58 protein-coding genes and 4 pseudogenes (2 of these 62 only partly in view) are annotated in these 56,176 nt (G+C 59.9%); 34 read left to right on the forward strand and 28 right to left on the reverse strand.

What is annotated here, in order from left to right; all coding sequences use genetic code 11:
- On the reverse strand, positions 1–43 hold the 5' portion of the coding sequence (locus J2Z31_RS08350; protein ID WP_209601443.1) for a L,D-transpeptidase family protein. 728 nt of this gene lie to the left of the window's left edge; the window shows 43 of its 771 coding nt (coding positions 1–43); its start codon is at positions 41–43; the stop codon falls past the left edge of the window.
- A gap of 444 nt (positions 44–487) precedes the next feature.
- On the opposite strand from J2Z31_RS08350, the gene J2Z31_RS08355 reads away from it, so the two are divergent.
- Positions 488–1,147 (forward strand): glutathione S-transferase family protein, encoded by a 660-nt coding sequence (locus tag J2Z31_RS08355; protein ID WP_209601444.1) that lies wholly within the window; start codon positions 488–490, stop codon positions 1,145–1,147.
- Here the strand turns inward: J2Z31_RS08355 and J2Z31_RS08360 are convergent.
- Positions 1,107–2,042 (reverse strand): LysR substrate-binding domain-containing protein, encoded by a 936-nt coding sequence (locus J2Z31_RS08360; RefSeq protein WP_209601445.1) that lies wholly within the window; start codon positions 2,040–2,042, stop codon positions 1,107–1,109. The genes J2Z31_RS08355 and J2Z31_RS08360 overlap by 41 nt on opposite strands.
- Positions 2,043–2,503: 461 nt before the next feature.
- Between J2Z31_RS08360 and J2Z31_RS08365 the strand changes: the two genes are divergently transcribed.
- Positions 2,504–2,869, forward strand: coding sequence for an MmcQ/YjbR family DNA-binding protein (locus J2Z31_RS08365; RefSeq protein ID WP_209601446.1), 366 nt, complete (start codon positions 2,504–2,506; stop codon positions 2,867–2,869).
- 5 nt (positions 2,870–2,874) lie between these two features.
- Here J2Z31_RS08365 and J2Z31_RS08370 read toward each other — a convergent pair whose 3' ends face one another.
- The gene (locus tag J2Z31_RS08370; RefSeq protein ID WP_209601447.1) at positions 2,875–3,495 is read right to left on the reverse strand and encodes a glutathione S-transferase family protein; all 621 of its coding nucleotides are present in this window, start codon (positions 3,493–3,495) and stop codon (positions 2,875–2,877) included.
- A 99-nt stretch (positions 3,496–3,594) separates the two neighbouring features.
- Positions 3,595–3,966 (reverse strand): DUF4406 domain-containing protein, encoded by a 372-nt coding sequence (locus J2Z31_RS08375; protein ID WP_209601448.1) that lies wholly within the window; start codon positions 3,964–3,966, stop codon positions 3,595–3,597.
- 88 nt (positions 3,967–4,054) lie between these two features.
- On the opposite strand from J2Z31_RS08375, the gene J2Z31_RS08380 reads away from it, so the two are divergent.
- Entirely contained in the window at positions 4,055–4,804 is a 750-nt protein-coding gene (locus tag J2Z31_RS08380) for a DeoR/GlpR family DNA-binding transcription regulator (RefSeq protein WP_209601449.1), read from the forward strand.
- A gap of 19 nt (positions 4,805–4,823) precedes the next feature.
- On the opposite strand, the gene J2Z31_RS08385 is transcribed toward J2Z31_RS08380, so the two are convergent.
- Entirely contained in the window at positions 4,824–5,831 is a 1,008-nt protein-coding gene (locus J2Z31_RS08385; RefSeq protein WP_209601450.1) for an asparaginase, read from the reverse strand.
- A gap of 71 nt (positions 5,832–5,902) precedes the next feature.
- Here J2Z31_RS08385 and J2Z31_RS08390 point away from each other — a divergent pair, with 71 nt between their 5' ends.
- A complete protein-coding gene (locus J2Z31_RS08390) occupies positions 5,903–6,640 on the forward strand; it encodes a DUF3750 domain-containing protein (protein ID WP_209601451.1) in 738 nt (245 codons plus the stop codon).
- 404 nt (positions 6,641–7,044) lie between these two features.
- Here J2Z31_RS08390 and J2Z31_RS08395 read toward each other — a convergent pair whose 3' ends face one another.
- Positions 7,045–8,061 carry an NAD(P)H-quinone oxidoreductase gene (locus J2Z31_RS08395; protein WP_209601452.1) on the reverse strand — a complete coding sequence of 339 codons (1,017 nt, stop codon included), beginning with the start codon at positions 8,059–8,061 and terminating at the stop codon, positions 7,045–7,047.
- Between the two features lie 79 nt (positions 8,062–8,140).
- Positions 8,141–9,836, reverse strand: a pseudogene (locus tag J2Z31_RS08400) (EAL domain-containing protein).
- Here J2Z31_RS08400 and J2Z31_RS29725 point away from each other — a divergent pair.
- Positions 9,735–9,968 carry a hypothetical protein gene (locus J2Z31_RS29725; protein WP_328243343.1) on the forward strand — a complete coding sequence of 78 codons (234 nt, stop codon included), beginning with the start codon at positions 9,735–9,737 and terminating at the stop codon, positions 9,966–9,968. The pseudogene J2Z31_RS08400 and the gene J2Z31_RS29725 overlap by 102 nt on opposite strands.
- A gap of 173 nt (positions 9,969–10,141) precedes the next feature.
- On the opposite strand, the gene J2Z31_RS08405 is transcribed toward J2Z31_RS29725, so the two are convergent.
- Entirely contained in the window at positions 10,142–10,690 is a 549-nt protein-coding gene (locus J2Z31_RS08405) for an HdeD family acid-resistance protein (RefSeq protein WP_209601453.1), read from the reverse strand.
- Between the two features lie 148 nt (positions 10,691–10,838).
- On the opposite strand from J2Z31_RS08405, the gene betI reads away from it, so the two are divergent.
- The 3 genes from betI to betA all read left to right on the forward strand — a co-directional run bounded on the left by betI (position 10,839) and on the right by betA (position 14,739).
- Positions 10,839–11,468, forward strand: a complete 630-nt coding sequence (gene betI, locus J2Z31_RS08410; protein ID WP_209601454.1) for a transcriptional regulator BetI — start codon at positions 10,839–10,841, stop codon at positions 11,466–11,468.
- A gap of 1 nt (position 11,469) precedes the next feature.
- The gene (gene betB, locus J2Z31_RS08415; RefSeq protein ID WP_209601455.1) at positions 11,470–12,933 is read left to right on the forward strand and encodes a betaine-aldehyde dehydrogenase; all 1,464 of its coding nucleotides are present in this window, start codon (positions 11,470–11,472) and stop codon (positions 12,931–12,933) included.
- 156 nt (positions 12,934–13,089) lie between these two features.
- Complete coding sequence (gene betA, locus J2Z31_RS08420; protein WP_209601456.1) at positions 13,090–14,739, forward strand: choline dehydrogenase; 1,650 nt, start codon at positions 13,090–13,092, stop codon at positions 14,737–14,739.
- A gap of 188 nt (positions 14,740–14,927) precedes the next feature.
- Here the strand turns inward: betA and J2Z31_RS08425 are convergent, their stop codons facing one another.
- The gene (locus J2Z31_RS08425; RefSeq protein ID WP_209601457.1) at positions 14,928–15,413 is read right to left on the reverse strand and encodes a DUF6644 family protein; all 486 of its coding nucleotides are present in this window, start codon (positions 15,411–15,413) and stop codon (positions 14,928–14,930) included.
- Positions 15,413–15,796 carry a DUF6152 family protein gene (locus tag J2Z31_RS08430; protein WP_209601458.1) on the reverse strand — a complete coding sequence of 128 codons (384 nt, stop codon included), beginning with the start codon at positions 15,794–15,796 and terminating at the stop codon, positions 15,413–15,415. Before J2Z31_RS08430 ends, J2Z31_RS08425 begins: the two co-directional genes overlap by 1 nt.
- A 255-nt stretch (positions 15,797–16,051) precedes the next feature.
- Between J2Z31_RS08430 and J2Z31_RS08435 the strand changes: the two genes are divergently transcribed.
- The 7 genes from J2Z31_RS08435 (at position 16,052) to J2Z31_RS08465 (ending at position 21,372) form a co-directional block, all read left to right on the forward strand.
- Positions 16,052–16,807, forward strand: coding sequence for a phosphoadenylyl-sulfate reductase (locus J2Z31_RS08435; protein ID WP_209601459.1), 756 nt, complete (start codon positions 16,052–16,054; stop codon positions 16,805–16,807).
- A 42-nt stretch (positions 16,808–16,849) separates the two neighbouring features.
- A complete protein-coding gene (gene cysD / locus J2Z31_RS08440) occupies positions 16,850–17,803 on the forward strand; it encodes a sulfate adenylyltransferase subunit CysD (RefSeq protein ID WP_209601460.1) in 954 nt (317 codons plus the stop codon).
- Positions 17,803–19,299 carry a sulfate adenylyltransferase subunit CysN gene (cysN, locus tag J2Z31_RS08445; RefSeq protein ID WP_209601461.1) on the forward strand — a complete coding sequence of 499 codons (1,497 nt, stop codon included), beginning with the start codon at positions 17,803–17,805 and terminating at the stop codon, positions 19,297–19,299. The genes cysD and cysN overlap by 1 nt, the downstream gene beginning before the upstream one ends.
- Before the next feature lie 522 nt (positions 19,300–19,821).
- Positions 19,822–20,031 carry a cold-shock protein gene (locus tag J2Z31_RS08450; protein WP_209602274.1) on the forward strand — a complete coding sequence of 70 codons (210 nt, stop codon included), beginning with the start codon at positions 19,822–19,824 and terminating at the stop codon, positions 20,029–20,031.
- A 346-nt stretch (positions 20,032–20,377) separates the two neighbouring features.
- Positions 20,378–20,662, forward strand: a complete 285-nt coding sequence (locus tag J2Z31_RS08455) for a cold-shock protein (RefSeq protein WP_209601462.1) — start codon at positions 20,378–20,380, stop codon at positions 20,660–20,662.
- 53 nt (positions 20,663–20,715) lie between these two features.
- Positions 20,716–20,952, forward strand: coding sequence for a 30S ribosomal protein S21 (gene rpsU / locus J2Z31_RS08460; RefSeq protein ID WP_209601463.1), 237 nt, complete (start codon positions 20,716–20,718; stop codon positions 20,950–20,952).
- A gap of 198 nt (positions 20,953–21,150) precedes the next feature.
- Complete coding sequence (locus J2Z31_RS08465) at positions 21,151–21,372, forward strand: hypothetical protein (RefSeq protein ID WP_209601464.1); 222 nt, start codon at positions 21,151–21,153, stop codon at positions 21,370–21,372.
- Between the two features lie 342 nt (positions 21,373–21,714).
- Here J2Z31_RS08465 and J2Z31_RS08470 read toward each other — a convergent pair whose 3' ends face one another.
- The 7 genes from J2Z31_RS08470 to J2Z31_RS08500 form a co-directional block, all read right to left on the reverse strand.
- On the reverse strand, positions 21,715–22,917 hold the full coding sequence (locus J2Z31_RS08470) for a tyrosine-type recombinase/integrase (protein WP_209601465.1): 1,203 nt from the start codon (positions 22,915–22,917) through the stop codon (positions 21,715–21,717).
- Positions 22,918–23,567: 650 nt separating this feature from the next.
- Positions 23,568–24,719, reverse strand: coding sequence for a hypothetical protein (locus J2Z31_RS08475; RefSeq protein WP_209601466.1), 1,152 nt, complete (start codon positions 24,717–24,719; stop codon positions 23,568–23,570).
- Positions 24,719–25,006, reverse strand: a complete 288-nt coding sequence (locus J2Z31_RS08480; RefSeq protein ID WP_209601467.1) for a hypothetical protein — start codon at positions 25,004–25,006, stop codon at positions 24,719–24,721. Before J2Z31_RS08480 ends, J2Z31_RS08475 begins: the two co-directional genes overlap by 1 nt.
- Positions 25,006–25,545, reverse strand: a complete 540-nt coding sequence (locus tag J2Z31_RS08485; protein ID WP_209601468.1) for a metallophosphoesterase — start codon at positions 25,543–25,545, stop codon at positions 25,006–25,008. Before J2Z31_RS08485 ends, J2Z31_RS08480 begins: the two co-directional genes overlap by 1 nt.
- Before the next feature lie 2 nt (positions 25,546–25,547).
- A complete protein-coding gene (locus tag J2Z31_RS08490) occupies positions 25,548–27,425 on the reverse strand; it encodes an AAA family ATPase (protein WP_209601469.1) in 1,878 nt (625 codons plus the stop codon).
- Between the two features lie 146 nt (positions 27,426–27,571).
- Positions 27,572–28,513, reverse strand: coding sequence for a hypothetical protein (locus tag J2Z31_RS08495; protein ID WP_209601470.1), 942 nt, complete (start codon positions 28,511–28,513; stop codon positions 27,572–27,574).
- A gap of 1 nt (position 28,514) precedes the next feature.
- Entirely contained in the window at positions 28,515–30,008 is a 1,494-nt protein-coding gene (locus J2Z31_RS08500; RefSeq protein ID WP_209601471.1) for a hypothetical protein, read from the reverse strand.
- A 667-nt stretch (positions 30,009–30,675) separates the two neighbouring features.
- Here J2Z31_RS08500 and J2Z31_RS08505 point away from each other — a divergent pair.
- From J2Z31_RS08505 to J2Z31_RS08545, 9 genes are all read left to right on the forward strand, one after another.
- Positions 30,676–31,023 (forward strand): hypothetical protein, encoded by a 348-nt coding sequence (locus J2Z31_RS08505; RefSeq protein ID WP_209601472.1) that lies wholly within the window; start codon positions 30,676–30,678, stop codon positions 31,021–31,023.
- A gap of 132 nt (positions 31,024–31,155) precedes the next feature.
- The gene (locus J2Z31_RS08510; RefSeq protein WP_209601473.1) at positions 31,156–31,512 is read left to right on the forward strand and encodes a hypothetical protein; all 357 of its coding nucleotides are present in this window, start codon (positions 31,156–31,158) and stop codon (positions 31,510–31,512) included.
- Between the two features lie 135 nt (positions 31,513–31,647).
- Positions 31,648–32,607 carry a nucleotidyl transferase AbiEii/AbiGii toxin family protein gene (locus J2Z31_RS08515; RefSeq protein ID WP_209601474.1) on the forward strand — a complete coding sequence of 320 codons (960 nt, stop codon included), beginning with the start codon at positions 31,648–31,650 and terminating at the stop codon, positions 32,605–32,607.
- The gene (locus J2Z31_RS08520) at positions 32,608–33,483 is read left to right on the forward strand and encodes a PcfJ domain-containing protein (RefSeq protein ID WP_209601475.1); all 876 of its coding nucleotides are present in this window, start codon (positions 32,608–32,610) and stop codon (positions 33,481–33,483) included. It begins immediately after the preceding gene.
- A 71-nt stretch (positions 33,484–33,554) separates the two neighbouring features.
- A complete protein-coding gene (locus J2Z31_RS08525) occupies positions 33,555–33,824 on the forward strand; it encodes a hypothetical protein (protein ID WP_209601476.1) in 270 nt (89 codons plus the stop codon).
- Between the two features lie 401 nt (positions 33,825–34,225).
- Positions 34,226–34,612: a hypothetical protein gene (locus J2Z31_RS08530; RefSeq protein ID WP_209601477.1), complete on the forward strand. Its 387-nt coding sequence runs from the start codon at positions 34,226–34,228 to the stop codon at positions 34,610–34,612.
- 122 nt (positions 34,613–34,734) lie between these two features.
- Complete coding sequence (locus tag J2Z31_RS08535; protein ID WP_209601478.1) at positions 34,735–35,082, forward strand: hypothetical protein; 348 nt, start codon at positions 34,735–34,737, stop codon at positions 35,080–35,082.
- 331 nt (positions 35,083–35,413) lie between these two features.
- Positions 35,414–35,776 (forward strand): hypothetical protein, encoded by a 363-nt coding sequence (locus tag J2Z31_RS08540; protein ID WP_209601479.1) that lies wholly within the window; start codon positions 35,414–35,416, stop codon positions 35,774–35,776.
- Positions 35,773–36,048, forward strand: a complete 276-nt coding sequence (locus J2Z31_RS08545) for a hypothetical protein (RefSeq protein WP_209601480.1) — start codon at positions 35,773–35,775, stop codon at positions 36,046–36,048. The genes J2Z31_RS08540 and J2Z31_RS08545 overlap by 4 nt, the downstream gene beginning before the upstream one ends.
- 109 nt (positions 36,049–36,157) lie before the next feature.
- Here the strand turns inward: J2Z31_RS08545 and ligD are convergent, their stop codons facing one another.
- Together ligD and J2Z31_RS08555 are read right to left on the reverse strand one after the other, a co-directional pair.
- Positions 36,158–37,129, reverse strand: coding sequence for a non-homologous end-joining DNA ligase (gene ligD / locus J2Z31_RS08550; protein WP_209601481.1), 972 nt, complete (start codon positions 37,127–37,129; stop codon positions 36,158–36,160).
- A gap of 33 nt (positions 37,130–37,162) precedes the next feature.
- A complete protein-coding gene (locus J2Z31_RS08555; protein WP_234939340.1) occupies positions 37,163–37,531 on the reverse strand; it encodes a sunset domain-containing protein in 369 nt (122 codons plus the stop codon).
- Positions 37,532–37,868: 337 nt separating this feature from the next.
- On the opposite strand from J2Z31_RS08555, the pseudogene J2Z31_RS08560 reads away from it, so the two are divergent.
- The 4 genes and pseudogenes from J2Z31_RS08560 to J2Z31_RS08575 all read left to right on the forward strand — a co-directional run.
- Positions 37,869–38,063, forward strand: a pseudogene (locus tag J2Z31_RS08560) (IS5/IS1182 family transposase); the annotation flags it as partial.
- A gap of 79 nt (positions 38,064–38,142) precedes the next feature.
- Positions 38,143–38,808 (forward strand): hypothetical protein, encoded by a 666-nt coding sequence (locus J2Z31_RS08565; RefSeq protein WP_209601482.1) that lies wholly within the window; start codon positions 38,143–38,145, stop codon positions 38,806–38,808.
- 907 nt (positions 38,809–39,715) lie between these two features.
- Positions 39,716–40,219 (forward strand): hypothetical protein, encoded by a 504-nt coding sequence (locus J2Z31_RS08570; RefSeq protein ID WP_209601483.1) that lies wholly within the window; start codon positions 39,716–39,718, stop codon positions 40,217–40,219.
- A gap of 445 nt (positions 40,220–40,664) precedes the next feature.
- Positions 40,665–41,957, forward strand: a complete 1,293-nt coding sequence (locus J2Z31_RS08575) for a calcium-binding protein (RefSeq protein ID WP_209601484.1) — start codon at positions 40,665–40,667, stop codon at positions 41,955–41,957.
- Positions 41,958–42,692: 735 nt separating this feature from the next.
- On the opposite strand, the gene J2Z31_RS08580 is transcribed toward J2Z31_RS08575, so the two are convergent.
- Positions 42,693–43,103 (reverse strand): hypothetical protein, encoded by a 411-nt coding sequence (locus tag J2Z31_RS08580; RefSeq protein ID WP_209601485.1) that lies wholly within the window; start codon positions 43,101–43,103, stop codon positions 42,693–42,695.
- A gap of 90 nt (positions 43,104–43,193) precedes the next feature.
- Here J2Z31_RS08580 and J2Z31_RS29920 point away from each other — a divergent pair, with 90 nt between their 5' ends.
- Positions 43,194–43,532, forward strand: a complete 339-nt coding sequence (locus J2Z31_RS29920) for a helix-turn-helix transcriptional regulator (protein ID WP_209601486.1) — start codon at positions 43,194–43,196, stop codon at positions 43,530–43,532.
- A gap of 445 nt (positions 43,533–43,977) precedes the next feature.
- Here the strand turns inward: J2Z31_RS29920 and J2Z31_RS08590 are convergent, their stop codons facing one another.
- From J2Z31_RS08590 to J2Z31_RS08600, 3 genes are all read right to left on the reverse strand, one after another.
- Positions 43,978–44,430 (reverse strand): hypothetical protein, encoded by a 453-nt coding sequence (locus J2Z31_RS08590; RefSeq protein WP_209601487.1) that lies wholly within the window; start codon positions 44,428–44,430, stop codon positions 43,978–43,980.
- Between the two features lie 510 nt (positions 44,431–44,940).
- On the reverse strand, positions 44,941–46,668 hold the full coding sequence (locus tag J2Z31_RS08595) for an SEL1-like repeat protein (protein WP_209601488.1): 1,728 nt from the start codon (positions 46,666–46,668) through the stop codon (positions 44,941–44,943).
- A 31-nt stretch (positions 46,669–46,699) separates the two neighbouring features.
- The gene (locus J2Z31_RS08600; protein WP_209601489.1) at positions 46,700–47,425 is read right to left on the reverse strand and encodes a hypothetical protein; all 726 of its coding nucleotides are present in this window, start codon (positions 47,423–47,425) and stop codon (positions 46,700–46,702) included.
- A 195-nt stretch (positions 47,426–47,620) separates the two neighbouring features.
- Between J2Z31_RS08600 and J2Z31_RS08605 the strand changes: the two are divergent.
- Positions 47,621–47,899 (forward strand): annotated as a pseudogene (locus tag J2Z31_RS08605) (helix-turn-helix domain-containing protein); the annotation flags it as partial.
- 821 nt (positions 47,900–48,720) lie between these two features.
- Entirely contained in the window at positions 48,721–49,812 is a 1,092-nt protein-coding gene (locus tag J2Z31_RS29730; protein ID WP_209601490.1) for a helix-turn-helix transcriptional regulator, read from the forward strand.
- A gap of 877 nt (positions 49,813–50,689) precedes the next feature.
- Here the strand turns inward: J2Z31_RS29730 and J2Z31_RS08615 are convergent.
- The 4 genes from J2Z31_RS08615 to J2Z31_RS08635 form a co-directional block, all read right to left on the reverse strand.
- Positions 50,690–51,607 carry a TolB family protein gene (locus J2Z31_RS08615; protein ID WP_209601491.1) on the reverse strand — a complete coding sequence of 306 codons (918 nt, stop codon included), beginning with the start codon at positions 51,605–51,607 and terminating at the stop codon, positions 50,690–50,692.
- 290 nt (positions 51,608–51,897) lie between these two features.
- Positions 51,898–52,293 (reverse strand): Calx-beta domain-containing protein, encoded by a 396-nt coding sequence (locus J2Z31_RS08625; RefSeq protein WP_209601492.1) that lies wholly within the window; start codon positions 52,291–52,293, stop codon positions 51,898–51,900.
- 160 nt (positions 52,294–52,453) lie between these two features.
- On the reverse strand, positions 52,454–52,840 hold the full coding sequence (locus J2Z31_RS08630) for a PD40 domain-containing protein (protein WP_209601493.1): 387 nt from the start codon (positions 52,838–52,840) through the stop codon (positions 52,454–52,456).
- Between the two features lie 312 nt (positions 52,841–53,152).
- Complete coding sequence (locus J2Z31_RS08635) at positions 53,153–54,004, reverse strand: Calx-beta domain-containing protein (protein WP_209601494.1); 852 nt, start codon at positions 54,002–54,004, stop codon at positions 53,153–53,155.
- A gap of 293 nt (positions 54,005–54,297) precedes the next feature.
- Here J2Z31_RS08635 and J2Z31_RS08640 point away from each other — a divergent pair, with 293 nt between their 5' ends.
- The 3 genes and pseudogenes from J2Z31_RS08640 to J2Z31_RS29165 form a co-directional block, all read left to right on the forward strand.
- A complete protein-coding gene (locus tag J2Z31_RS08640; RefSeq protein WP_209601495.1) occupies positions 54,298–54,552 on the forward strand; it encodes an adenylate/guanylate cyclase domain-containing protein in 255 nt (84 codons plus the stop codon).
- A gap of 44 nt (positions 54,553–54,596) precedes the next feature.
- On the forward strand, positions 54,597–54,785 hold the full coding sequence (locus tag J2Z31_RS08645; protein WP_209601496.1) for a hypothetical protein: 189 nt from the start codon (positions 54,597–54,599) through the stop codon (positions 54,783–54,785).
- Between the two features lie 191 nt (positions 54,786–54,976).
- Positions 54,977–55,150, forward strand: a pseudogene (locus J2Z31_RS29165) (ankyrin repeat domain-containing protein); the annotation flags it as partial.
- A gap of 190 nt (positions 55,151–55,340) precedes the next feature.
- Here the strand turns inward: J2Z31_RS29165 and J2Z31_RS08650 are convergent.
- Positions 55,341–56,176: the 3' portion of a trypsin-like serine peptidase gene (locus J2Z31_RS08650; RefSeq protein WP_209601497.1), read on the reverse strand. 373 nt of this gene lie beyond the right edge of the window; the window shows 836 of its 1,209 coding nt (coding positions 374–1,209); its start codon lies beyond the right edge, outside the window; its stop codon occupies positions 55,341–55,343.

Below are 56,176 nucleotides of genomic sequence, written 5' to 3' on the forward strand. Positions count from 1 at the left end.
CGCGGAGGAAATGTCGGCGGGAAAACATGGGCAGCGAAGGCATTTGGGCTCTACCGGTTTGGGTGCAACGAGGAAGCGGGCGGCAAAAGGGTGATTCGCGTCATCCCGTCTTTTGCTATCAGATCACAGACGGCCATGCTTCGAAGCAATTCCAATCTCGCGATCGATGTGATCGGGTGGACCGGAGAGCAGGCGGACGGCGGTTGCGAACTCGCCCCAGACTTGCATTTAGGGCTGGAGCAGCGCTTCTGTCAGTAAACATCAGATCACGATCGTGGCATTCCTCCACGCCTTCCAACCAGGTCCTTTAGGCTTTGGGCTGGCGGCGGCAAAGCAAGTCGTCCTAAGTTTGTGGGGCGACGCAGCGTGTTCGCAACTCTTAGTTCCGGCATCAAAAGATTTCATGTCATCATCAGTTGCGACCGCTTTTCCCTCAGGGGACGTTTGGCTTAAGACGTCGGTGGCATAGAGACCTGGAGGGGCGGAGATGCTGACGATCTATGGAGTTTATCGCTCGCGCGCATCGCGCAATTACTGGATGGCCAATGAACTCGGTATTCCCTTCAGATCCGTGCCGGTGATCCAGGCGCGCCGTCTCGCGGATCCTTTGGCTGAGGATGCGCCTCTCAACACGCGATCGCCGAGTTTTCTCGCCGTCAACCCGATGGGACTTATTCCGGCGGTCGACGATGACGGGCTGATTCTGACCGAGTCGCTGGCGAACAACCTCTACCTCGCCCGCAAACATGGCGGTCCGTTTGCGCCGGCCGATCTGACCGAGGATGGCCTGATCGGCAATTGGACGATGTGGGCGGCGACCCAGGTCGAGCCCCATGCGGTCAATATCGTGCTTGCCTATGATGACGGCATCGAGAACACGCCCGAAGGCCGCGAGCGGATCGCCGGTAGCGTTCAGCCGCTTAAGAAGGCCTTCGCCGTCCTCGAAGCACATCTCGAGACCCGTGAATACGTGGTCGGCGGCCGTTTCACCGTGGCCGATCTCAACCTTGCGGAGGTGTTCCGTTATACGATGAGCCAGACCGCGCTCTTCGATGCGCATCCGCGCGTCAGGGCGTGGCTCGCGCGCTGCCAGTCGCGCCCTGCCTTCAAGGCGATGATGGAAGAACGGCTGAGGGAGCCGGAATAGCTGAGAACTGCCGCATTCCGTCTTCCACTTCCTCGCGCACCCACTGCTTGAAGGCGAGCGCGGCCTTGCTTTCGCGCCGGGAAGCGGAGGTCACGAAATAATGGCCGAAGCCGGTCCTGGCGCGGATGCCGAAGGGTGCTACCAAGCTGCCCTTCATCACCGCGTAACCGGCAAGCGTCTGCCAGGCGATCATGACCCCCTGCCCGGCAATGGCGGCATCGAGTGCGAGCGAGGCGTCGTTGAAGGTGTGGCGCACGCTCAATTTGGCGCCACCGAGCCCGGCCGCCTTCAGCCACACGTCCCAGGAAAACATCGCATTTTCGTCGATGACCGCAGGCAGCTTCAGGATATCCGCCGGCTCTCGCAGTCCCGCTGCAAGCGCTGGCGAACAAACCGGGAAGACCTCCTGCTCAAGGAGCAATTCGGAGCGCACTCCCGGCCAACGGCCGGCGCCCACCCGAATCGCCAGATCGACGTCGGAGGCATCAAGGTCGGCGAGTTTCGTGGTCGCATCGATCCTCAGTCGGACTTCCGGATGGCGTTCGGCAAAGCCGTTCAATCGGTAGACAAGCCAGCGAGCGGCGAAGATCGGCGCCACTGATACCGTCAACACCAATTCGTCGCGGCGGCGTGCTTCGGCAACCGCCTGCGCAAGCTCCGCAAAGGCCCGCGAGAGCCGCGCCAGAAGCGGCCCGCCCGCTTCGGTGGCGACGAGCCCGCGCGGCGAGCGTTCGAAGAGCGTGCGTCCAAGCAGTGCCTCGGTCTTTGCGATCTGCTGGCTGACGGCACCCGGGGTGACCCCGAGTTCTTCCGCGGCCGCCGCGAGCGAGCCAAGGCGGCCGGCCGCCTCGATGGCGCGCAACCCGTTCAAGTGGATCGTATTGAGCTCCTTCATATAGATTTTCTAAAGCGAAAGCCAAGCAATCTCAATTGCAAATTTATGCGGCTCGATGGAATGCTAGTCTTCGCAGGGGAGCCCTTCAAGTCCATAGTGGAAGGGATCGACGGCGCACCGTGCAAATTCGCCATTCCACTGCTGCATCGAGAGGATGGTTCGTCATGCTTAAGTTTTTCTCCGGACGGAAGACCAAAAGCAGTGCGTCTGATGACCATTCACCCTTGCCGGCGGCCTGGTTGCGCGATCCATTGCAGCACCCTGACCTCGAGCGGATGGAGCTACGTGAACTCGCGGACCTGCCCTTTCCGGGATGGCCATGGCCGCGCACGACAGCAGACGAAACTTGCGACTGCCGCTGATCGCCGCCACAGTAAGTCTGGTTCGGCATATGAAATTGGCGCGGAGGCGACCGGAAAACGAATACTTTTCCGTATCGCGCTAGCAAGCGGCGGCGAAAAGTGGAGCAAGACGTAGAGAAAGCCTTCGAGCGCGTGCGGCGGTTGGCCGAGGCCATTGGGCTGCCGGAGACGACCGTCGGCACCTGCTATGGAACGCCGGCGCTGCTCGTCAAAGGCAAGACCTTCGTGCGAATGAAGGATGCCGCAACCCTGGTGGTGATGTGCGAACTCGAGGAAAAGGAGATGCTGATGGCACTCGACCCATCACGTTTCTTCGAGACCGACCATTACAGGGGCTGGCCGGCCATGCTGGTGCGGCTCGCCGCCATTGACGACGAGGCGCTGACACAAAGACTGATTGCTGCCTGGCGCCAAAAGGCCCCGAAGCGCCTTGCCGCCCTTTTGGTGCTAGACAAGCGGGCCTGATGCTCTCACGCCTGCACAACCGCCAGCACCCGGGCAACGGCCGGGCGCTCGGCCATTCGCATACGGTGGTCGAGTACCTTTGGAAATCGCGTCGGATCGACACCATCCCCATCCAGCCATCCGGCTATGGTGAAGAGATAGGGGTCGGCGATCGTGTAGGTTTCGCCCATGACGAAGGGACCGGTGAACATCAGGCTCTCGATCAAGGAGAGGCAATCCGCCATGTTCTGAGGCACCTTCGCCTTCATCGAAACATGCGCGGCCGGATCATCGGCCCAGCGCGCGCCCCGGCGGGAATGGGCGTGCGCCACATGCACCGTCGAGCAGAGATAACTCAGGAAGGATTGCAGCCGCGCGAATTCGAAAGGATCGGCGAGCGGCGCCAGCCGGGCCTCGGGAAAGCTCTGTGCGACATAGGTCAAGATCGCCGGCGTTTCCGTCAGAGTGCCGCGCTCAGTCACCAGCGCGGGAACGCGGCCCTTGGGATTGACGGCGAGGTAATCGGGCCTCGTCTGCTCGGCCTTGGAAAAGTCGATCCGCTGGGCTTCATAGGCAGCACCCGCTTCCTCGAGCGCAATATGCGAGCCGAGTGAACAAGTGCCGGGCGCGTAGTAGAGTTTCAGCATCACAGTGCCTCCCGCTGCATTGTCGGCAGAAGAGAAGAAATCGCAGCGACTGACAAGCGGAAAAGAGGTCCGGCGGCAACCCGCCGGCCGGCCTTGCGATCATGCAGGCAGGAATTGCTCGCAGCCGGGCACATCCTCGAGACGGTAATAGACCGGAATGCCGCGCTCGCGCGCAATCCGCACATCATTGTCCGCCCCCTTGGATTCGCCCGGCAACCTCAGCACCGCGTCGCAAAGACCAAGCAGCCTGCCGGCGACGGGATGAAAAATCTCCTCGTAGAGATCGTCGCCGATGTGGCTGCCGCCCGCCGCATGCCACACGGGCAGGGCCACCCATTCGCCGATCATTGGCACGTGACCAGCCTTGAAAAGCGTATAGGACGGCTCCTCTAGGCGCTTGAGGTTTGCAGCCATTTTCGAAGGGTTGTCCCCGGTACCCGACCGGTAAGGACCAGCAATGAGAATAAGCATGCGCATCTCCTGCATTCACGAAAAATCCGGATATTTCTGGATTATTATGAAAATCCATGCAATCTCGTGAAGAGTCAAGGAGGATTCCATGCTGACGGCGCAGAGACGGGCGATGATTTCGGCAAGGCTTGCGCGCCACGGGCAGATCGTCGCCAAGGCGCTCGCCGACGAGCTCGGGCTTTCGGAAGACACGATCCGCCGCGATCTCAGGGAAATGGCGGCCGAAGGCCTGTTGAGACGGGTTCACGGAGGCGCCCTGCCGCTCACGCCCCCGCTCCCCGATTTCGCCGCTCGCCAGGCGATCGCAAGCGACGTCAAGCGCATGCTCGGCCGCCGGGCCGCAGGCCTCGTCCAATCCGGTCAAACCATCTTTCTCGATGGCGGCACGACCAATGCGGAAATCGCTCGCGCCCTACCGCGCGACCTGCGTGCGACCGTCGTCACGCACAGTCCCACGATCGCCGCCGAATTCGAGCTCCATGAAGCCGAGGTGATCCTGATCGGCGGCAGGCTCTACAAGCATTCGATGGTGGCAGTCGGCGCAGCGGCGGTTGCAGCAATCGAGCAGATCCGAGTGGATCTGTTCTTTCTGGGGGTCACCGCCGTGCATCCGGCGCACGGGCTTTCGACCGGAGACTATGAGGAAGCGACGATCAAGCGGGCGATCGCCCGGCAGTCGGCAGAAACCTACGTGCTCGCCACACCAGAGAAATTCGGCGCAGCCTCACCTCACCGAATCATGAGGGTGCATGATCTAGCCGGACTCATCGTGCCCGCGGACATGGAAACGGAACTCTTGTCGCCCTGTCGCGACGCGACGGCGCTCATCCTTGCGTAGCGGCGCGGCTTGCCTGGCCTCACGCGGCGAAGGCCGCCGACAATCGCACCTCGCCGACATGCATGCCGTTCCAGTTGCGAAGCGGGCGGTTAGCCTGAGCCATTAGCGCCGCGTGGACTTCCGGTTCGTCGGCGAAGAAGCGCGCGAGCGTCGCGGCCACCATCGCTTCCGCGGCGCGGGTGGAGCCGTCCTCGCATTTCAGCGCAATCCCGATGCCCTTTTCCGGAATCGCGGCACAGAAGACGCCTTCGGCACCGGTCTTGGCGAAGATCCGGCCGGGTGCCGTCTTCATCAGCCGCGTGCAGGCCCGCCTTGTACCGGCGACATAGAAAGGCTCCACCATGCAGGCGTCGATCAGGCGCTTCGACGCCCGCGCCCGCGTGGCACCTAGTCCGACGCCCGTCGCCATCCGGGCGAAACCATGGGCCAGCCCCTTGATCGGAACCGCATAGGTCGGGATCGAGCAGCCGTCGATGCCGCAATTGTCGCGGCCGAGAACGGCGCCGGTCAGATCAGCCATGACGCCGCGGATCTCCCGCTGGATCGGATGATCGTAACCGACATAACCGGCGGGCTCCGTACCGGAGTGGCAGCAGGCGCAGATGAAGCCCGCATGCTTTCCCGAGCAATTGTTGTAGAGCGCGTTCGGCTTTTCGAGCGCGCGCACCTGCTGAATCAGCGTCGCCTGGTCGCTCGACCAGTGGGCGCCGCATTCGAGGGCGCGGACGTCGCGGCTCGCTGCCGCGAGCATTTCCGCCGCCAGCGCGACGTGCTCCGGCTCGCCGGAATGCGATGAGCAGGCGAGCGCCAGGGCCTTCGCACCGAAACCGTAGGCGTCGGCAGCGCCGCTCTCCACCAGCGGAAGCGCCTGCATCGCCTTACAGGCAGAACGCGGGAAAACGGCCGAGCCCACATCGCCGAGCGCAAAGACCTGTCTGCCGCCGGCATCGACGGCGATGACCATCCCGCGATGTCGGCTTTCGACCAGATTTCCTCGCCTCACTTCAACCAGGACGGGATTCGACATATATTGCCCTCAAATTTTCCAAGTTTGGTTCTGCTTTTAGCAACATTGCAGCAGCAGAAGAAACGTTGCCCATGAAAATACTCCGCCGGCTGGCACTCGCTTTCGCCCTTATCTATCTTGTACCGGCCCTTTCATCGGCGGGTTTCTGGTACCTCAAAGAGCGGCCGCAGAGCTGGCGGGATGCGGACTGGTCTTCCGCCGGCATTTTGCCTCAAGCGACCGCGAGTCCGGATGCGGCGATATACGTCCTTTCGGCGACGACCGGGGGGATGAAGGGTGCAGTGGCGAGCCACGCCTGGATCGTCACCAAGAGCGAGGGTGGGTCCGCCTATGATCGCTACGAAAAGGTCGGCTGGGGCAAGCCGATCCGCAAGAACGCCTACGAGGCCGATGGCCGCTGGTACTCGAACGAGCCGCGCATCGTCGTCGCCGTCACCGGCGACGAGGCCAGGCGGCTGATCCCCAAAGTCGAGGAGGCAATTGCCGCTTACCCCTATGCCACTCCAGGCGCCTATCGCCTCTGGCCGGGACCGAACTCCAATACCTTCGTCGCCCATGTCCTGCGCTCGGTACCCGAACTGAATGCCGTGCTTCCGCCCGATGCCGTCGGGCGCGACTACCTGCCGGAGGGCAAACTCTTCCATATCGATGCCGACGGCCGCGACCTGCATGCCACGCTCTACGGTCTCGCCGGAATTTCCGCCGGCTGGCGCAGCGGCCTGGAACTGCATTTCATGGGATTGGTGGCCGGTATCGACATTATAAGACCCGGCATCAAGATACCGGCGATCGGCCGCCTCGGGATTTGAGACGAACGAAGGGCCGAAAAGGAAAAGGGCCGCGCTTGGCGACCCTTCCATGAGTTTTGGCCTCATGATGGCCGGGCCGAAAGGCCCAAGGAAGGCGGCGGTCAGGCCGAGGGCTGCCTCGATCCCTTTACCTCTCCCATGTCCGTCAAGAAGACCGAAATCTCACTAGACATTGGATCACCTTCCTTTCTGTTTGTTGCCGATGGACTTAAAGGTAAGCGGTTTCTGCCGCGATACAAGGGATACTATCGTATAATAGCCACTGCATGTCTCCTTGAATCGACCTCGAGTTAGGGACAACGGCATGCAGCAATACAAAGTGCTACAGCGACCTTTGCGCGTCTGATAAGACGCGCGGCGCTGTAGACCTCGACACCGGGGGAGAACGCTTCCGCATCTCGCTTTCAGGCAAGCCGGATCACAATCTTGCCGATATGGTCGCCCCCCTCCATCAGGCGATGTGCGTCGACGATCTCTTTGAAGGGCACGACCGCATCGATGACCGGCGCCACCTCCCCCGCATCGAGGAGCGGCCAGACGTTGGCGGCAAGCTCGTCACGGATCGCCCGTTTCTCCGCCGCGGTACGGGGTCTCAGCGCCGATCCCATCACCTTCAGCCGCTTCGTCAGGATCGGCGCGATGTTGGCATCCTCCACGCGCGCGCCGCCAAGAAAACCGATGATCGACAGGCGCCCGTCCTTGGCGAGCGAAGCGAGATTGCGGCCGAAATAGCGACCCCCGACCATATCGAGGATGACGTCGACCCCTCGGCCCTCGGTCGCCTCGAGCACGACGTCCTTGAAATCCTCCTCGCGATAATTGATCGCCCGCTTCGCGCCGAGCGTTTCGCACGCCGCGCACTTCGCCGCACTGCCGGCTGTCGCCAGCACCTCGGCGCCGAAAGCCTTGGCAAGCTGGATGGCCGTCGTGCCGATGCCGCTCGCGCCGCCGTGAACGAGGATCGTCTCGCCCCGCTTAAGGCCGGCCATGTCGAAGACATTTGCCCAGACGGTGAAGAAGGTTTCCGGCAGGGCCGTCGCCTTAACCGCGTCATAGCCCTTCGGCCAGGGGAGCGCCTGGGTCGCCGGCACGGCGCAATATTCGGCATAGCCACCGCCATTGGCAAGGGCGCAGACCTTGTCGGCAATCGAGAAACCTGCGGCGCTTTCTCCAAGAGCAACCACTTCGCCCGCCACTTCGAGACCGAGGATCGGGCTTGCGCCGGGCGGCGGCGGATAGTCGCCCTTGCGCTGCAGAATGTCCGGCCGGTTGACGCCGAAAGCCTCGACGCGGATCAGGATGTCGCCGGGGGCGATCTCAGGCAGTCGACCGCGCGCCAGCATCATGTTCTCCGCACCACCCGGGCTCTGGAGGTCCACATAGGACATTTCAGTCGGGAGCGTTCCGTTCGGCAGGCTCATGGCGGCTTCCTCGCAAAGACAGTCCGCCTATACCTATCGTCGGCTCGACGCTTCGGGAAGGGCGTGATTCATCCGTCGATCATCGACCGTCGAGCAATTCCACGACCAATCCGTCTTTGCTTGCCTTTGCACGCGCCTTGATCTCGGCGATCCGCTTGCTCACCGTCTGGCTGTCGGAGAGAATGAAGCCTTCCGGCAATGTCAGAACCGCGATCGAGCAACGCATAAGCGGAAAGTCCCTTGCGCTGCCGTCGCGGCCATATCCGCTGATGCAGCCCGCCGACTGATGCTCCGGCGAATAAAGCTGGCGAACGTCCGGGCGGAACTCATTGATGAGACGCAGGAGCACCGCGCGAATCTCTTCCTCGTCAAGTCCGCTGGCACCGACGAAGAAATCGTCGCCGCCGACGTGGCCAAGGAACTTCTCTTCGCCGATGAAGTGGCGCCGCAAGAGCGCGGCGAACAGCGTGATCGCAAGGTCGCCCTTCTGAAAACCGTAGGTATCGTTGAAGGGCTTGAAATCGTCGAAATCGCAATAGCAGAAGTAGCGCGTCTCATCGCCGTCGAGGATCGCGTGCTGCACATAGTCGCGAATGGCGCGGTTGCCCGGAAGTCCGGTCAAGGGGTTCTGCTCCTGCGCCGTCTTCAACTGTTTCTCGTTGATGATCTTCAGGAGCGATGCGGCCGAAAGAATGCCGGCATAGCGCATGTTCTCGGTCAGGATGACGCAATCGCTGCCGTCCATTCCGGCAAATATCTTCAGCATTTCGTCGGCAGGCGTATCAAGATCGGCGATCGGCGCAGGCGTGACGAAATGCGATATGCGGCGCTGATAGATGCGGTTCTTCAGGAGATCGCGGCCGAACGGATGATAGATCATCTCCTTGACGTGATATTCGGGCAGGATCCCGCGCGGCTCGCCATTGGCATTCAAAACCGGAAAGAAGGGCTGTCGCGGGTTCAAGCGGAAATGGTCGAAGACAGCGTCAAGATCGTCGCTTTCCCTGACTGCCGGGAGCTGCTCGATCTCCTTGCGGATCAGGATGCTGTCCAGTGTCGACGAATGCCGCCTCACGCCACCGCCATCGACATGCGGGTAGGCGGGCTGCAACTCGGCCATGTGCGTCGTCGGACGGGCAATGAAATAGCCCTGCATCAGATCGCAGCCGAGATCGCGGCAAACCAGAAACTCCGCCTCCGTCTCCACGCCTTCGGCAATGACACGCGTCCCGAGCACATGCGCCATGTTGACGGCGTGGCGCCCGGTCGACCTTCACATAATCGACAGGCTGATCGCAGAGCATCTTCAGCCCGTTGAAGCCGGCGCCGAAGTCGTCGATCGCCAACTTGAAACCGGCAAGCCGCAGCTGCCGGACAAGCGCCGAGAACTCCGGCATCTTGCCGCCATCGAAGCGCTCCGACAGCTCGAAACATAGCGCCGAAGGCGCAACATTGGCCCGCTTGAGATGATGGACGAGCCGCTCGACCGTGTCCCCTTCGCCGCCGACGAGGCGCGAATCGAAATTGAGAAACAAGGTGCGGGCGGAAAAATCCGGAAGAGTCGCAAAGGCGGCAACGGCACGGCTGTTGATCAGATGCTCCAGTGCCAGAAGCTGCCCGGCCGCTTCCGCCTTGTCGAGAAATTCTAACGGCGAGGCAAAGCCCAGCCGGTCATGTCCGCGCATCAGCGATTCATAGCCGAAAACTACGCCGGTGGTCGCTTCGACGATCGGCTGAAATGCGTTCTCGATGACGAGCTTGGCAAGCGTGATGATCTGATCGTCGCCGAAGCGGCGATGGATGAGTGTTTTTGCATGGACGGCGGACATGCCGGACTCCGGAACGGTGTGGCGCGGACCGGCCGCAGCATCGAGAAAGACCGTCAACGAAGTCTCTCGCCAATGTGAACCTTTCGTGAAGCTTTGCAGGGCGCCGCCACCGCCAAGTCGAAAGTTGCATTTCTCAGAAAATACAACAAACTAGAGCGGATGCGCTCACGTGCGTTCGCGCCGCCGGTCTACGCCTTTGTTTCTGCCGCATTCGCGCGACGCCCGGTGATCCCACCTGACTGCAAGATCCTCTAGCCCCTGACCAGAACGCCGAAAGCGATCAGCGCAAGCCCCTGCATGACGAGGTCGACCGCCAATAGCAGGCCGACGATCCAGAGGCTGTCGGTCGGCCAGCCGGCGGCGATGACGAGGCCTGCGACGAGCGTGATCAGCCCGGCAATGGCAATCCAGCCCCAGCCGCCAAGCGGGCTCAGCCGGAATCCGACCCAGATGCGGAAAGCGCCGGCGACGATCAGCGCGATCGCCATCAGCAAGGTCAGGACCGAGGAAGCAAGAAGCGGATTGAAGAAGGCGAAAAGCCCGGCCGCCGCGTAGAAGGCGCCGCTCAGCATCCAGAAGAGAAAGCCTCCCCAATCCTGGACGCGGAAGGCGTGGCCAAGGCTCAGCAGTCCGCAGATCAGCATGATGAGGCCGACAAAGTAGACAGAGGCGACTGTTGCCACCAGCAGATTGCCGAAGGCGACGCCGCCCGCCATGATGAGGAGAACGCCGAGGGCAACGAACCATGCCCACTTTGCGGCGACCGAATTCCTGCCGACCGGATCGAACCCGTTGGCCATCTTTCAACCTCCAGTCTCTACGTTGCGCGCCCTCTGCCCGCGATTGAGCCGGATTTTCAGGCAAAAAGAAAGAGTGATATCCGCAAAGTTTTTTATTGATTGATGAGTCAATCAAAAATAAGCTGATAAGCGTCAAAGGAGTTGCGCCATGCCAAAAGTCGGAATGGAGCCGGTGCGCCGCAAGGCGCTGGTCGACGCGGCGTTGCGCGTTATCGGCGGTCAAGGCACCCTCTCGGTCACCATGTCCGAAATCGCCCGGGACGCGGGTGTCTCACCGGCGCTCGCGCACCACTATTTCGGCAGCAAAGAGCAACTGCTGATCGAGACAATCCGCAGCCTGCTCCGTCAGTTGCGCCAGGACGCCGTGACTGCACTTAAGGCCGCGCGAACGCCGCGGGAAAAGGTGAGCGCTCTGATCCGCGTGAGTTTCCGGGCCGATCAGTTCGCGACGGAGACGGTCGCCGCCTGGCTGGCCTTCTACTCGGAGGCGCAGCGCTCGGAAGACGTTCGCCGGCTGCTCGTCATCTATGCGCGGCGGCTGCGCTCCAATCTTCTGGCAAGCCTGAGGGCGCTTTGCGCTCCGCATGACGCGGAACGCATTGCCGAGGGGGCGGCTGCCATGATCGACGGCCTCTATATCCGGCAAAGTCTCAAATCGGCGCCGATCAGCATCGAGGCTTCGATCGCACTGACAGAGGATTATGTGAACGCGCATCTCCGGGCGATCGCAAGAATCTCAACAGACGAAGAATCCAAACGCTATCCGCGGGGAGAATAATATGAGAGCCCAACCGAAAGCCTCGCACTTCATCGACGGCGAATTTGTCGAGGATGCCGCCGGCAGGGTGATCGAGAGCATCTATCCGGCGACCGGGGAGGTGATCGCGCGGCTGCACGCCGCCACGCCGGCGATCGTGGAAAAGGCGATCGCCGCCGCCAAGCGGGCGCAACCTGAATGGGCGGCGATGAGCCCGACGGCGCGCGGCCGTATCCTGAAGCGGGCCGCCGAAATCATGCGCGAGCGCAATCGCGAGCTTTCCGAACTCGAAACGCTCGACACCGGCAAGCCGATCCAGGAGACGATCGTCGCCGATCCCACTTCCGGTGCCGACAGCTTCGAATTCTTCGGCGGCATCGCGGCAGCGGCGCTCAACGGCGAATACATCCCGCTCGGGCAGGACTTCGCCTATACGAAACGTGTACCGCTCGGCGTCTGCGTCGGCATCGGCGCCTGGAACTACCCGCAGCAGATCGCCTGCTGGAAAGGCGCGCCGGCGCTCGTCGCAGGCAATGCGATGGTCTTCAAGCCCTCGGAGAACACGCCCCTCGGTGCGCTGAAGATCGCCGAAATCCTCATCGAAGCGGGCCTCCCCAAGGGCCTCTACAACGTCATCCAGGGCGACCGCTCTACCGGGCCGTTGCTCGTCAACCACCCCGACGTCGCCAAGGTGTCGCTGACCGGATCGGTGCCGACCGGCCGCAAGGTCTACGAGGCGGCCGCGGCCGGACTTCGCCACGTGACTATGGAGCTTGGCGGCAAGTCGCCGCTGATCGTCTTCGACGATGCCGACCTCGAAAGCGCCATCGGCGGCGCCATGCTCGGCAACTTCTATTCGACGGGCCAGGTCTGCTCGAACGGCACCCGCGTCTTCGTGCAGAAGAAGATCAAGGAATCCTTCCTCAAACGGCTGAAGGAGCGGACAGAGGCAATCGTCATCGGCGATCCGATGGACGAAGCGACACAGCTCGGACCTATGGTCTCGAAGGATCAGCGCGCCAAGGTCTTTTCCTATATCGAGAAGGGCAAGGCGGAGGGCGCACGGCTCTTGACCGGCGGCGGCATTCCGAACCATGTGAGCGGCGAAGGCACCTATATCCAGCCGACCGTCTTTGCCGACGTCACAGACGAAATGACGATCGCGCGCGAGGAGATCTTCGGGCCGGTGATGTGCGTGCTCGATTTCGACGACGAGGCGGAAGTCGTCGCGCGGGCGAATGCCACGGAGTTCGGCCTCTCGGCCGGCGTCTTCACCGCAGACCTCACCCGCGCTCACCGCGTCGTCGACCAGCTCGAAGCCGGCACGCTCTGGATCAACACATACAATCTCTGCCCGGTCGAGATTCCGTTCGGCGGGTCGAAGCAATCCGGTTTCGGGCGGGAGAATTCGGTGGCGGCGCTGAACCATTATACCGAGCTCAAGACCGTCTATGTCGGCATGGGCAGGGTCGAGGCGCCGTATTGATACAATTTGCTCCTCACCCAGTCCTCTCTCCCCGCTCGCGGGGAGAGAGGACTGGGAACGGCTAGGTGACGGTCCACCCTCCGTAGCTGTAGCGCAGCTACTGCGAGGACGGCAACCGGATGAGGGACCACGTCGGGGATACAGAAAGACACGCTTATGCAGGCAGATTTCGTCATCATCGGTTCCGGTTCGGCCGGCTCGGCACTCGCCTACCGCCTGTCCGAGGACAGCAAGAATTCCGTGATCGTGCTGGAATTCGGCGGATCGGATATCGGTCCATTCATCCAGATGCCGGCGGCACTCGCCTGGCCGATGAGCATGAGCCGGTACAATTGGGGTTATCTTTCCGAGCCGGAGCCGCATCTCAACAACAGGCGCATCACCGCGCCGCGCGGCAAGGTGATCGGCGGCTCCTCCTCGATCAACGGCATGGTCTATGTGCGCGGCCATGCCGAGGACTTCAACCGTTGGGAGGAGCTCGGCGCTAAGGGCTGGGCCTATGCGGACGTGCTGCCTTACTTCAAGCGGATGGAGAACTCGCATGGCGGCGAGGAGGGTTGGCGCGGGCCCGACGGGCCGCTGCATGTGCAGCGCGGCCCGGTAAAGAACCCGCTTTTCCACGCCTTCATCGAGGCGGGCAAACAGGCCGGTTTCGAGGTCACCGAAGACTATAACGGTTCAAAACAGGAAGGCTTCGGCCTCATGGAGCAGACGGTCTGGAAGGGTCGGCGCTGGTCCGCGGCTTCGGCCTATCTGAAGCCGGCGCTGAAGCGCCCGAACGTCGAGCTCGTCCGCTGTCTCGCCCGTAGGATCGTCATCGAGAACGGCCGCGCCACCGGCGTCGAGATCGACTGCGACGGCCGCATCGAGGTGGTGAAAGCCAATCGCGAGGTGATCGTTTCGGCCTCCTCCTTCAATTCGCCAAAACTCTTGATGCTCTCCGGCATCGGCCCGGCTGCCCATCTGAAAGAGATGGGCATCGAGGTGAAGGTCGACCGCCCGGGCGTCGGCCAGAACCTCCAGGACCACATGGAGTTTTACTTCCAGCAGGTCAGCACCAAGCCCGTCTCGCTCTATTCCTGGCTACCGTGGTTCTGGCAGGGGGTCGCCGGCGCGCAATGGCTATTCTTCAAGTCCGGTCTCGGCATTTCCAACCAGTTTGAGGCCTGCGCCTTCCTACGGTCGGCGGCCGGCGTGAAGCAACCCGACATCCAGTACCACTTCCTCCCGGTGGCGATCAGCTATGACGGAAAGGCGGCGGCCAACACACACGGCTTCCAGGTGCATGTCGGCTATAATCTCTCGAAGTCACGCGGCAGCGTGACACTGCGCTCCTCCGAGGCGAAGGCGGATCCGGTGATCCGTTTCAACTATATGAGCCACCCGGAGGATTGGGAGAAGTTCCGCCATTGCGTTCGGCTCACGCGCGAGATCTTCGGCCAGAAGGCTTTCGACCAGTACCGCGGGCCGGAGATCCAGCCGGGCGCGAAAGTTCAGACGGACGAGGAGATCGACGCCTTCCTGCGCGAGCACCTGGAAAGCGCCTATCACCCTTGCGGCACCTGCAAGATGGGTTCGAAGGACGATCCGTTGGCCGTGGTCGATCCGGAAACCCGCGTGATCGGCGTCGATGGTTTGCGCGTCGCCGATTCCTCGATCTTCCCGCATATCACCTATGGCAATCTCAACGGCCCCTCGATCATGACCGGCGAAAAGGCGGCTGACCATATCCTCGGCAAGCAGCCGCTCGCCCGCTCCAACCAGGAGCCCTGGATCAATCCGCGCTGGGCGATCAGCGACCGGTAATTGACCGGGTCGAGACCCCTCCCCAAGCCCTCCCCCCAATGGGGAGGGGATACATTGGCGCACCCTCCGCACCTGCCTTTGCTCCAATCACTTGCGGATCCGTCGACGGGGCAAGGCGGTGCCACGGCTGAGCCCCCGCCCCGTCGTGGGATGGTTTGGGGAGGTTGCGGAGGCGCGGCGGCGGTGGATTACTCCAAAAGAAAACCGATCCAGCGGCCGGCAACAACCGCTCCGGTCCAAATCGCCAGCGAGAGCAAACCCGAGAGGCGGACCCGCAAGGAAAGCGGTCCGCCTTTGACGGCGACGCGCCATTGCGGCGTCAGGTGCAATAGAGCCGCGTTGGCGACGCCGAGGGCGAGCAACGTCATCTTCGTCAGAAAGGCGGGATTGCCGGCATATTCGACCGGACGCGCGCTGAAAAGACAGAAGCCGGTGATGATCGCCATGCCAATACCGATCGCCGCCGCGTGCGAGAGAAACGGGCCGATGACCTCCACCGGAACTCTTCGAAAGAGACCGATCAGCCTGAGGTCGAGCGGCAGGATCGAACCGACAATGATGCCGATCGACAAGATATGGGCAGCATTAACGAAAATGTAGAGCGTCGCCGAACGCCGGATCGCAACCGCGAAGGGCAATGCCTCGATCCCCTCCAATGCCGCCACCGCGTCCATCAGTTCGTCTTAATGCGTTCCGGATAGATGTCAAAAACCTTCCCGGCGACCGTGATCCGCACGGCCTTCATCCGCTTTTCGTTCCGGTCGAGCGAGCGATTGCCGAGCGCCACGATTGGATCGCCGACCTTCGCAACGCCCTCCACGAAACCGGAGCGCTCCGTCAGTCGCGGATTGCCGAGCTCGACCCGCCAGACACCGTCATTTTCCGTCGCCACTCGGAGGGTCGGATGCGGCGGCGCCATGGAAATCTCGCGGATCGTGCCGGAAAGCTCAATCTGATCCGCTTCGGCCCAGGACCAGCCATGATGCGCGTAGGCCCCTGAGACGAGGAGCAGGCCGAGCAAGCCGGCTATGGACATGCGTGAGGACAACATTGCCATTCCTCCTGCCAGATAGATGTCTTGAACTTGGAGCGTGGGTCGGGGAAGAACAGCACGTTCACCGATTGTTGAACGCCGAGCGCCGTGCAATGCGGCAACCGCTATTGGCCAATGACACGAGGGCTCGCGCCTTTTTTCAAAGCTCTCGGGGATGAGAGAGATATTTGCTCCGATAGCGTGGCATTAGAAACCGCTATTTCTGTCCTTTATCACGAACGGCTGCGATATTCCGTGCAATTGCAACAGGATCGAGCCATGACCACGCAATCCCTCGAAGCCAAAGCGAAAGCGTTGAACGATGAGCTGGAAGCCCTGGATCTTGCCGGGCGCCTGGCGCGCGTTGCCGGCCTCGACGGCCGCGCCGTGTTCACGACCTCACTCGGCATCGAGGATCAGGTCATCACCGCCGCCATCGGCAGCAATCGCCTCGATATCGACGTCGTCACTCTCGAGACCGGCCGTCTCTTCAACGAAACGGTGGCGCTGATCGATGAGACCGAGGAAACCTACGGCATCGTCATCAAGCGCCTTCATCCGGCAAAGGCCGATGTTGACGCCTATGTCGCACAGTACGGCATGAACGGCTTCTACGACAGCGTCGACGCCCGGCATGCCTGTTGCGGCGTGCGCAAGCTGAAGCCGCTTGCGCGCGCGCTCGAAGGGACAAGCTACTGGGTCACGGGGCTCCGCCGCGGCCAGTCCGGCAACCGCGCGACAACGCCCTTTGCCGAGGCAGACCTTGAGCGCGGCCTCATCAAGATCAACCCGCTCGCCGACTGGGACATCGAGACGATCCGCGCCCATGTGGCGACCGAGGCCATTCCCGTCAATCCGCTGCACAGCCGCGGCTACCCGTCGATCGGCTGCGAGCCCTGCACGCGCGCAATCAAGCCCGGCGAGCCCGAGCGCGCCGGCCGCTGGTGGTGGGAGAACGACGAGAAGCGCGAATGCGGCCTGCATGTGGCGGAAGCGACTTCATCCATCATCCCGAATGCAAGCGGTGCCGCCTGAGGGCAGGCGCCGCAGCCCACGACAATCCTCCCGGAGTTCGAAATGCCCCATATCCATCCGGAAACGGAACTGCATAACCCGCAAAGCACCAAACCGCCGCTCGATCCGCATCTGAAGGCGCTCGAGAACGAGGCGATCCACATCTTCCGTGAGGTCGCCGCCGAATTCGAGCGCCCGGTGATGCTGTATTCGATTGGTAAGGATTCCTCCGTACTGCTGCACCTGGCGCGCAAGGCCTTCTATCCCGGCCGCGTGCCCTTCCCGCTTCTGCATGTCGATACCGGGTGGAAATTCCGCGAGATGATCGCGTTTCGCGACGAGACGGTGGAGAAGTACGACCTCGACCTCGTCGTCCACACCAACCCGCGCGGAGCGGTGGAGAACATCACGCCGTTCACGCATGGCTCGGCGCTCTATACCGACATCATGAAGACCGAGGCGCTGCGCCAGGCGCTCGACGCCGGACAGTATGACGCCGCATTTGGCGGCGCACGCCGCGACGAGGAAGCAAGCCGCGCCAAGGAGCGTATCTATTCCTTCCGCACGCCGGACCATCGCTGGGACCCGCGCAACCAGCGCCCGGAGCTCTGGAACATCTATAACGGTATGATCCGCCGGGGCGAGAGCGTCCGCGCCTTCCCGCTCTCCAATTGGACCGAGGTCGACATCTGGCGCTACATCCAGGCGGAAGAAATTCCGATCGTGCCGCTCTATTTCGCCGAGAAGCGCCCTATCGTCGAGCGCGACGGCATGATGATCCTCGCCGAGGATCCCCGTCTCGAGTTGCTGCCGGGCGAGGCCAAGCGCGAGGAAGTCATCCGCTTCCGCACGCTCGGCTGCTTCCCGCTCACGGGTGCGATCCGCTCCAATGCGACCACGCTCGACGACATCATTTCCGAACTTGAAACCGCGACCGTCTCCGAACGCCAGGGCCGCGCGATCGACCGCGACCAGGCCGGCTCGATGGAAAAGAAAAAACGCGAAGGATATTTCTGATGACCGCACCGGCACTAGCGAACGCAGCCCTGGACGAAAACGCGGTTGCCCTCCCCTCACAGGAGCCGGCGCGGATCGCGCGCGATTCCCGACCGCTGCGCCTCATCACCTGCGGCAGTGTCGATGATGGCAAGTCGACGCTGATCGGTCGACTGCTGTGGGACACCAAGGCGGTCAAGGAAGACCAGGCGGCAAGCCTCCAGCGCGATTCGAATGGCAAGCAGAACGATCTCGGCCTGCCGGATTTCGCGCTGCTTCTCGATGGCCTTCAGGCCGAGCGCGAACAGGGCATCACCATCGACGTCGCCTACCGCTATTTCTCAACAGACAAGCGCTCCTTCATCGTCGCCGATACGCCCGGTCATGAGCAATATACGCGCAACATGGCGACCGGCGCCTCGACCGCCGATCTCGCAGTGCTGCTCGTCGACGCCCGGATCGGCCTGCTCGAACAGACCCGCCGCCATGCGACGATCGCGACGCTGATGGGCATCCGCCAGTTCGTGCTCGCGGTCAACAAGATCGACCTGACGAATTACGACCGCGCCCGCTTTGAGCAGATCTCGCACGAGTTCAAGGAACTGGCGCTGTCGCTCGGCGTGCGCCAGGTGACGGCGATCCCGGTTTCGGCGCTGAAGGGCGAGAACGTCGTCTATGACGGCCGCGCTTCGATGCCTTGGTATGACGGCCCGACGCTGATCGAAGTGCTGGAGCTCGCAACGACCCGCTCGGCCCAGACCGTCGGTTTCCGCCTTCCGGTCCAGCGCGTCTCGCGCCCGGGCGAGAGCTTCCGCGGTTACCAGGGGACGGTCGCCGGCGGCTCCGTTAAGCCCGGCGATTCCGTCGTCATCCTGCCGTCCGGCATGGTCGCCAACGTCACCAAGATCGTCACCTTCGACCTTGTCCGCAATGCGGCGGTCGCCGGCGACGCGATCACGCTCGTGCTCGACCGGCAGGTCGATGTCTCGCGCGGCGACATGATTGCGACGATCGACAGTCAGCCGATGACCGGGCTTGCGTTTGACGCCCAGCTCGTGGCCCTGCAGCCGGAGGGTATTCAGCCCGGCAAGCGCTACTGGCTGAAGTCCGGCAGCCGCCGTCAGCGCGTTCAGGTGCAGCCGGTGACCCAGCTTGACCTCAAGTCCGGCAAGTGGAACCACGCCGACGAGCTGCCGATGAACGCGATAGGCAAGGTGCACCTGACCTTCGACGAGCAGGCGATCTTCGACAGCTACGAGCAGAACCGCACGACCGGTGCGTTCATCCTGATCGACCCGGACACCAACAACACGGTAGCCGGCGGCATGATCACCGGGAGGCGCGCGACTATTGGCGGCATCCATGCCGAGGAACACCGCGTCATCCTGTCGCTGCCGGCCGATCTTGCTGATCAGCTGATGGCGACGGAAATCTTCGCCGGCCGCCGCGAGGACGTCGACATCCGCCGTGTCAACGCAGCAAAGGCGATCGAGGTGATCGACGCCATCGACGAGTGACCGGACCATTACAACGGCTAAAAAGGGGGTCCTCGGGGGCCCCTTTTTAATTGGAGCGCGACAGACAGCCTGGCGAGGTCTCGAAACGGGACAGGCAGCAAGAATGCATTTAGTCTAAGTCAACCGGCCCTTCGACCGAGGCTGTTCATTCGACCGTTGCTCTCTGTAGGCTGGCGCGTCGATCATGATGGTCGATAGGGCTGTTCCGCAGTTTTCGGGCGTGGTGGGACAGCCCGCCTGATGGCCTGAGTGCGGGGGAAGGAACCCGGCATGAACGGGAAATTTGAAGCCTCGATCGAAAAGACTTACGCGTCCTTTGTCTATCGCAACATAGTTGTTTTCGGCGGTCGGAAAATTATTCTTGTAAATAATCGAGGGCCGTCCTATATAGGTCCCATCGATATCGATCGACGATATTTGTTACCGCGCTCCGCGCATCGTCACGAAAATCCTCACAAGATCGGTCTGATACATCGCCATGGAGCGATGTTTTTTTCCACATGCGATTTGAAAGGGATCATCGTGAGTTCTGGAACAGTAAAGTGGTTCAACGCCACCAAGGGGTTTGGCTTCATTCAGCCGGACGACGGCGCGGCCGACGTGTTCGTGCACATCTCCGCAGTCGAGCGTTCCGGCATGTCTTCTCTCAAGGAGGGCCAAAAGGTCAGCTTCGAGATTACGCAGGACCGCCGTACAGGCAAGACGTCTGCAGAAAATCTCCGGCCCCTCTGATCGAGTGCCGCAGTAATGCAATGTCGCCCAAAGTGCGCAGCGGTTTTGGGACAACGACATGCACAACACGAACCTAAAGCGCGTCGCACGAATGCGTTAAAACGCGACGCGCTTCTCGTCCCCCGGCCTTTGACCACGGATGTACTGGCACCGGTAAGGTAAGACGATGAGGAAGGTCGGGGTCTCCCGGCCTTTTTTATTTCGTGACACACGACGACTATTTAGACGTGGCGGCCCGAAAATCGTAATCGATTTTCGAAAAGCAAGATACGTCGATTCAAACACTTGCAGCGTCGTGGTGCGTCCCGGAGGACGCACGGCGCTGTCAGGGCGCGTTGGAGGGCTTATGAGTACACATCGATATAAAGTCGGCGACTGGATCGTCCTCAACGGGGCCCCGATCCGGTTTATAAGCAATAACGGGCCGTGCCGCATTGTCGCCGCGCTGCCGGCATCCTTCCAAGAGCCGCAGTACCGTGTTCGGTTCGAGAGCGAGAACTTCGAGCGATGCATTGCCGAGTCCGATATCGATTCCGAGAGATCCGCGCGCGCCTCACCAGCGGAAGGCGACAGCGATAGGCTCGGCAGGAGCGGCTGGGTGACGCCGCTTACCACTACGATCAAACGGTAGATTCCAGCGACCTGAACCCAAGCACGCCCCGCTGCAAGACCATGGAGGTATTTTTGCAAGTCACGGTTCGAGACAACAATATCGAGCAGGCCCTTCGGGTCCTGAAGAAGAAGATGCAGCGCGAGGGGCTCTTTCGCGAAATGCGGGCCCGCAGCGCCTATGAGAAGCCTTCGGAGAAGCGGGCGCGAGAAAGGGCCGACGCCGTGCGCCGGCAGCGCAAGCTTGCCCGCAAGAGGCTCCAGCGCGAGGGGCTCTTGCCGGCCCCGAAGAAGGCCTCGCGCCCTCGATAGCACCTGCCCGGCGCCCCGTTTTTCCCAAGAGGGCGCCTTTACTCGCGTTCGTTTATTTCACATGATACGGACCGCACTGATGATCGCCGGCAATAGAGTGCGGGGCGCCGGCCCGATTTGCATCGATTCCGCCCGCACCCCACACGGTCGTGCGTCGCGCATTCACGAGGCGCCAGGGGCACTTCGGAAAGAACCATCATGGACGCCTTCCCTGACCGACTGGCGGCAGAACTCCAGGAAAACGAAATCGATCTGCTTCGGTCCGTCTTCGGTAAGCTGTGCACCGAATACAAGATCGCAGCTCAGGGTGAGCAGACCGAACATCTTGCCCGCTTCCTCGTAAATGAACTGCGTAGCGGCGTCAGCGACGAGGACTCGCTGCTGGACGCTGCGCGCCGGTTCCACGGCAGTAGAACGTAGATAGAGCGGGATGCGCTCACACGCGTTCGCACCGCCGCTTCCATCCCTTTGCTTTTGTCGCAGTATTTGCGCCGTCAGGTAATTCCACCTGACTGCAAAATGGCTCTACCGGCACGTCAGACGTACGAGCGGATTCTTGCGCGTAGGCGCCAGAGAAATTCGGGAATTCATGGAGTTAGGCTGGTCGGAGTGGCGTGATTCGAACACGCGACCCCCACGTCCCGAAGGGCGGGGTTTTCTGGCAAGAACCCTGCAAACCAACGCTTCCGATGCCGCGTTGGTGCCCGTTCGTTCCTGATATTTTCCGTTGTTCCGTTAGATATCGTTAGGTGCGCTGAGGCGTCAAGCCGCCTCAGCGACCTTCCGATCGGATCGCTTCTTGGGTTTGGTTTGCCATGCGTCGACCGCCTCCTGGTGAAAGTCAGGAGCGAAATGACCGTAGTGTTTCCTGACGATCTCCGGGGTAGTCGAAATGTAATGGGCGACAATTTCGACGGGCACTCCACGCATCATCAACCAGCTTGCACAGGTATGCTTTAAGGTGTGGAAGTTGACCACCTTCGCCCTTTCCTCCGAGAAGACGCTCTTCTTGAGACTGTGGAAGCCGCGCCTCGTCTTCACGACCTTTCCGTTGTGCTCCACCAGGTTGGGCGACTCCTTCGCCCAGCGTCGCATCATCGACAGAAGCTTCTCAGGAATGCGGACTGGATCGGCGAGCTTGTTGTTCGGCACGCGACGGCCCTTCCACGCGCGGAAGAAGATGCCATTTTCCAGATCGATCCAAGGCCGACCGGGCAGCTCTGTAAAACTCGCCCGCTCCATCACCTCTGCACGCGATCCAGTGTACACGGCTGTTAGTGTCAACCTAGCGAGATGCTTCGACGTCTTAACGCCCCTCTTCCCCATCGCCATATTCTTCTGTCGATAGGACGTCCAAACCAGCTTTGCGACCTCGGCTACCGAATAGAATTCGATTCTTGGCATCGGCGGTGGCGGCAGTTCCCAATCGATGACGTGCCCATTCAGTTCGCACAGGTTCTTCCTGATGCCGAAATGTACCATCGCTTTCAGGTCCTGAAGCTCGCGACGGGTATGGTTGTCCGAGAGCGGCTTTCCCACGCGAGCCGTCTGCTGGTACTGAGAGATCGTCCGTTCGTTGATGTCGTAAACCGACTTCCCTGCCCAGAACCGCAGCAGACGCTCCACCGTGTTGAGATAGTCACGCTTTCTGTCCTTGGACTTCGCTTCGATCTTCTTCTCATGGCGCTGGACGTAAAAATTGATCAGGTCCACCACGAGGACGTCGCGAACCCCCTTGCCGTTTTCGGCGACGACCTCGGCCAGCGGCTGCTCGGCATACAGGGCTACTTCGTATTCGAACCGCTTCCTCTCAGCCTCATCACGTTGCTCAAGGCCGCATCCAGTGCTAGTGAGCTTCGAGAGGTGCTTGATGGCCCAGTAGCCGCGCGATTTGAGCTTGCCTGTCTCTTTGTTGTATTTCGGCTTGATCCAGACGAGATGCGGGGGCTGGGCTGCTCTTGGCATGACGCGATCCACTGTTCGATGAGTTCGAAGGTTGTCTTGCGGTTCTTCTTGTTTAGGCCCACGTGCCCAAGATGCCCGTCGTTAATGGCATCCCGCAGCACCTTCGCGGAGACATTCCCCTGTCGGTTGAACGCCGGATCGACGCACAGGCGGCCGCCAAAAATCGGCAGGCATGCCGCCTCCTCTAGCGAGAGCGGCGTGTTGGGGAGGATATCTCGAGGCGCAGAACCTGCCGTTTCCATGGTTAGGCAGTCCACGGCAGCCCTGAGCGAGTTGGAAATCTGGTTCGACCCAATTTCGAATTCGACATACGCCTCGTCGATATCGGCCAGGAGCTTCCTCGTGTCGTCCAGGAGACTGGGGTCGTCCTCTTTCATCGTCACCTCGTCGTTTCGTTGGGTGTAAAAGCCTCAACATATCGGGGCTTGTCAACAACTAATTTGCAACCTTTACGAGGGCGACCACAAACATGAGGGAGTGTTGCAAACGAGTTCTTGAATTTCTAAAATTCGCGACAACTCAATGCGTTATAATGGTTTTAACAAAATAGCCAAAATTTCAATGACCCCGATATCAATCCGATGATAATTCAAGACATCAATTTATACGTGTATCGATCGAGGTCTTGAATTTTCCCGCTCCAGAAGCAATCAGTCCTCGCCGGCGAGCCAACGCGCCACGAGGTCTTCAAATTCCGCAGCGTGCTCGATGCCAAGGATGTCCATGCCGTCTTCCGCAGTCATCTTCCCTTCCCTGACCCATGCCGCGACGTCACGCGGCATGAAGCTGGGGTCCATCCCGTTGCGATCAAGGATGTCGTAGAGCGCCGTGTAGTCTTGCGCTCCGACGAGCCGCCGAGCGATCCGCCCGGAGACTTCAAACCTCCTCCAGACATCGACAACCGGAATGCCGCTGCGGATATCGTCGGAGAGTGCGTCGATCATAATCCTGCGCTTGACGACGCCGTCCTGACGCCACCGGCGCTGACCGAACGTCTCGATGTCGAGAACGGCATGTTTGTGGGCACATTCTCGGACATACGCCAGTGCGGCCGAGCGGATTTCGGTGGCTCGGCGGGTGCGTTGGTTCTCCACGAGCGCTTGATGTCGATCCGCCTGGACGAAGTCTTCGGGATATAGCTTCCGTACGGCGGACCATTCATCGGCCGTCGCCTGGGTGCGAACGAACTCGAGCTTGCGGAAGGGTTCGCGCAGCGCCTCGTCGATGCCCTCGATCCAAGAACCCGCCCGCCACCAGACCAGGCGCTCATGGACTTCGTCGAGGAGAATGCGATGTTCCTCGTCCGTCGTCGGAGCGACACGCACAATGACGTTCTCGACGGGAAGCAGCTTTCCCGTCTTAATGCAGACGCCAATGTAGTACTGACAGCACTCCTCGATGTGCTCGCGGTACTCCTGCCGGATCGCCTGCCGCGCCACCTCGGTCGCCTCGCAGCGACCGCATCGGACCCGAGGCTCGTCGCCCCGGATCAAGAACCCCAGCGAGCCGCATCGCTCGCACGTGGTCGCCGACCGGTCGGATGCATTGAATCGGATTTCATCGATGGCGTCGGCGACAGCCATCGGAACTCGCTGCGCTAGGGCATCGGTATGAATGAGCAGGCTGCCTCGTTTTTGCCCGACCTGAGTGACTTTGATCGGGCGTCCGTGGGCGGCGATCCGGATTTCGAGGAGAGCCCTGCCGACAAGCCCGAGCCAGCCATCCCCTACCCCAAGCGCGACGTCGTCGGGGAGGATGTCGCCAAGCTGTCGTCGGATCGCGATGTCGATTTCGAGGTGCATCAGTGTACGCTCCGCTTAACCGCTGCCTGCGCATTGGCAACGATTTCCGCGATGCGCTGCATACCGTCTTCGGGCATGTACTCCGGCGCAGCAGTGATCTTGATCCGGAGCTGTCCATCCGACTCGATGACCCCGGTCACGATTGCGAAAGCCCGGATGTCTGTCGGCAACTCCTCGATGGCTCGCAGCGCATCGTGAACGGCAGGCAACCACGCATCCGGAATAGATACCTCTGCCGTCGGGGCGATGATTGCACCGAACAGCTCGTTGAGCTCGGCTGCAGTCATCAGATAATTCCTTTCGTGAGTTCGTCCAAGCTGCGCGGCGTGAAGCCCACGTCCGGGAGATCGACGCCGACGTCCCGCGACAGTCCGACTCCAGGCAGCCGGCCGTGTGAGTGTCCGTAGAAGTGAACGCTACCGTAGTGCTGGCACGGCCACGTCCGAGCGGCGTAATGCGACATGTAAACATCGCGGCCGCCGTCACGGGTCCGCATCGCGTGTTCTGGGCGTGTCGCCCAATCTAGCTCCGCCAGAACCGGATGCAGGTCGCCTTTCGCTGTCACATCGTGGTTCCCGATGATCAGGTACTTGCGGCCCTTGAGGCGGCTGAAAATCTCCCGGATGCGGTCGGCGTGCTTGTTGAGCTGGAAGGCAACATCGCCGAGGTGGTAGATGATGTCCTCGTCGCCGACGACCGAGTTCCAGCGTTCGATGATCGCCTCATCATGTTCCGAGATCGTGCTGAACGGTCGCGGCTGCATGCCGAGGATACGTTCGTGACAAAAGTGCGTGTCAGCGATGTAAAACTTCCTCGTGAAAGCCATAGCTACACCGCCTTTGTCAGGGTCGGCCCCATCTCATACGAACGGATCGTCTCGATGATTTCCGGACCCTTCAGACGGCCGCGCAAGATCAGCAATTCGACGAGTTCATCGACTGCATCGCGGTGTTGCTCAAGGATTTCGCGGGCGCGAACGGCTTGCGTCTGGAGCATCTCCTCGACGGTCTTGGCGAGTTTCTGGTCCACCAGGCGAGCCTGTTCCAGCGCCTTCTGGTCGCGGTGACCGGCGGACGACAGGGTGTCACCCATTCCAACGCTGGCGAGCATATAGGTAGCCAAGGCGGTCGCGTCTTCCAGGTCAGAAATGCACCCCTCACCATGGGTGCCATAGTACAGCTGCTCAGCTGCCAAACCGGCCAACTTCGCACAAATGCTGTTCGTAAAGGACACGGAGTTACGTTGTTGGCCGTCGGGGAAACGGAAGGCGGCCGCTCCGGCGATTGTTGGCGCAGCTGACGCGTTTGGATCAAACTCCTGCGTGACGTGAACCACGAGAAGGCTGCCGACGCCGAGAATGTGGCCTACCACGGCATGTCCGATTTCGTGGCGGGCGAGAAGACGCAGGTTGTCCGGCGTGCGGCGAATACGCGTCGGCAGCGCGGCGATGACATGGCGGTCCTCGAGTTCGATGCCTTCGCGGCGAGCCAGGCGACGAGCGTCGCGAGCTACGCGTTCGAGGTCAGCGCCGGTCATTCCTTCGGTGCGACGGAGGAAGGGGCGCATGTCCAGATCGACGCCGAGATACCGGCGCAGAATGTGCATACGAGCGCCAGCGTCCGGAAGCCCGATCTCTACATGGCGATCCAGACGGCCCGAACGGCGGAGCGCCGGATCGACGATGTGCGCGTTATTGCACGCGCCGAGAACTACGACGCCATCGCGGCCAACTGCTCCGTCCAGATGTTCAAGGAGAGCGTTGACGATACCGCGCATGTAGTCGGAGGTGTGAGTGTCGCTGTCGCGGTCCGCGAAGTTGTCGACCTCGTCGAGGAATACGATGCACGGAGCGCACCGGCGAGCGGCGTCGAAGGTGAGTTGCATTGCTTTAAGGGCATCCCCTTGGTGCCCCTTGGCCTGCCATTTCGCGAACGAAGCCACCACGAGCGGAATACCGCAAGTCTCGGCCAGCGCGGCCGCGAAGCGCGTCTTGCCGACGCCGGGAGGACCGGAGAGCAGCAGGCCACCGTCTACGTCCGACCACTCGATCAAGCCATTGCGATAGTCCGCGATGTCGCGGGCCAGCTCGAGACCCCACTCCTTTGCCTCGCCGTAGCCATGGAGGTCTTCCAGGCGGGGTGCCGCAGCCTTCTTTTCGAGCGCTACCTTCTGCGTCGCCTTCGCGAGGTCTTCCTTTTCCTGTGCGACCGCAAGGCGGCCGATCACTTCAGACACGGGTCGGCCGGCGAATGAAATCAGGCGACGACGAGAAGCAGGCAGCGCGGCGAGGACGGTGGCGTCTGCATGCGAGATGTCGCCGCCGGTGACCTCGCGGAAAGCCAGCTGGATGAGCTTAGGATCGATTTCCGTGATATCCACCACGGCGTCTGCGGCAGCTACTGTCGTATGTTCAAGGTACTCGTCGCGGTCTTCGCGCTCGATTAGCACTACGATACGGTCACGCGCGACGTTGAGATCAGTGAGCGCCTTGTCCGACGCGACGATTGCCGGGTCCTTATAGCGCCAGCGAGTTTTATCGCCCTGGCTCGACCACGCCAGTGCGGCGTCTTTCCACACGAGCGAAGAAATGCCCGTCGGCAGGACTACGACGAGAAAGCACGCCTCGGCGCGGCGGTACGGACGGAGATAGCGATTGATGTGATGATCGGCGAGACGACGCTCGAGAGCCGGCTTTTCCTCAGCCATTTTTGAACTCCTACGAATAGAGAATAGCGGCGCTGCCCTTGAAGGGCGTCAGGCGTTCGCTATAGCTATTCGCAGGTTGGACATGGCTTTCGGCTCGTCTCTCGTGGTCAACGTATTTGCAACTTTGCCGCGTGCGATGGCCGTTGTCAACGCGTCTTCCGACGCATCCATCCTGGTTTCGCGAAACCGGCATACGTAGTTACCGAAGTGCGATCGCCGCGGGGGCGGTCATCCCGATTAAGGTGAGCGGTCGCCGTCGTCATCTCTTCGGCTTCCTCGTAGTGCCTGTACGGATTTCCAGCACCTTGGGCGACCTCGGCGAGAAGCTCGTTGGCGAGTTGCGCCCATGACCGCACGCCTCCTCGCTTGACCGATGACCAAAAGCGGCGCAGCTCGAACGGCTTCTGGTATGGGTGTTTTCCGAGTTCGGTGATGACCTCCGTCAGCTTGCCGCCGATCACCTTGTCGGCCTCGGCGAGATAGGGATATCGCTCGGCGAACTCGGCGACCAGCTTCTCGGTTGTAACCCGGAGATCATCCCGGTCGTAACCGAAGAATGGCCAGCGCTCATAGATGTCGCCTAGTTTGAACGCTTCGCGCATGGCCTCTTCGCACGAGAAGAAGCGAAGCTTGAGCGGGAGGCAATTAGGATCGGGAAAGGGGTAGAACTCAAGCTTCTTCGTGATCCGTTTGTTGTTCGGATCGCTGGGCAACCCAGTCGGCAGCTTGAACTTCGATTTCTTCATTGCCTTCCTGGGATACTGCCGGGTCTTGAAATCGAATGACGAGACCAGTGAAAATCTCTCGACGCCTTCAATCGCCAGCACCAGGGCCGCAAGGGAAGCTTTGTCCGCGGACGCAAGATGCGACTGGAGAAAGTAGACATTGGCCGTGCCGATATCGGCGAACCGAATCCAAACCGGGCGCATGTCGTCGGCGTCTTGGAGGGTTGACAGGTACTCCGTGATGCTGCGGTTGATAGCAGCACCCTCCGTAGTCGAGACGGACTTCTCGACGTTGAGCAGGATCGCCTCGTGCTTAGCCTGATAGAGTTCGTTGTATCGTTCATCTGTCAGCTTCGTTGTCATGTCAGGCAGCCTTATCTTCCGTGATGCGGAATGTGGGTGTGTCGATCCATGTTCCGATCCTGCGTAGCTCGCTGAGCAATTCGTTCTCGTCCTCCGGTGAAATGATGAAGCGGAAGTGCTGACGGACGTCACGCTGACCCGGAACCTCGTAGAAGGCTCGAAGGACAATCCTGCGGGTGCCATTCCAGACGATGCTGTTGATATGTTCGTATATGATGTCGTCGAGATCGGTTTTGGACGCCGCGGTGTCGATCTCGAGGTCGATGTGGGTGCAGTTTTCGAAGGTCGGGTATAACTCTTCCTGAGCGACAGGAGCCGGCGACGGCGCTGAGGCCTTCGGCTTTTTCACGCGCTCCACCCGCTCCTTTCGGGCCGTATCGGCCGGCACACGGTTCTTGATCACGTGTTGAAACCCAACAAGGTCGCGGCCGAGTTCGGTCTCTTCGGCGAAGAAGTTCCACGCAGCGGCCTCGACACCGTCGGCATCGATCGCCGACAGGAGGTTTGCCCCTCGATACCTGCGTGTCGCGTAGGCAGGCGTCAGTGGATCGTTGTCCAGAGCCTCCTTGAGCGCCACAAGCCAGGTGTCCTTTGCAAGGGATTGGTCGATGCCGAGCGTCTTGAACGTCCGTGGCACCCTCAGCCAGAAAACCGAGTTGATCCTGTAGCGCGGCTCGTCAGGCGCTCCGATACGGTAGCCAGCCTTTTCGAACGGAGCCGTATTGGCGAATACGGTGTGATGGGAGTCAGGGTTTACCCGGACATGAAGCTCGATCTTGCCGACGGACGTGCCTTTCTTCGGGGCGGGCATGCCGTCGTAGGAAATGCGGACGTCGAACTTCCGGACGCCGGCGAAGTCGTCGATGACCTTGGAGATCACCCGTTCCTGAAGTTTTCCGAACGGAATGACGCCCTTGACTGGAGGGAAGCCGACGACTTCGGCCAGCTGTTCCGGAGTGAACGTCAATTCGAACCTGTTGTCTTCGCCGGCCCTCCACGGATGTTTGGCGACGTCGAGCGCGATCCGTTTATAGAGCATATGGCTATACTTTGACCGCATGCTGCCGCGGCCCAGGGCGTTAAGTTCGATGTAGCCGTAGGCTGGCATACTGCGCATGAGCCAGCGGATGGGGTCCGGGAACTGGTACCCGAGTGACGTCTCAGTACCCTTTGTCGCCTCCCAGAAAGTCAGCATCTTGACCCCGCGGAAGCTGCGCCCGTCTTCTCCGGCGAACGAGAGCTTGATCTGCTCCATCTTGCCCAAGGACCGCTCGACAGCATCGCGGCGGGCGTCGGACCCGAGGAAGCGAAGGCATTCGACGAGTGGTATCTCGTACGAGGTCGCGGTCATCGAACGGTCGTTCTCGTACGCTCTGGAGATAAGGAGTTCGTGCAGCGCCAAATCGAAGCCGGTCAGATCGACTGCACCGTTGTCGATCACGACGCCCGCAAGCATCTCGGCCGGCCTCGGGGACTGCGGTGCGATCACGGCCAAAGACGCCCCCTTGGCAAGGGCGTCGGAGGTGCTGCCTCTAGGTGCGGGTTGGAACGGCAGCCGCCTTTTAAACGATGGTGTAGTCATGGTTCCCTCAGAAGTATTTCTACTTCAATCGTTACCGCCGGCTTTGCTCTCGTCAATAGTAAATCCCATTTATTACTTAGTTTGTGATTTCCAAACATGCTTTAAATGGGATTTGCTCATTAAATCATTCATTATATTACATATTTTATTCATCCGCCTGGGCTGACATTTTCGATAAATCCCATCCAGCTGAAATCGTGGGATTATGTGCCTTAAAACCGGGATTTATGGGATTTGCGGTTTTGGGGTCTCCGGGGAGAACCGGGATTTATGGGATTTGATGAAGTTGACAAACGCACATGCTGCAAGGGTTTTCTTGTCAGCATTTTTCGATTTTTGCTACGATTCTAAGTACATACGCGCGTGAGACGCGCTGAAGATACGCTGGACTGGGAATGTTTTGGAAGAACGGGTCGCTTCGCTCTTTTTTGCTGTTTTGACCTGCACCCAGGCGATGGGTCGAGCAAAGCATCGAGCGAAGTAGAATTCACCGCAGTAAGCGTTTTACCTGAAAAACACTTGCGCCAAGAATAGCCCGCAACCACGATGGTAACATTCCTCGTGCAAGAAGCCAGCGCCGATGACGAATTTGACTGTCCAACTCCTCGCCGAAATGATCGACGAATCGTACCGCCCGACGCCGATCCGGCAACTGCCGGCGAAGAAACGCAAGCAGTACCAGGCCGACGCCGTGCGCTCGACGCGATCGAAGGTGGAAGCCGCGCTCGAAGTTGGCACTGTCCTACCGACGCGCCAGCACATCCGCGATGCACTCACCGACGCCGCGCTCCACATCCTTCGTTCCGGAGACGACGAAGCCGAGGTGATCCGCCAAGTCTTCGCGTCCGTGTTCGGAGACGAAGCCGACATCGCGATCGAGAAGATCACGGCCGGGAAGATCGAGCCGAGGTTCTTCAAATCGGCATAAAATGGAAATGGGACATCCGCGTCCCATGCGTAAATTGAAAAGCCTCGTCGATCACGGCGGGGCTTTTGTTTCTTGCTTCGTCGGCGCTCATTCTCATCGCGTAGTGATGTCGTAGTGATGAGGGATCGGGCTATGCCGAGGGTGAGAAATCCAGAGAACGAAGCGCAGCGTTCCGCACAGGAGCGGTATCGTGAGCGCCTGCGCAGCCAGCAACGCCCTGAGGCGGATGCCGTTGACACCGCACTCGCGGCTGCGCTTGCCGTATACCGTCACACGGCGGAGCAACGCGGCTCTGAGAAAGACGTCCGCCGCTCGGACGGTCTGGAGATCATGGCCATCAATTACCTGGTCTCCCGTGGCTACGCACCGACGATGGCCGAGCGTCAGGTCCGTCGACGTGTGCGACGTCTGGATGTCGGAGACCTCGTCACTATGGTCTCCGGCGCTTCTCAACCGGCCTTCCCCAGCTCCTCACGCAAGCCGTCTTGAGCCTGTCGGATTTGGCTGTCTTCTCCCCATTACTTCCTATTTCGGAATCGACCGACGGCAAAATCGCGTAGTGATGTAGTGGCTTGCATCGCCGGCACACACGATCCCCTCACAACACAGTCTGAGGGGACGACAATGGCAAAGATATCCGGAATACACGAGAGCCTCGACGCCAGGCTCAAAAGGGCGGTGAAGGCACACGGCCTGAATATCGACAAGGCGGCCGCCCGCGTTCTCGGCGACGCCATTCTCTCGGTCTGGCACTACGGAATGGGGCCGGCTCCGATCATACTCAAGGGTGGCGACCTCTTTCCCCAGACGCTGCGCGAGACCGACGACGTCGATATCCTGACGGTCCGCCGGTACACGAACCTCGAAATTCAGAACGGGTTCAAGGTCATCGCTCCCCTCCTTGAGGCACGAGGCATAACGCTCGAGTTCCTGTCTCCACAGGCGCAGGAAATCGACGTCGGCTATGGAGACCCCGTCACCCGCTATAAGGTCCGTGGGAAGGCCGGTGGCGTCCGGGCGAACTCCCAGATAGACATGACGCTCGCCCGCGGCCCCCACGCCCTGCCGCCGGTCATTGTCGACTCCAACCTGCCTTCATTCGTCGAAGGCGTCGACCCGCTCCGCATCCGAACGGTTCCGCTGGTGACCATGGCGGCCGAGAAGTGGCTGGCCGTTTTGACCCAGCCGCCGACCGACTACCGGGTCAAACACCTGAGCGATCTCTTCCTTCTCGCCGACGTCGCCAAGCTCGACCTCGCCTGCATCGCCGAGGAGATCACTCGCGTCGCACGCCACAGGGGAATGACGCTCGCTTGCTGCAAGTCGAACCCCGACGCCCTGCGCTGGCCGTCACTGGGATTGCGCGAGCAGTCGTGGAACAAGCTTCCTGAGGCACGTCGATATGGCCGCACGATGTTCCAGGTGTTCATCGACATCAACGCGCGATGGGCCGATCTGCATGCGCAGCTCTGCGCTAAAGTCGGCCGAGATTTTCGCTCCGCCGGCTACGAGCCAATGCACCTAGATCGCCTTCTGGCAGGCCACGGCTATGAACCCCGCCTGAAGCCTGCGGGAGCTGCGTGAATGAGCAAGTATTCTCACCCGGAATATGCAGTCGCTCGACGAGAACTTGTCTGCGAACTCGATGTTCCCGACCGGATATTCTACCCCGTCCGGCATCTCGTCGGCTGCAGCCTGGTCCGAATCTTCTACAGCGAATGGCTTCGGCAAGACGCCATCGACCCCGAGTGGCTCCGGGTTGTCGAAGAACATGGCGGTGAGGAATGGCGGAGGATTGATGGTTGGCCCGAACAAGGCGGCGACTTCATCCGACGGAAGTGGGCGCAGCGCGCTCGACTCTGGGTCGGCCGCCACAGCGCCGATATCCGACACGTCGTCGACTGGCTGATCAACGCCCGCTCCGACAACCACGCCTGGCTCGATAATCTCGACGCCCAAGGGTATCCCAAGAAGCTAATGAAAGCCGGCTCTCTCGAGCGCCTTGTCCGCGAGGCCGACAAAGGTCTCCGGGCGCGCAAGGTCGCCGACGTCGAGCTTGGCCCAGAAGACGAGGCCTTCGTGGCCGAGCTCGGAGCCGGTCACACCCTCGTCGAACTCTTGTCACCAATGGCGCTCAGAAAAGAGGGCAGCATCATGCGCCACTGCATCGGCCATGGGGGATATGACTGGCAGCTCGCCGAAGCGGATCGGCATATCTACAGCGTCCGCGATCCGAACGGCGCGCCACTGGCTACACTCGAAATCCACGGCATTGCGGTGAGGCAATTCCGCGGACCGAAGAACGCCGACCCGACGCCTGCTGTCATCGACCTCGTCTCCAAAGTCGCCTTCGACTGGGGATGGCTCGGTCTCGAAGAGGCTTCGCGTGGCGGCAGCGGGTATGGTCCCGAAGCCCTCGTCATCCTCGAGAACCTGCCACCCGTCCGCCGGCGGCCGTGAACTTGCGGTCGTCCGCCGGCGAAAACAACATCGGGATAACCGGATGCAGTTCCGGAGAGAAGCGAGGGGACATGAAAGACCTGGATATCATCGACATACTTCACGACGCCGTCGACGCGTACCTGCCTTCGATTTTGGAGGAAGACCGTCGGCAGAAGGCGCTCAAGTTCCTGCGAGGTAGCGAAGCATACCTAGCGACACGGCCGGCGCACCGGAAGTCCGCCGAAATCATATCTCTGGACGATTATGCCGTCTTGCCGCGGGCGTGGAAGGCTATTCGTCGAACACGCCGGTCGGCGCTTGCTGATGCCACGAATTACCTTCAGCATTCTGTGAGCTAGTTCGGAGACTGCGACTATGACTGCTACGATTGAACGCCCAGAAAACGAAGACGACGACTGCCAGGACTGCCCGGGATGGGGGGAATGGTGGCCGGAAGCGCTGGAGCAGCGCGAGCTTGATAACGCGGACGCCGAAGTGCCTTCCCCTCTCAAACCGCTCTTTTAGATCGGAACCTCGCCAACAGGCGGGGTGTTTTCTTTGAGATTCGGTGAGATAGCTAAAAGTCTATCTTTCGTTTCAAGGTTTGATTCCGATTCAGTATCTACAAGCGGAGCTCAATTCGCGGGAGCATTAGTCATGTCGACGATCAATCACCGAACTCAGGAGCCTATACGTAGCAAGCACTCTTGCTATTCGGCCTCCGGATGCCGGTTGAGAAATCCGTCGGAAGGACTACCGCATGACTTGTTCGCTCGTTCTGGCACCGCAGCCGCAAGCGACTGATCTGAAGGCCGCCACGGCGCTCCTGCAGCTTGCTATTCAGCTGCATCACCAGCGCGCCACCGCCGACGTACTCGACGGCCGCACCCTCACCCTCGATGACGACGGCTATCTCCTGACGCCAAACCCCGTCCGTGAACCCGGTCCGTTCGCAGTATCGGTCGAATTCCCGGACGGCGTCGAGATCGGCGCTGTCTTCGACACTCTCGGCTTCCCGTTCAACCATCCTGGTCTCGAACAGGCCGTGATGCTGGTGGCCAAGGCGAAGGAGGACTTCGAGGCGGTACGTGCCAAAGCGAAGGGCCTCATCGAAGACTTCGTCGCCGAGTTCGCTCAGGCGGCCTAACCCTCTTACCTCCCTGGCCCCGTCAATCCCGGCGGGGCTCCCTCCCTCCAACCGCTTTCAGCATAAAACCATCGACCACGGGAGCTGAAAGGCCGTGGTCAAAAACACACAGGAGTCCGCACATGGGCAAGAAAGTCACCCGCATCTCCGCCGCCGCCGACGGCCGCCGCGGCGTGGTGGAATCGTACACCGTAAAGGGGTACTCGGCGAAAGCATGCGAGCTCGACGCAAAGGCAATCGAATTGGGCTTCAAGCCCGATTTCCGCCTGAACGTCATGGTAGTCGCCGGCGAGAGCATCCTCGAGGCGGTCCTGCCTTATGGCGAGACCGAGGTCTACCTTTCGCTGACGAACAACCGCGACGCAGAAGAGGTCGCTCGTATGCGCGACAAGCCGGCGACTTTGGCTGCCTACGCAGCCGTTCGCCTTGGCCCCGCCGTCCGTGAGTACATCGACGCAAAGCGCCTCTAAACACCAGCCCCCGGCGTCCAACCGACGCCGGGGGCTTTTTCTTGACACCCGCATTCCGTCGACGGATAAAAGTCGGACGGTGCAGCTCATCGAGCTTGTATTCTTTTCCTGAGAGGCGCGCGGAGGTTCCAAAATAACCGCGCGCCTTTTTCGTTTAAGTAAATTCTGAAGTATAGTTTAAGTATATCGTGGTTAACTTGCGTTTGATTTTCGCTTTTTTAGATTTTATACTTGTATCCATCAAGGATACGAGCAATCATTACTCTACGGCCGGAAAACACCTTCCCGCCCGTCGCCGATTTTGGAACTCGGCGCACCAGGAGTGAATATAATGCTTCAGACCATCAAGACAGAAAATATTGATATCCGTGCCATCGCCGCACTGGTCGACTCGAAGTATGGCGCACCGAAAGTCGTGCCTCTCTGGGCGGTGGGCAACGCCCTCCTTCACGATCTGGCTCATTCTGGAATGATCCCGGCTTTCGCTGAAGCTCTCGACGTCGAGGATGTCCCCGGCGTCCAGCCGCGCCTCGTCCCTGTCTACGACGAGGAAGGACTCCGCGCCGGCGACCTGTTCGCCGTTGTCGATCCTGCAAACGGCCAGGTCGGCCTCAGCGATAACGGCGATGCCGTTTGGATCGATGCGGACACCGTCGAGGAAGCCCTGCTCATCTACGAACGAGGGGGCGAATGATCCCGAACCGCAACACACTCTATCGCCGCCAGGACGGCTTAGAGATGACGTCGCAGGAGAAATTGGCATTCCTCCTCGACATCGGCGGCCTTGACTACAAGGCAGCCGCCAGCATCGCGCAGGCGGCACCCAGGACGATTTGGAGCTACAGGAAGCCGTCGTCTACCAGACAGGTGCCTCAGGCCATCCTCGATCGGATTGAGCGCTACGTCTTCGAACGCCTCTCGGCCATCGTCGCGGCCGCTGGATACCAGCTTCGGCCCGTTGCCTGACACCCTGCCGCTGCGTCCCCTCGTTAACCGAAACCCCGCTGAAGCCCGCTCGTCGCCGCTGTGACGCAATCGAGTTCGTGCCGAGAGTTCTGACTCTCGAGCAGCAAGACTACAGATTGAACACTGACGCGTCATCCGCCCTCTCTCTGATCCCCTTGAACGAGGAATGCCTGAGCTTTTCGTCTTCGGTCCATGCACGATATTCGACCTCGGCGACGAGCAGCGGCTTCTTGAAAATCGCGCACTTGCGTTTGAGAGCCACGGCCGGCTCGTTGGTCACGATCTTGTCGAGTAACTCTCGCAACCTGACCGATTCCGTGCGGCTCCAGCCCGTGCCACAACCGCCAACGTATACGAGGCGGCCTCCCTTTTGCGCGGCCAACAGCAGCCGTCCGACTGCACCGGGCAGTGTTGACGGCTCGTATCCGACGATAACAAAGCTGTCGCGGCGGCTGCACGTGATCTTCTGCCACCAGTCAGTCCGGCCGCAACGATACGGTCTGTCACGATGCTTGGCGATAATGCCTTCAAGCCCGTGCGCACAAGCAACTCGGAGAAACTCCTCGCCTTCCGCCCGAACCTCTTCCGAGAGGCGGATGGCACCTTCACGACCTCCCACAATGGGTTCGAGCAGGCGTCGGCGCTCGCGTAGGGGCAGTCGGCGCAGGTCGCGGCCGTCGAGATAAAGAAGGTCGAAGGCAAACAGAATGATCTCTCCGGGCTCGTGCGCAGCCGGGCGACGCCCGAGCGCGCGCTGAAGCATCCCGAAATCGGATCGCCCCTGTTCATCGAGAACGACCGCTTCGCCGTCGAGAATGCCGCTCTTCAGTCCGAGTTTCATCGCCTCAGCCGCAATCGCCGGAAAGCGGTCGGTCCAGTCGTAGCCGCCACGCGTGATGAGCCGCACGCGATGAGGCTCGACGTGGACGGCGATGCGGTAACCGTCCCATTTTACTTCGTATGCCCAGTCCGGCCCCTGCGGCGGCCTGTCCACGAGCGTCGCGAGGCACGGATCGACGCGGCTCGGCATTGGGTCGGGCGGAGGCGGGTCGGATAGTTTTTTCGAAGATGCTCTGGCCATTTCGGCTATTAACGCACCGATTAGAGAAAAGGCTCACCGAAAGGCCTTCCTCCATCCAGCTTCGCGCGCCGCCTCCTCAGAGCAGAACCATCGCTCGCCGCGTAACGGATTGACGACTGTCTCGCGATAATATTCCTGGCCGGGAACGTGAAATATCCGCTCGCCGGTAGTGCTGACATTGCCTTTGATATCGCATCCAATGCCGGACGCCATCGGCGACGTGAGCATCGCTGTGGCGAGTATGGTAATACCCGCCGCGAGGGCGACGCCAGGAATCCAATCGGCAAGCTGACCGTTCGTTGGATGGTTGCGATTATAGCGCGGATGCGGCCGAGATGACCCACTACCTCTGGCCTTCCGCTTTCGCTGCTTTCGCGGATCGAAGTTGACCACATTCCCCATGTGCGCCCCCTCAAGCGGCACGATGCATTACATCAGCTGTTGAGTCCATTAGCCCATCGAATGAACTGACGGGGAACTGCATTCCCTGCCTGCCACGGTGCCCTACGCCGCCCCTCGCCGCCTGTCGCCCTCAGTCGAACGCATGAACAAGACGGTCACCGCCCTGGAGCCGCATCGTGGGCAGCGAAAACGGCTGGCGACCATCCAGCCACCAGCGTCAGCATGTCGAGATCGTAACTCCAGGTGCATCGGCGAATGGACTTCATTCCCTCGCGATTGCCGTACGCGCACCGCGCCTTTGCCATCCCAAGCTGAAAGCTTCACCGATTGTCTCGACCGCTCGAACGACACGCACGCATCGACGACCGACCCGGACGCGCGGCTGTACCGCAAGGGGAAAGGCCAGGAGAGCCGACTGGCCTATCTGGGGCACGCGCTGATGGAGAACCGCAACGGCTTGGCGGTCACCGGCATGGTGATGCATGCGACCGGCACTGCCGAGCGGAAAGCTGCCGCCGAACTGGGGCGTCCACTCCATCACCCAATTGGAGGATGCGGCAACTGAACGCCTCCGGTATCGGTGATCTCAGTTGTGTGTAGGAGAACGTCGAATGAAACTGGGACTGCTCGGCTCGGTACTGCTTTGTGGATATGCGATGTCGACGGCGGGAGTCACCGCCTGCGATTTCGACCAGCCGACAGGTGCCTGTCGTGGGTCGATCAGCATCGATAGCGTTTCTGGATCGAAAGGGAGCTATTCGGCCGAGCTCACAGTCAAGAGTTCCGCTGGTTCGTGCAGCAAGGTGGAGTACTACCTGGACAACACTCCTCAGGTCACCGTGATTCGCAATGCCGGTTCTGAATCCGAGAGCGTGTTCGGTACGAGGCCGATCACCAGGAAGAGCTTGGCGGTCAAAAAGTGCACATCGTACGCAAAGTCGAAAGGAAGCGGCGGCAATGACAAACAAGCCGCAGGACCTAAGTTTTTCGAGGGGCGCTGGCAGGGTTCAGTCGGAATGCTCTTGATCAGGGCAACGCTCGTTCTCGATCTGAGCGTCGACGGAAATCGGGTAACCGGCACAGCGACCGCGCCCCACAACGGAGAGACGTACTCTATCGACGGAACCGTCACAGGAGGCGTGTTGAGTTACACTTACGCGCAACCTATTGGCGGCGCTCCCGCGACCGTCCGCATCACGAAGAAGTCGGCGAATTCGATCTCATATGCGGGCAGCGGCGACGGGATCACGCTGTCGGGGACGCTTCAGAGATTCTAACTTCATAGCAACTATTGCGGGTTGCCTGTCAAACCAGTCAGCTGGCGCTGCCAGCGTCCTGCTTAGGACTCTGGGCCGGCTGCACTGCCCTCCGCCGCCCGACAGCCTTCAAGCTTTGCGCTCAATCCGTACCAGGCATGAAAAGGCGTAATCGTGAGCCCTATCATTCGGCAGATAATTCGCTGCGACCGCATATTCTTTTCTCACCACGTGCCCATGACGAGTGAAGGGACGGCCTCCCGGCATTCGAGATAGTTGTCGGACCCAAGCTTCCAAGATCAACGCCAGAACAACATGGGAGGTTACTGAGGACGGGAACAAAGCCGGTCTGACACCGCTGAGCCCCGGCGATGCAGCACGAGCCTATGCTGCCCCTCGCCGCCGGTCGACCTCAGTCGGAGGCATGAACATGACGGTCACCATCCTGGAGCCGCATCGTGGACAGCGAAGGCGACTGGCGACCATCGACAGTGGAAAGTCTCTTCCACGCGTGGCCACCAGTGTCAGCATTTCGAGATCGTAGCTCCAGGTGCATCTGCGAACGGACTTCATTCCGTCGCGATTGCCATACGCGCACCGCGCCGTTAGCTGCCATCCCAGGCTGAAAGCTTCACCGATTGTCTCGACCATGGCCGCCAAATAGTATAAGAACAAACAGAGAACAATGACAACCGCGTGCAAGTTCCACAGATTTGGGCACGGTTAATGGCCGCCGGCGGCGGTGCTTCGCGAGGGAACGTGCGATGAGTGACGAACGGATATCCATCCGGTGAACACCGCAGATAGTCCGAAGCTGACTCCACAATCCTTGGACAGCCACGGCCTCCTCCAAACGGGGGATTTCACCATCACACATCCCAACTATTACCCCCTCACCTATGGTCCGCAGAAAGTGGAGAAGTAGACGATGAAGAAGATGGTATTAAGATGCGCCTTGACTATAGCCAGCACTCTGGCGTCTTTGACCGTTGTTAGAGTAGAGAATGCCTCGGCTGATCGCCGGGAAGACATCTATCAGGCTTGCTACCGCGAGATCGAGGCACAGTTTGGTCCGTACACAGACATTACCTGGATGGAAAAGGTATGGAAGTGCTCTGAGGAAAGACAGTTGGGCCTGTCACCCGGGTCCGAGTCGTCCGCTACCGAGTGTGATTTTCAGAAACGCACGGGGTCATGCAAAGGGACAATTCGTATACAGAGCACCACCGGTGGTAAGGGCAGCTACTCTGCCGAACTTCTGGTCAGCAGTTCGGCCCCCACATGTTCAAAGGTGGAATTCTACCTGGACAACACACCGCATCAGACAGTTCTCAAGCTTGTGAATTCAGCCGAAGAAAGCGTTTTCGGCACTAAGCCGATTTCAAAGAAAAGCATCAAGATTTTCGATTGCACCACCTATGAAGCCCGCTGATCCGTAAGCGTCCGGTCGATCGCCGTCCGGCGCGTTCTTCAGCTTGCGCCGCCATCTCTCCATGGCCGCTGGCAGAACCTGCGAAGGCGGAGACGACGGCAGCTACGAACATGCGGGGCGTAAGCCGAGCTGCTTCTTCGCTTTGGGATCGCTCTTCGCTGCGAGTCGCGGAACAGTCGGCGTCTTGTGGACCAGTCAATCAACGGCCCTCGAAATGAGCAGAGCTGGCGAACTCGATCGGTATACTTGTCCAGGGTCGCTAGGATTGCTGCTTCTGTCCTCCACGCCCATCTGCAGTTGTACTCCAACTTAAAGAACTCGTTCGCTGCACCTTAGCGCCCGGGATGAATTCGAATTTTTCTGCCGTTCCTCCCCCGTTTGGGGGACGCGCGCCGGAGCATTCCACTGATTGAGTTTCGTAGGCATCGTTTAAAGGGGGCTCGATATGGCAAGCATTAATGGAACCAATGCGGACGACGTTCTTTCAGGCGTCGACAACGAATACAACTTCATCCGCGGCTTTGACGGGAACGACTCGTTGTACGGGGGAAGTCTCGCCGACACGATTTTCGGAGACGACGGAAACGATTTTCTTTCCGGAGACGACGGACTGGACAACCTGTCGGGAGGTAGCGGCGACGATACGCTTTGGGGGGGCGAAGGAGGTGACGTTCTCTCGTCCGGTTCTGGGTTTGATTGGCTCTATGGTGACGGCGGTGACGACACCTTCTATCTGAGTTCCATCAGCTCAAACGAGATCAAGCGTGCCTTCGGGGGCACTGGCGATGACCTTTTTTTCGCTAGTTTCGCCTCCGATATTCTGGATGGCGGCCGCGGCCAGGACCTCGTTGATTACAACAACAGCTTTGCCGGTGTTACCGTTAACCTAATGACCGGTATTGGGTCCGGCGGTGCCGCGGAGGGTGACACATATCGCTCGATCGAGGACGTTCAGGGCAGCGCATACAACGACAACCTCACCGGGAACGGCAATTTTAACGAGTTGTTTGGCGATGCCGGGGACGACGTGGTCGCCGGCGGAGAAGGCGGCGACTATCTGGACGGTGGAATGGGTGCCGATACTCTAAGCTATCGAGCGTCGGATGCGGGCGTCCAAATCAATCTAACGACCGGATTTGCATGGGGAGGAGACGCCCAAGGAGACCAGTTCATCCTTTTCGAGAGAGTCTGGGGCAGTGACTTCTCGGACACGCTCACGGGCGACGGCAGTGCAAACTTTCTTCAGGGCTTTCTCGGTAACGATCGGCTTTACGGTCAAACCGGCAATGATCGCCTCTATAGCCACGGGGGGAGCGATACGCTCGATGGCGGTGCTGGAGACGATATCCTCAAGGGCGGTACCGAAAACGACGTTCTGATCGGCGGTGTCGGCGCGGACGATCTATACGGCGAGGCGGGTGCCGATCGCTTCGACTTCAACCTGACAGCTGAAAGCACGCCGGCTTCGACCGGACGGGACTCCATCTTTGGATTCAGCCATGCCGAGGGTGACCGGATTGACCTGTCGACGATTGACGCGAACACGAAACTCACAGGCAACCAAGCGTTTGCGTACAAGGGTACGGCCGGGTTCTCTGGCGTTAGCGGCGAACTGCGTTACACATCAACGGCGACCGATACGTACGTTTATGCCGACGTAAACGGAGACAAGATTGCTGACCTATCGATCCATTTGAGTGGTGCGTTCAAACTGGTTAGCTCTGACTTCGTTCTTTAGGACGTCGGCACTTGAAGCAGCAACAGCCCGCTCCGGCGTTTACGTGGGGAGCCTCACTTAACACCGCCGCGCCTTCACCAGCTTGGGAGCAAGTCGAGGCCACATCGCTTTTTCGAAGGCCCTCTGCTCCGTTGCTTTTGAGCACCGTACGCCGACATTGACCACGTGACCATGAGAGCATCAACTTCAACCGTTCATTCCCAACGAAAACAAGTAAAGCCGAAAAAATCAAATTAATTGCAACGGGCGAAAGAGGCCCTGCAATGACTACTCAAGGTCGGACTGAGCAGGTCGAGTGGGCGAAGAGGCATCTGGCCGAACAGCAAAGCCTGGCCGCATGAAACCATGAACGGAACCTGCGGCTAGGTCCCAAGCGCTGCGACGCAGCCGCCTTGCACGGAGTCTCACACTCGATTGGGTGAGCGAACCAGAAGAGGCGGATTTGCCGCTTGTCATTACGAGACACTGCGCTAGGACCTGGATCATCCGGTGTATTTTCGCTGGACCTGAAGCGATTCCGGTGAGTGCGTTGCCCACTCTTAGACGAATGGAATGATAAGTGCTTCCTGAAAAGCGGTACGGGTGTACCTCGCCAATAACAAACAGAGCCCGCTCTGTCTCGGGCCCCGTCTTAAAGTGATTGATGCTGAAAATTGTTTGGTGCTTATCCGCTGCTGCTGGAGCGCGGCATTGTGTCTTCGGTTTAAAAGACTGCCCCTGCCCGTCTCAGCAGATTCATGTCTTCGGGAGAAGACAGAGCTTGCTATGATTTTTCACCGCGGTCATGTCGCAGACGAAGTATTTCACTAGGAACGGCCAGGATTTTGTCGATGATACGCCGGCCGTCTGCCCTCCGGCTTTTATCATGTCTGACGTTCCCCATGATGATTTGCGGCTTGGATCGCATTTCCCTTCCTCGCCTTTCATGTAGTAACAGGTGAGGACCTGGATGGGGAAGTTGCAGCGGTTTTTGATGGTGACGTAGTCCCAGTCGATCTTGGACCTGCTTCTCTGCTTTAAGAAGGCGCATTTGCCATCGGCATAGGGTGCGCGGCCGTCGTCTTTGGTCTTCTTTTGCTTCGCGGCCCTTATGTAAGCAACCGCATCATTTGTTCCCGTGTTCCCGGAATAAGCACAGCGATCCAAAAACGAATGCGCTCGGTGACGACGGAGAAGTGGCTGAAGCCCGATGGGCCTCCAGGCTCACTCTCAATTCCACGAGACGGCTTGCGACCGATGATTCTGCGGATACAGCGTCTTGGAGGCAATCTGCCGGATTTCTTCTCGCATTCGGTCGGCGCTTGTCTAATAGAGGATATTGGGCGGGAGCAGAGGCAAAACCAGGAACAGCTTCGTCAACTCTTCGGCCTAACAGCCACTGAAGCGATCATAGCAACGATGATCTCTCAAGGAGTGACCCTGCAGCGGATAGCGCAGGACCGAGCGATATCGTACGAGACCGCACGTACCCACCTACGGAATATCTTCAGCAAGACGAATACAAGGCGGCAGGCTGAGCTCGCGGCTCTGCTGACCCGACTTAACCTCGTTGATCTTCCACAATGCGTGCCTTAATGCATCCTTCGACGGCGAGGACTTCTCCCCGTTCATAGCTAAAGCTCGCTGTCCAAAACAGCTACCGGCGCAGTCTCTCAGGCTGCTTTTGTCCGGCCAGCCACTCCAAGTAGGTCCTGAGACGTTCCTTGGGTGTTTCCCGACCTGCCATGATGATGGCTTCGCTGCGACTAATCCCGTAGGTTGCGATGAAGGACTTTATTACATCTTCATTGTGACTTATCGATCCGAGCTTCAGCGTCGTGGTTGTACTTCGCGGCATGAATTTGCTCCTACGCAAGACGGGGATATCACGGCGGCAACGCGCGACGCATACTCCAATTGCGAGGGCTTTGCCCGCTCCCGGAGCTCTCAGACACGCAACACCCTGGATGGGATTTTCCGCGCTCGGTTTGGGTGAAGCCAGAGATGGCGGGAGGCCACGTTTAGCGTCACTCCTCTCCGTCTAGCGTCGGGTCAAGGCTCCTGTGATCACGGCGCTATCTACGCCTCGATAGGCAAGGCTGTTCGGCCCGTTCCTTGTCAGCGTCACGTGCGTGGTTCCCAGTTCGCTGGTATAGCTGTAACTGAGCGAATTGCCATTGATCGTTCCGTCGATCTCCTCCCGAGAGCCGTCGCGCGGGAAGTACGTGAAACCGGAAGCGCGGTTTCCGCTTATGCTGTTGATCGTCACTTCGACCGGGCCGCGGAAAACGAGGATACCTGCCGACCCAGACCAATGACCCCGGAAGAACTCGGGTCCGGATGCAGAATCCCGCTTGGCATCCGCCGATACCTCGGCATACCGGGTGCATCGTTCGATCTGAATGTTCTTCTTGGTAATCGGCCTCGTGCCGAAGAGGCTCTCATGGGCAGAGCTGTTGTTCTTAAAAACTGTCGAGTGCGGCGTGTTGTCCAAGTAGTACTCCACCTTGGAGCAGGATGCGGCCGAGCTGCGTACTGTTATCTCCGCGGAATAGCTCGGTTTGGACCCGCCCGTCCTATCCAGCGTTATGCGGCCCTTGCAACTGCCTATAGGCTTCTGGAAGTCGCACTCTGCAGCCAGGGAAGACCAGGGCAAAAGAATTATCGAGGAAATAGCAACCACTGCTGTCCACGCGGGGTTCATTCGCTGTCCTTTATGAATGTCTATGCGTCATTGCGCGTTAGAACCGCCGCATCCGCGAGGCTAGATCACGAGGCTGGCCGCACGGATGGCTTTGATGAGCGTGGCCCTATCCTGTTCAAGCGTCACCGAACGCTACAGGCACAACGCTTCCAGTCATTTTAGGAACAGACCCTATATGAATGTCGTATTTGGTTGGCGTCGCCGTGATTTCCCTTTTTCCGGGGTTTATCGGGCCGACCGTTCCTTTGCGACAAAATCACTTGTGTATCCGATGATCACCGCCATGCCGCAGCCATAATGCTAGTGGCTGTTCGAGTACATGGCATCGATCGCGGCAAGGGTCCCGGAGCCGTACTCACCGTCCAGCGCTCCGTTATAGTAACCCCGTTCAGCCAACCTGCCCTGAAACGCCTTGAGGAACTCGGGTGTCCAGTTTTTCCATCCGCTTTTGAAATCTTTGACCGCATATTCGTCTTCTCTAAGCGCCACCTCGAGAAGATCGACAGCCAGTTTTAAGTCCCTATTCACACCGAGTCCCCGCGAGAAGAGCACAGCGAGGTTCATGTTCGCGTATCCGTAATCGGCTGCTGCAGCCTTTTCGTACCACAGCCCTGCCTCCCTATAGTTTCTCTCGACACCCACTCCGCTTCCATACAGCACGCCGAGGTCGTTCATTGCCCTGGCATCCCCCTTATCGGCAGCCTTTTTGTACCACGATAGGGCCTCCTTTCCGTTCCGCCTTAATCCTTGTCCATTCTGGTACATCCAACCGATGTTCCTCATGGCGCGGGTCTGTCCAGCGTCGGCTCCCTTCTTGTACCATTCGAGAGCAGCCTTGTAGTCGGACAATTGCTGATACGCCCATCCGACCTGATTATATGCGAGCGCCTTCCCCTTCTCGGCGGCCATTCGGTACCATGTTATGGCTTCGGGAATATCCTTCGGAACACCTTCACCGTCCAAGTAGATAGACCCGAGACTCATCATGCCATCAACCTCGCCAAGATGGGCCGCCTTCTTGAACCAGTTGATTGCAGCAGCCTGGTCCTGCGGGACACCCTTTCCATAACGATACACGGTACCGAGATTCGCCATCGCCAACCCATCGCCTCGCTCCGCACCCTGTTCATACCACCTTCGCGCCTTCTCGTAGTCCTGAGGCATGCCCTTTCCGGTGTAATAAAGATCGCCGATGGCGTTCGCTACGTCCGGCAGTTCCCCAACCGCGAACTCATACCATTTTAGTGCCTCTGCATAGTCCTGCGGAACGCCTTCTCCCCGTGCATAAGCGTGGCCGATTGACCGACGCGCCCTCGAGTCTCCGAGTTCGCTCGCCTTTCGGTACCATTTCAGAGCAACCGCAAAATTTTCGAGTTCCCACCAATAGAGCTGTCCGAGTGCTCGGTATGTCAGGCCTGATTCCACGCTCGCGAACCAGCGGATCGCCTCGTCGATATCCTTCTCAACCCCCGAACCTTCTTGATAATCCAGACCGACCGCCCACACAGCTGTGACGTCACCGGCGCTGGCGGCCTTCAGGTAGAGTGCATGCGCTTTTGCCTTGTCTTCGGTGACTCCACGGCCGTTATAATACAAGTCCCCGAGCTGCCAGGCCGCCCTGACGCTTCCGAGATTGCTTGCCCGCTCGGTATGCAGGAACGCATTCGCGTAGTCATTCTCCGCTAAATATGACCTTCCGGCCTGATAGTGCAGCCGCGCACTGTCCGGGTTAGTCGCAACCGCGGCGACACAGGCGGCAACAGCCTCTGAACCGACGATCCGCGCGCCCACCACCGCGGCAGGCTTTTGCTTGTCGTCAGGATCGGCAGCAAGACGGTCACAATCCGCAACATGATTGCCAGCACCCTCCCGAGAAGGAGTTTCTGTATCCACCGTCGCCTCATCCCCAACCGCCGACTGCGTCCCGATAGCTCCTTGCGGCTCTACACTTTCGGCGAACGCGACTTCGGTGATCGAGATCAGGCCCAGCGTTGCGATTGCCGTCAGAATTCCAGATGTATGTCCCATCTTTAACGTCCATTGAAAGCGGATACCTGTTTCAGGATTTGGATTTCGGCCGTACGCATAGGAGATTTTTCTTCTCGCGCACGTCGCAGACTATCACTTTCACGTGCCACGGCCATTTTTGGGAAGTGGCGACGCTATTCTCGGTTCCGCCGGGTTTAATGACGCTAGAAAGTCCCCAGCGATTAGAAGCTAGACTGCAATCGTCGTCGTGGCCCGTGTCGTAGTAGCAGGTCAGCACCTTGATGGGATATGAGCACTTGTTTCTGACCACAACCCAGTCCCAGTCGAGCTTGCCGCGGTTTGCCGCGGGCTTGATCTCCGCACAGTCCGACGATCCATAGGGAGCAAAACGATTTGGGTTCTGGTTGACGAAGATTTCCTCGCCATGCTTGCCCGTGAGAATCCGCTCCTTGGTTTTGTCGGCCCACCCAGGGTTAGGATCAACATTTGCCTTTTCAACGGGACCTGTCGCTGCGGGGGTGCCATAGCCGATCTCCTTGCGGGCCGTGGTTTTCGCTTTTTTTGAGGCGCCATTGTTCAAGAGACCATAGTATTCTTTGTATGACAGGGTGCATCCTGGAAAATCAGGTCGGTAGTTATCCCACCCCTCCCAGAGCACGCCGTGTCTGCGCTGTGCATAGCTTGTCGGATATTGTTCCTGTAAGTAGCGGTCCAGCCGGTCACAACTTGTGTTGGCTTGTACCGGCCACGGGAGCAAGCTTGCCGCCAGAATAAAAACGATGTTCAGTATTTTCATAAGCAGCCCCGTCGCCAGACCCAACAGCCACAATCCTGTTTAGGCATAGCATGACCGTGACCTGCTCCGCCTACCCCAGTTGGGGTAGAGTTCTCTTTGTTCGCTAGAGCGGAACCCGATCTGATTGAATCGGTTTGGCTATGCAATTCAGCTTTGGTCTGATTCATAGGCGTCCGCCGTGTGGAGGCGGCGGACATGCCGAAGGCTTTATCGATGGATTTGCGGGTTCGGGTTCTGGCGGCGGTCGCGCAGGGCCTGTCGCACCGGGCTGCAGCGGAACGTTCTGGTGTGAGCGCTGCTAGTATCAGCCGCTGGTGCAGTCGTGAGCGTGAACAGGGCGACGCCCGGCCCAAGGCGCTTGGCGGCGATCGTCGCTCGGGTCGGATCGATGCACATATGAGTGTTATCGTCGAAGCCTTGGGCCCGGAGAAGGATGCTACCTTGGAAAAGGTACGCCGCAGTCTGGTCGGTCGATGCTCTGTCATTTCCGTATGCTGGCCAGGGGAGTGCCATCCGCTTTGCCTTTGCTATTGCGCGATTTAACGGCTGACAGCGAAGGAGATGTATGGAGCCCCGGCTCATGCGCCCTTCCCCAAGGCAAAAAACAGGCATGTTCACTGGAGCTTACAAGACGCCTGCAGGCGCGGTTTCCACCCGCAGTGATGCAGCCGCTGTCGAACGGGAACTGTTATCAATGGGATTTAAGTTGTTTCACCCTGTCCGAACGTCCCAAGTGATCGCCTGGCCCAGTTTCTCCCAAATGTGTGTGCGTGACCAATGAACACTAAAATAAATGGCGGGCGACTGAGGACCGGAACATCGCCGGTCTCAGTGGCATCGTGTTTTACAGACCTGGCCCGAATACCGCTGAGCCCCGGCGGTGCGGCGCGAGCCTACGCTGCCCCTCGCCGCCGGTCGCCCTGAGGCGGAGGCATGAACAAGACGGTCACCGCCCTGGAGCCGCATCGTGGGCAGCGAAGACGGCTGGCGACCATCGACAGGGGAAAGTCGCGGCCACGCGGCTAACACAGGAATGGGGTATTTTACCCGAGCGGCGAGCGACACTTTCGGTTGATTTGCCTGCGTTTATCTATTCTTTATCGGCACAACGGAAGGAAAGCCCATGACCAGTGGCGATGGTATAGCACTTCGTGAGAAACACCGTAATAAATTGGCATGCCGCAGGGCGGTTTCCTCGACCGGACATGAAGGCTCAAGGAGATGTCGACAACCGTTTACGAATGGAGTGTATCGTGGAGTCGTGCTGAGGAAATTCCAACCGAAGGTGGGTGGGCGTGGACATAGAACTATTGGGGAAAGCTAGCGATCTGCTCTTCGAGGCATCTATCGGAATCACGCCCTGGCACGATGCATTGGATGTTTTTGCACAAGGGGGAGGTGCTGCCGGAGCGAACGCCCTTCCCATTCGTGCTCAGGTGCCCGGTTCCATCGAAGCCACCCACAATGCTAGGGAAATGACGGAGTTCTATCTCCGAAACGAACTCTACAAAACCTGTATTCGTTCCAGAGGCATTCCTGCCCTGGAACGCAAGGGAATCATGACCGACAAGGATTGTGCAACGGAAGAGGAATATCGGACCGATCCTTACTATCAGGAGTTTCTGCGGCCACATGGTTTCTTTTGGGGCGCTTATGTCGGCTTCAATATAGACAACGATCTTTACGCCATTCTTCTCAATCGGGGACTTAACCATGCCCCCTTCTCCGATGAGGAGCAGGCGGTCCTGCGCCGCTTTCGCACTCAGATGTCGGTCGCCGGAACGGTGGCCCGGAAACTTGCGCATGCGAAAATAGACGCGATGCGCGACGCGTTCGATTTGGTGGATGTCGCAGGACTGTTTTTCGACCGGGCGGGCAACATTATCCGGGTCAATGCCAAAGCTGAAACCATGTTCACACATGGTATCAGCCTCAGGCAAGGGCAGATTTCGACTCCGCGCAGCGGAGACGGCGCGCGCGTGAAAACTGCTGCCTGTAACGCCATTCTCAGCCTAAGCGGAACTGCGAATGGTGATGGTCTCATCAGGCTGGCGCGTGATGGCAAGCGTGATCTTGTTTTGAAGATACACAGGCTACGTGGCAACCTGCTGGATATCTTCAATACGGGATGGGCGCTCGGAATTCTGGTCGATCCCGATGAAAACCAACGTCCGGATGACCTGCGCGTTGCGCGTACCCTATTTGGCTTGACTGGAACCGAAGCCAAAATTGCAAGCCTCCTTGCTACAGGTAAGGAACTGAGCCATGTCGCAGACATCTGCAATGTTACCTATGAGACCGCAAGGACGCATCTTCGGGCTATCTTTGCGAAGACTGATACTTCCAGGCAGGGGCAGTTGATTGCGCTGCTCAACAGACTCGACTGAGGACGCTGGACATCGCATCGGGCCTGACTTCCGAGTCCCTTAACTGATCATGAACGCCGATGTGGCAGATGGTTCGACGCCGCCTGAGATCGCGGCAGTGAACGCTGCCCTTGTCGGCCACAGGGCGGCTGGGCGGCAGGGGAGTTCCCATGCCGGTCAGGCTAAGATCAGCCGCCGCAGTATCGCTTCTTGGACGCGTTACTTTTACCGACGCGGATAGTTCTCGCCACCACAGCCGGGTTCTGTCTTGGGCAGTTTGCCCCCGCTCAGTCGTTCTAGGTCGGCCACCGTCTTCAGCCACTCTATCCCGGTCAGCGCTCTTTTCTGCGCATCGAACCACTCGGATGATCTGCCTCGAGTGGCTTGGCGGAAAGCTGAGTCAATCGCCGCTTTCTCTTTGAGCGGTGCGAGAACTCGAGCCCTGACGGGCTTTCCGTCGGACGTGCATCCATAGACATAGAATCCATTGAAACCAGCGCCGATCGCGCTGCTTGGTTGCGGTGTGCCGAGCGTAATGGGCCTGACAATCAGGAGAAATTTGAGCACTACCTTAAAAAATATTGAAATGTTGTCGCACTAACTGCTTACAATCAATGATTAAACGCCTTCACGTCAGGAAGCCTCCGAGCGACTGCCTCGATGACCTCCGGCATTTTACGCAGACGACGGTAGATCATGCGGCTCATGATCGGGCTCGTCGGCGCAATAACATGATGGGAATGAAGGTCGGCATGGGTCGCCTCTGCTCGATGCGCAATCCCAGCAAGAAGACTGGAAACCCAAGGTTTTAGAATCCCTGCGGAACCGATCTCGCGGCGGGGTCTAACGGCAGGTTCCATTGGCTCTGCGGACGCTTGGCCGGAACGTTCCGGGGCAATCAGGCTACCCACCACCCCAGGACCTGTCCGTCGGCAACGAACGTATCGACGTCTCCGTTTGTGTCATCCGCCACTAGATTGCTGGCGACGGAGTTAAACGCGATGTGCCGGCCGTCGGCAGATATCGAGGGTAAAAAGCTTTCGTTGTTCGCCTGGCCGCCGGACGGAGCGACGCCGACGCGCGTCGTTGTTCCGCGCTGGAGATCGAATACGAATACGTCCTCAACGCTATTCGTGTCACCCGCGACCAGATTGCTCGCGTCGGAGGAGAACGCAACGTAGCGGCCGTCGGCCGAGATCGAGGCCTCAAAGCTACCGCCATTCGCTTGTCCTCCAACCGAGCCAACGCTGACGCGCGTTGTCGTGCCGAGGTGAAGATCGCGAACGAAAATGTCGGAAACGCCGTTGGTGTCACCCGCGACCAGGTTGCTGGCCTCGGAGGAGAACGCCACGTAGCGTCCGTCGGCGGAGATAGAGGGGAGTTCAAGGAAATTGCTGTCGCCGTTCGCCTCATCGCCCGACGAGTCGACGCTGACACGCGTCGTCGTGCCGAGCTGAAGATCGCGGACATAAACGTCGATAAACCCATTCGTGTCGCCCGCCACGAGGTTGCTGGCACTGGAGGTGAACGCAACGTGGCGACCGTCGGCGGAGATCGAGCCGCTATAACTGTAATTGTTCGCCTGGTTGCCGGCAGAGTCGACGCTGACGCGGATCGTTGTGCCGAGCTGCAGGTCGCGAACGAAAACGTCGGTGGTTCCATTCGTGTCATCCGCGACCAGGTTATTGGCATCGGAGGAAAACGCGACGTAGCGACCGTGGGCAGAGAACGAGGTGAAAGCGCTACCGCCGCTCCCCACGAACCCGTTAGGGTCAGCGCTGACGAGACCGGTCGTACCAGCCTCAAGATCGCGCACAAAAACGTCGACGGCCCGATTTATATCGCTCGGGTCCAGGTTGTCAGCAACCGACGTGAACCCAACGAAGCGCCCGTCGGACGAGATCGAAGGCAGAAGGCTGGATTCGTTCGCCTCACCCTCGGCCGAGGTTTCGCTGGCGCGCGTCGTTGTGCCGAGTACGCGGTCGAACACGAAAATGTCGGGCGACCCGTTGGTGTCACCTCCGACCAGGTTGCTAGCGAACGAGCAGAACGCGACGTAGCGACCGTCGGCCGAGATCGCGGGCGCGAGTCCATAGTAGTCCGGAGTTATTGCAGCGCCGACGGCGAGGACGCCGACACGTTGGATGGCGATGTCGTCGTTTTGTATCGTGCCAGTCGCAGTGCCGTGCCACCCACAGGATTGGAAAGTGTGACTGCGAAGGACTCATCCAGCTCGGCCAGCATATCGCCCGACACTGGGATGGTGAGGTTTATCGAAGTCTCGCCATTCCGGAAAAAGATGGTGCCGCTGGGAAAGAAACTACCGCTGAAGTCGTCCGCTTGCGCACCCGTGACGGAGTAGTTGACCCGGGCACCCCCCTTGCTTGAGGTTCGGGTCACGGTGAAGGTAAACAGCGTTGTGCCTGTGTCGCCCTCAGGATTCACGGCATCCAGTGCGCTAATCGAAAAAGTGGGGGTTGTCGAGCTTGGTGGTCTGGGCATGGCAATTCCTCCGTACCGAAAGGGACATGAGCGCATGATTGGGTATGGCGGAGTGATTCCGTCTCCCCTCACCTATTGCTTGAAGCGGATGAGCGTCGCTCGGCCGTCTGCATAACTTTCGAACGGCCGTTGCAGGCACACCGAGCGATTGCAGCGGCAATCATGCCACCCACCACCCCTGCGCCAAACCGTCCGCTACGAAAATGTCACGGATTCCATTCGTGCCGCCCGCGACCAGGTTGCTGGCTTCGGACATGAACGTGACGTAGCGCCCATCGGCAGAGATCGAGCACTGAAAGCTACTCCCGTTCGCGTCTTCGCCGGCCGAATCGACGCTGACCCGGGTGGTCGTGCCGAGCTGAAGGTCGTGCACGAACACGTCCGCCAATTCATTCGTGTCGCCTGCAACAAGATTGCTGGCGTTGGACGAGAACGCGACGTAGCGCCCGTCGGCTGAGATCGAGGATTCAAAGCTACCGCTGTTCGCCTGGCCGCCGGCCGAGTCGACACTGACGCGCGTTGTCGTGCCGAGCTCGAGATCGAACACGAAAACGTCGAAGACTCCATTCGTATCCCCCCAACCAGGTTGTCACCAAATGAGGAGAACGACACGTACCGCCCATCGGCCGAAATCGACACATCTCGGCTTAGGTTGTTCGCCTGCTCGCCGGTGGAGTCGACACTGACGCGCGTCGTCGTGCCGAGCTGGAGGTCGCGCACGAAGATATCCTGGACTCCGTTCGTGTCGCCAGCGACCAGGTTGCTGGCACTGGACGCGAACGCGACATAGCGCCCATCGGCCGAAATCGAGGGGAACTCAGATATACCGCTATGGCCGTTCGCCTGCCCGCCGGCCGAGTCAACGCTGACGCGGGTTGTCGTGGAGAGCTGGAGATCGAACAGAAAAACGTCTTGGAATCCATTCGTGTCGCCCGCAACAAGGTTGCTGGCTAAGGACTGGAACGCCACGTAGCGCCCGTCGGCCGAGATAGAGGCGTCGCGGCTTAGGTGGTTCCCCCGGACCGCCGGTGGAGTCGATACTGACGCGCGTGATTGTGCCGAGCTGGAGATCGAATACGAAAACGTCGCCGGTTCCATTCGTGTCGCCCGCGACAAGGTTGCTGGCGTCGGACTCGAACGCGACGTAGCGTCCGTCGGCGGAGATCGAGGGTTTAAAGCTTTGCCCGTTCGCCTGGCCGCCGGCCGAGTCGACGCTGACGCGGGTTGTCGTGCCGAGTTCGAGATCGAATATGAAAACGTCGCTGGTCCCATTCGTGTCCCCCGCGACCAGGTTGCTGGCATTGGACTCGAAGGCGACGTAGCGTCCGTTGGCCGAGATCGAAGGGTTTTCGCTATGGCCATTCGCCTGGCCTCCGGCCGTGCCGACGCTGACACGCTGGATCGTTGCGACATCATCATTCTGGATCGTTCCAGTCGCGGTACCGGTGGCGATGGTCCCTCCGGCCGGGTTCGAGAGGGTGACGGTGAAGGTCTCATCCGGCTCGATGAGAGTGTCGCCGGCTACTGGAATAGTGAGGGTTATCGAAGTCTCGCCGTTCCGGAAAAAGATGGTGCCACTCGGGAGGAGGCCGCCGGTGAAGTCCTCGGCCTGCGCACCCGTGACCGCGTAGTTCACCCGTGCCGCCCCCTTGCCTGAGGTTCGGGTGACGGTGAAGGTAAACAGTGTCGTCCCGGTGTCGCCCTCAGGCACCACAGCATCTAATGCGCTAATCGAAAAGGTGGGAGTTGTCGGGGATGGTGGTCTGGGCATTGAACGCTACCTCCGTACCGAAGCTGTCATGAAGCCATGGCGAGGTACGGCGCAGCAATTCCCCTATTGGCATTAAGCCGGAATCGTTGCACCGCCGAGCAATCCGCCTTTTTCCGGACTAAGCAATGTCTGTCGCCGCGGTCCAAGGATGCTATTCTGTCATTCGACGGAGGCAATCATGGCCAAGACACTCGTGCATGTGACCGTGGGCCCGCACAATCCCAAAGCGAAGATTGGCCGAACGCAAAGCCGCCGTCCCCGCTTCGGATCGAATAGAAGTCCGCATCGGCGTCAATCTCGGCGAGGTGATCGTCGAAGGGGACGACCGCTACGGAGAAGGTGTAAATATCGCCACCCGTCTTGAACAGGTCGCCGAACCGGGCTCCGTCTATGTATCGGAGAAGGTCGCGCGAGAAGTCGAGAGATCGAGCGGATCGGTTCGCAGCACGTCAAGAATATCACCGAGCCCGTCACTCTCTATCGGGTAAGAGTCGACGGCCTTCCGAAATCTCGCATTAAGCCGGCTCGCTGGTTGGCGAGGCATCGCTGGACCGGCCTCGCAGCGGCTGCAGCGCTTGCGGTTCTCGTTGCCGCCTTCGACATCCCAGCCTGGTGGCAACAGCAATTTCACCTCATCAGCAATGATCGGCCTTCGCTGGCGGTACTCCCTTTCGCTAACTCGGTGGCGACGCGAAATGCGACCGCATCGCTGATGGGCTGACGGACCTCTCTCACTCGCACAACCTCCTCGTCGTTGCTCGCACCTCAACCGAGGCCTACAAGGGTACGACTCTCGATGTGCAAAAGGTCGGCAGGGAGCTTGGAGCAAAGTATCTCCAGCAGGGCAGCCTTCAGGCGAGCAAAATAGCGAATTACCTCCCGGTTGGTCGACGCCATGGGGGGCAGTCACATCTGGTCGCGGCGGTTGGGTTGCTGGCATCCGCGCTGGTTTTCACGGCGACGAACGCCGGCGCGGGGAATCCGTAGTTCGACGCCGTAGCGGTTGGAGATACGTCCGCCGTCGAGCAGGCTCTCGCCGCGGCTGCCGATGTCGATAGCCGTACACGCGACGAGGCAACTCCCCTCAACAGCGAAACAGGTCTAATTCAAAATCAGTGTCTATCGATTGGCTGCCAAGACCTTGGTAGTCCACTACGACGATATCTTCCGGCAGTAAGCACCACTGACGAGTTTGAGCAACGCAAGCAGCCAAAAAAGCCCGATAGCACACCTAACAGATGCGGTCGACCTCAGACAAAGGTGACAGCGCGACAGGCTAATCCCAGTTCTGCCTGGCCCAACGGATGATCTCGACGAAGCCATCGCCTCCGGCTGCGCACGACCATCGCTCGCTGCCTGAGGCGGTCCCGTCCAGCTGGTAGCCGGAGTGTACGCCGATAGCGCAAGCATTGTTCTCGCCCCACCACGCAAATAGCGGAGAACCCGAGGCTCCGGAGGCCTCATCGGCATCGTTCTCGATCTGCGTGGTGTCGTAGGTCTCGCCATTCAGCTCGATATCGTCCCCATCGTCGTCGTCTCGGACGCGAATGCCATGTTGCACCGACATTGCGAATTTGCTGCGATCGTAGGGGAACCCGGCCATCGTCCAGTAGGCGGAGTCCTCCCAATCGGCATCGTAAACTCGCGCACCGAAGTAGCCGAGGCTATCGCCGACCGGGTCGGCCAACTGGCATACCTGCAAATCGTTGCCGGAGTCCGAGTGCCACCAACGTCGGCGTCTCACCCACGTTGTCATTCCCGGGCCGAAGACCGAAGTGTTCGCCCAGCAGGCCGGGATCACCTTGATCGCAAACGTGCCGCTTGCCAGGGCATCGCTAGCAAACACGTGCCCAGAGGTCATGAGGGTCCGGCGTCCGACAAGGAAGCCGCTTCCCCACCGGCCCGCGTTGACCCATGAGCCGCTGGCATCGAGGGTCCAAGCCTCCAGCTTGCAGACTGCTGTATAGGGGTAAAAGGTCGGGCGAAGGAAGTCCCGCGACTCGCCGTCGAAAATGGTGGAGTGAACCCCACCTCCCTCGGTGAAGACGACGGTCGTTGAGAGCCTGACACGGCCGCCGCGCGCCGACACTCCGTCGGCTTCATGTCCGACGA

The sequence above is a fragment of the Sinorhizobium kostiense genome, from assembly GCF_017874595.1.
GTDB classification, from domain to species: Bacteria; Pseudomonadota; Alphaproteobacteria; order Rhizobiales; family Rhizobiaceae; genus Sinorhizobium; species Sinorhizobium kostiense.

Coding starts and splice junctions, on each gene's coding strand:
- J2Z31_RS08535 (WP_209601478.1), top strand. CDS start 34,735: ATGGGCAAGAAAGTCACCCGCATCTCCGCCGCCGCCGACGGCCGCCGC.
- J2Z31_RS08555 (WP_234939340.1), bottom strand. CDS start 37,531: ATGGGGAATGTGGTCAACTTCGATCCGCGAAAGCAGCGAAAGCGGAAG.
- J2Z31_RS08470 (WP_209601465.1), bottom strand. CDS start 22,917: ATGCCAAGAGCAGCCCAGCCCCCGCATCTCGTCTGGATCAAGCCGAAA.
- J2Z31_RS08430 (WP_209601458.1), bottom strand. CDS start 15,796: ATGGCAATGTTGTCCTCACGCATGTCCATAGCCGGCTTGCTCGGCCTG.
- J2Z31_RS08475 (WP_209601466.1), bottom strand. CDS start 24,719: ATGCACCTCGAAATCGACATCGCGATCCGACGACAGCTTGGCGACATC.
- J2Z31_RS08505 (WP_209601472.1), top strand. CDS start 30,676: ATGACGAATTTGACTGTCCAACTCCTCGCCGAAATGATCGACGAATCG.
- J2Z31_RS29725 (WP_328243343.1), top strand. CDS start 9,735: ATGTCCGCGCATCAGCGATTCATAGCCGAAAACTACGCCGGTGGTCGC.
- J2Z31_RS08530 (WP_209601477.1), top strand. CDS start 34,226: ATGACTTGTTCGCTCGTTCTGGCACCGCAGCCGCAAGCGACTGATCTG.
- ligD (WP_209601481.1), bottom strand. CDS start 37,129: ATGGCCAGAGCATCTTCGAAAAAACTATCCGACCCGCCTCCGCCCGAC.
- J2Z31_RS08480 (WP_209601467.1), bottom strand. CDS start 25,006: ATGACTGCAGCCGAGCTCAACGAGCTGTTCGGTGCAATCATCGCCCCG.
- J2Z31_RS08425 (WP_209601457.1), bottom strand. CDS start 15,413: ATGGACGCGGTGGCGGCATTGGAGGGGATCGAGGCATTGCCCTTCGCG.
- cysN (WP_209601461.1), top strand. CDS start 17,803: ATGACCGCACCGGCACTAGCGAACGCAGCCCTGGACGAAAACGCGGTT.
- J2Z31_RS08490 (WP_209601469.1), bottom strand. CDS start 27,425: ATGGCTGAGGAAAAGCCGGCTCTCGAGCGTCGTCTCGCCGATCATCAC.
- J2Z31_RS08485 (WP_209601468.1), bottom strand. CDS start 25,545: ATGGCTTTCACGAGGAAGTTTTACATCGCTGACACGCACTTTTGTCAC.
- J2Z31_RS08380 (WP_209601449.1), top strand. CDS start 4,055: ATGCTGACGGCGCAGAGACGGGCGATGATTTCGGCAAGGCTTGCGCGC.
- J2Z31_RS08510 (WP_209601473.1), top strand. CDS start 31,156: ATGCCGAGGGTGAGAAATCCAGAGAACGAAGCGCAGCGTTCCGCACAG.
- J2Z31_RS08600 (WP_209601489.1), bottom strand. CDS start 47,425: ATGAAAATACTGAACATCGTTTTTATTCTGGCGGCAAGCTTGCTCCCG.
- J2Z31_RS08395 (WP_209601452.1), bottom strand. CDS start 8,061: ATGAGCCTGCCGAACGGAACGCTCCCGACTGAAATGTCCTATGTGGAC.
- J2Z31_RS08520 (WP_209601475.1), top strand. CDS start 32,608: ATGAGCAAGTATTCTCACCCGGAATATGCAGTCGCTCGACGAGAACTT.
- J2Z31_RS08575 (WP_209601484.1), top strand. CDS start 40,665: ATGGCAAGCATTAATGGAACCAATGCGGACGACGTTCTTTCAGGCGTC.
- J2Z31_RS08385 (WP_209601450.1), bottom strand. CDS start 5,831: ATGTCGAATCCCGTCCTGGTTGAAGTGAGGCGAGGAAATCTGGTCGAA.
- J2Z31_RS08375 (WP_209601448.1), bottom strand. CDS start 3,966: ATGCTTATTCTCATTGCTGGTCCTTACCGGTCGGGTACCGGGGACAAC.
- J2Z31_RS08405 (WP_209601453.1), bottom strand. CDS start 10,690: ATGGCCAACGGGTTCGATCCGGTCGGCAGGAATTCGGTCGCCGCAAAG.
- J2Z31_RS08435 (WP_209601459.1), top strand. CDS start 16,052: ATGACCACGCAATCCCTCGAAGCCAAAGCGAAAGCGTTGAACGATGAG.
- J2Z31_RS08355 (WP_209601444.1), top strand. CDS start 488: ATGCTGACGATCTATGGAGTTTATCGCTCGCGCGCATCGCGCAATTAC.
- J2Z31_RS08370 (WP_209601447.1), bottom strand. CDS start 3,495: ATGCTGAAACTCTACTACGCGCCCGGCACTTGTTCACTCGGCTCGCAT.
- J2Z31_RS08570 (WP_209601483.1), top strand. CDS start 39,716: ATGAAGAAGATGGTATTAAGATGCGCCTTGACTATAGCCAGCACTCTG.
- cysD (WP_209601460.1), top strand. CDS start 16,850: ATGCCCCATATCCATCCGGAAACGGAACTGCATAACCCGCAAAGCACC.
- betB (WP_209601455.1), top strand. CDS start 11,470: ATGAGAGCCCAACCGAAAGCCTCGCACTTCATCGACGGCGAATTTGTC.
- betA (WP_209601456.1), top strand. CDS start 13,090: ATGCAGGCAGATTTCGTCATCATCGGTTCCGGTTCGGCCGGCTCGGCA.
- J2Z31_RS08390 (WP_209601451.1), top strand. CDS start 5,903: ATGAAAATACTCCGCCGGCTGGCACTCGCTTTCGCCCTTATCTATCTT.
- betI (WP_209601454.1), top strand. CDS start 10,839: ATGCCAAAAGTCGGAATGGAGCCGGTGCGCCGCAAGGCGCTGGTCGAC.
- J2Z31_RS08595 (WP_209601488.1), bottom strand. CDS start 46,668: ATGGGACATACATCTGGAATTCTGACGGCAATCGCAACGCTGGGCCTG.
- J2Z31_RS08495 (WP_209601470.1), bottom strand. CDS start 28,513: ATGACAACGAAGCTGACAGATGAACGATACAACGAACTCTATCAGGCT.
- J2Z31_RS08455 (WP_209601462.1), top strand. CDS start 20,378: ATGAGTACACATCGATATAAAGTCGGCGACTGGATCGTCCTCAACGGG.
- J2Z31_RS08360 (WP_209601445.1), bottom strand. CDS start 2,042: ATGAAGGAGCTCAATACGATCCACTTGAACGGGTTGCGCGCCATCGAG.
- J2Z31_RS08545 (WP_209601480.1), top strand. CDS start 35,773: ATGATCCCGAACCGCAACACACTCTATCGCCGCCAGGACGGCTTAGAG.
- J2Z31_RS08540 (WP_209601479.1), top strand. CDS start 35,414: ATGCTTCAGACCATCAAGACAGAAAATATTGATATCCGTGCCATCGCC.
- J2Z31_RS08565 (WP_209601482.1), top strand. CDS start 38,143: ATGAAACTGGGACTGCTCGGCTCGGTACTGCTTTGTGGATATGCGATG.
- J2Z31_RS29920 (WP_209601486.1), top strand. CDS start 43,194: ATGATTCTGCGGATACAGCGTCTTGGAGGCAATCTGCCGGATTTCTTC.
- J2Z31_RS08465 (WP_209601464.1), top strand. CDS start 21,151: ATGGACGCCTTCCCTGACCGACTGGCGGCAGAACTCCAGGAAAACGAA.
- J2Z31_RS08525 (WP_209601476.1), top strand. CDS start 33,555: ATGAAAGACCTGGATATCATCGACATACTTCACGACGCCGTCGACGCG.
- J2Z31_RS08625 (WP_209601492.1), bottom strand. CDS start 52,293: ATGCCCAGACCACCAAGCTCGACAACCCCCACTTTTTCGATTAGCGCA.
- J2Z31_RS08515 (WP_209601474.1), top strand. CDS start 31,648: ATGGCAAAGATATCCGGAATACACGAGAGCCTCGACGCCAGGCTCAAA.